At 64.6% G+C, this 57,170-nt stretch carries 52 protein-coding genes (1 of these 52 running past the window's edge); 21 read left to right on the top strand and 31 right to left on the bottom strand.

Features of this window, described 5'->3' with window-relative positions:
* Positions 1 to 1,218: the 3' portion of a phospholipase D family protein gene (locus JHD67_RS08880; RefSeq protein WP_199098815.1), read on the top strand. 354 nt of this gene lie to the left of the window's left edge; 1,218 of the gene's 1,572 nt are visible here — the last part of the coding sequence; its start codon lies beyond the left edge, outside the window; the stop codon is at positions 1,216 to 1,218.
* Positions 1,219 to 1,554: 336 nt separating this feature from the next.
* Positions 1,555 to 1,872 carry an antitoxin Xre/MbcA/ParS toxin-binding domain-containing protein gene (locus JHD67_RS08875; protein WP_233171746.1) on the top strand — a complete coding sequence of 106 codons (318 nt, stop codon included), beginning with the start codon at positions 1,555 to 1,557 and terminating at the stop codon, positions 1,870 to 1,872.
* Here the strand turns inward: JHD67_RS08875 and JHD67_RS08870 are convergent.
* Genes JHD67_RS08870 through JHD67_RS08860 form a run of 3 tightly spaced genes read right to left on the bottom strand, consistent with a single transcriptional unit; the run spans position 1,866 to position 3,974 of the window.
* A complete protein-coding gene (locus tag JHD67_RS08870; RefSeq protein WP_199098814.1) occupies positions 1,866 to 3,431 on the bottom strand; it encodes a PepSY-associated TM helix domain-containing protein in 1,566 nt (521 codons plus the stop codon). The genes JHD67_RS08875 and JHD67_RS08870 overlap by 7 nt on opposite strands.
* Positions 3,432 to 3,447: 16 nt before the next feature.
* Positions 3,448 to 3,705: a hypothetical protein gene (locus JHD67_RS08865; RefSeq protein WP_199098813.1), complete on the bottom strand. Its 258-nt coding sequence runs from the start codon at positions 3,703 to 3,705 to the stop codon at positions 3,448 to 3,450.
* Positions 3,702 to 3,974: a hypothetical protein gene (locus tag JHD67_RS08860; protein WP_199098812.1), complete on the bottom strand. Its 273-nt coding sequence runs from the start codon at positions 3,972 to 3,974 to the stop codon at positions 3,702 to 3,704. Before JHD67_RS08860 ends, JHD67_RS08865 begins: the two co-directional genes overlap by 4 nt.
* Positions 3,975 to 4,149: 175 nt before the next feature.
* Between JHD67_RS08860 and JHD67_RS08855 the strand changes: the two genes are divergently transcribed.
* The 6 genes from JHD67_RS08855 (at position 4,150) to JHD67_RS08830 (ending at position 12,814) form a co-directional block, all read left to right on the top strand.
* Positions 4,150 to 4,728: a S24 family peptidase gene (locus JHD67_RS08855; RefSeq protein WP_233171745.1), complete on the top strand. Its 579-nt coding sequence runs from the start codon at positions 4,150 to 4,152 to the stop codon at positions 4,726 to 4,728.
* A 12-nt stretch (positions 4,729 to 4,740) separates the two neighbouring features.
* Entirely contained in the window at positions 4,741 to 5,364 is a 624-nt protein-coding gene (imuA, locus tag JHD67_RS08850) for a translesion DNA synthesis-associated protein ImuA (RefSeq protein ID WP_199098811.1), read from the top strand.
* A gap of 12 nt (positions 5,365 to 5,376) precedes the next feature.
* Positions 5,377 to 6,786 (top strand): DNA polymerase Y family protein, encoded by a 1,410-nt coding sequence (locus JHD67_RS08845; RefSeq protein WP_199098810.1) that lies wholly within the window; start codon positions 5,377 to 5,379, stop codon positions 6,784 to 6,786.
* The gene (locus JHD67_RS08840) at positions 6,783 to 9,860 is read left to right on the top strand and encodes an error-prone DNA polymerase (RefSeq protein WP_199098809.1); all 3,078 of its coding nucleotides are present in this window, start codon (positions 6,783 to 6,785) and stop codon (positions 9,858 to 9,860) included. The genes JHD67_RS08845 and JHD67_RS08840 overlap by 4 nt, the downstream gene beginning before the upstream one ends.
* Positions 9,861 to 9,979: 119 nt before the next feature.
* Entirely contained in the window at positions 9,980 to 10,351 is a 372-nt protein-coding gene (locus tag JHD67_RS08835; protein ID WP_199098808.1) for a DUF2946 domain-containing protein, read from the top strand.
* A 174-nt stretch (positions 10,352 to 10,525) separates the two neighbouring features.
* Positions 10,526 to 12,814, top strand: coding sequence for a TonB-dependent receptor (locus JHD67_RS08830; RefSeq protein WP_199098807.1), 2,289 nt, complete (start codon positions 10,526 to 10,528; stop codon positions 12,812 to 12,814).
* A gap of 44 nt (positions 12,815 to 12,858) precedes the next feature.
* Here the strand turns inward: JHD67_RS08830 and JHD67_RS08825 are convergent, their stop codons facing one another.
* Both JHD67_RS08825 and JHD67_RS08820 read right to left on the bottom strand, forming a co-directional pair.
* On the bottom strand, positions 12,859 to 13,695 hold the full coding sequence (locus JHD67_RS08825) for a universal stress protein (RefSeq protein ID WP_199098806.1): 837 nt from the start codon (positions 13,693 to 13,695) through the stop codon (positions 12,859 to 12,861).
* Between the two features lie 46 nt (positions 13,696 to 13,741).
* Complete coding sequence (locus JHD67_RS08820) at positions 13,742 to 14,179, bottom strand: universal stress protein (RefSeq protein WP_199098805.1); 438 nt, start codon at positions 14,177 to 14,179, stop codon at positions 13,742 to 13,744.
* A 238-nt stretch (positions 14,180 to 14,417) separates the two neighbouring features.
* Here JHD67_RS08820 and JHD67_RS08815 point away from each other — a divergent pair, with 238 nt between their 5' ends.
* On the top strand, positions 14,418 to 14,852 hold the full coding sequence (locus JHD67_RS08815; RefSeq protein WP_199098804.1) for a universal stress protein: 435 nt from the start codon (positions 14,418 to 14,420) through the stop codon (positions 14,850 to 14,852).
* 130 nt (positions 14,853 to 14,982) lie between these two features.
* Positions 14,983 to 15,213: a hypothetical protein gene (locus JHD67_RS08810; protein ID WP_199098803.1), complete on the top strand. Its 231-nt coding sequence runs from the start codon at positions 14,983 to 14,985 to the stop codon at positions 15,211 to 15,213.
* A gap of 43 nt (positions 15,214 to 15,256) precedes the next feature.
* On the opposite strand, the gene JHD67_RS08805 is transcribed toward JHD67_RS08810, so the two are convergent.
* A complete protein-coding gene (locus JHD67_RS08805; RefSeq protein ID WP_199098802.1) occupies positions 15,257 to 15,670 on the bottom strand; it encodes an OsmC family protein in 414 nt (137 codons plus the stop codon).
* Between the two features lie 312 nt (positions 15,671 to 15,982).
* Here JHD67_RS08805 and JHD67_RS08800 point away from each other — a divergent pair, with 312 nt between their 5' ends.
* From JHD67_RS08800 to pgm, 4 genes are all read left to right on the top strand, one after another.
* Positions 15,983 to 17,476: an efflux transporter outer membrane subunit gene (locus tag JHD67_RS08800; protein WP_199098801.1), complete on the top strand. Its 1,494-nt coding sequence runs from the start codon at positions 15,983 to 15,985 to the stop codon at positions 17,474 to 17,476.
* The gene (locus tag JHD67_RS08795; RefSeq protein ID WP_199098800.1) at positions 17,476 to 17,910 is read left to right on the top strand and encodes a GNAT family N-acetyltransferase; all 435 of its coding nucleotides are present in this window, start codon (positions 17,476 to 17,478) and stop codon (positions 17,908 to 17,910) included. Before JHD67_RS08800 ends, JHD67_RS08795 begins: the two co-directional genes overlap by 1 nt.
* Before the next feature lie 116 nt (positions 17,911 to 18,026).
* Positions 18,027 to 18,293 (top strand): DksA/TraR family C4-type zinc finger protein, encoded by a 267-nt coding sequence (locus tag JHD67_RS08790; protein ID WP_199098799.1) that lies wholly within the window; start codon positions 18,027 to 18,029, stop codon positions 18,291 to 18,293.
* 175 nt (positions 18,294 to 18,468) lie between these two features.
* Complete coding sequence (pgm, locus tag JHD67_RS08785; RefSeq protein WP_199098798.1) at positions 18,469 to 20,121, top strand: phosphoglucomutase (alpha-D-glucose-1,6-bisphosphate-dependent); 1,653 nt, start codon at positions 18,469 to 18,471, stop codon at positions 20,119 to 20,121.
* Between the two features lie 292 nt (positions 20,122 to 20,413).
* Here the strand turns inward: pgm and JHD67_RS08780 are convergent, their stop codons facing one another.
* Entirely contained in the window at positions 20,414 to 21,439 is a 1,026-nt protein-coding gene (locus JHD67_RS08780; protein ID WP_199098797.1) for an aldo/keto reductase, read from the bottom strand.
* A 158-nt stretch (positions 21,440 to 21,597) separates the two neighbouring features.
* Between JHD67_RS08780 and JHD67_RS08775 the strand changes: the two genes are divergently transcribed.
* Positions 21,598 to 22,143, top strand: a complete 546-nt coding sequence (locus tag JHD67_RS08775; RefSeq protein WP_199098796.1) for a nucleoside 2-deoxyribosyltransferase domain-containing protein — start codon at positions 21,598 to 21,600, stop codon at positions 22,141 to 22,143.
* Positions 22,144 to 22,174: 31 nt separating this feature from the next.
* Here JHD67_RS08775 and JHD67_RS08770 read toward each other — a convergent pair whose 3' ends face one another.
* The 12 genes from JHD67_RS08770 to JHD67_RS08715 form a co-directional block, all read right to left on the bottom strand.
* Positions 22,175 to 23,884: a glycosyltransferase family 39 protein gene (locus JHD67_RS08770; protein WP_199098795.1), complete on the bottom strand. Its 1,710-nt coding sequence runs from the start codon at positions 23,882 to 23,884 to the stop codon at positions 22,175 to 22,177.
* Between the two features lie 17 nt (positions 23,885 to 23,901).
* Positions 23,902 to 25,662 carry a glycosyltransferase family 39 protein gene (locus JHD67_RS08765; protein WP_343214341.1) on the bottom strand — a complete coding sequence of 587 codons (1,761 nt, stop codon included), beginning with the start codon at positions 25,660 to 25,662 and terminating at the stop codon, positions 23,902 to 23,904.
* Between the two features lie 15 nt (positions 25,663 to 25,677).
* Entirely contained in the window at positions 25,678 to 26,733 is a 1,056-nt protein-coding gene (locus JHD67_RS22885; protein WP_199098794.1) for a glycosyltransferase family 9 protein, read from the bottom strand.
* Positions 26,734 to 27,145: 412 nt separating this feature from the next.
* Positions 27,146 to 27,625: a host attachment protein gene (locus JHD67_RS08755; RefSeq protein ID WP_199098793.1), complete on the bottom strand. Its 480-nt coding sequence runs from the start codon at positions 27,623 to 27,625 to the stop codon at positions 27,146 to 27,148.
* Between the two features lie 41 nt (positions 27,626 to 27,666).
* Positions 27,667 to 28,239 carry a GNAT family N-acetyltransferase gene (locus JHD67_RS08750; protein WP_199098792.1) on the bottom strand — a complete coding sequence of 191 codons (573 nt, stop codon included), beginning with the start codon at positions 28,237 to 28,239 and terminating at the stop codon, positions 27,667 to 27,669.
* Positions 28,240 to 28,338: 99 nt separating this feature from the next.
* Entirely contained in the window at positions 28,339 to 28,767 is a 429-nt protein-coding gene (locus tag JHD67_RS08745) for a universal stress protein (protein ID WP_199098791.1), read from the bottom strand.
* Positions 28,768 to 28,886: 119 nt separating this feature from the next.
* Complete coding sequence (locus JHD67_RS08740; RefSeq protein WP_199098790.1) at positions 28,887 to 29,813, bottom strand: ribose-phosphate diphosphokinase; 927 nt, start codon at positions 29,811 to 29,813, stop codon at positions 28,887 to 28,889.
* A gap of 11 nt (positions 29,814 to 29,824) precedes the next feature.
* Positions 29,825 to 30,313 carry a CBS domain-containing protein gene (locus JHD67_RS22880; protein WP_199098789.1) on the bottom strand — a complete coding sequence of 163 codons (489 nt, stop codon included), beginning with the start codon at positions 30,311 to 30,313 and terminating at the stop codon, positions 29,825 to 29,827.
* 151 nt (positions 30,314 to 30,464) lie between these two features.
* Positions 30,465 to 30,902 carry a universal stress protein gene (locus tag JHD67_RS08730; protein WP_199098788.1) on the bottom strand — a complete coding sequence of 146 codons (438 nt, stop codon included), beginning with the start codon at positions 30,900 to 30,902 and terminating at the stop codon, positions 30,465 to 30,467.
* A 28-nt stretch (positions 30,903 to 30,930) separates the two neighbouring features.
* A complete protein-coding gene (locus JHD67_RS08725) occupies positions 30,931 to 31,143 on the bottom strand; it encodes a hypothetical protein (protein ID WP_199098787.1) in 213 nt (70 codons plus the stop codon).
* Positions 31,144 to 31,214: 71 nt separating this feature from the next.
* Positions 31,215 to 32,396, bottom strand: a complete 1,182-nt coding sequence (locus JHD67_RS08720) for an acetate/propionate family kinase (RefSeq protein WP_199098786.1) — start codon at positions 32,394 to 32,396, stop codon at positions 31,215 to 31,217.
* Positions 32,397 to 32,754: 358 nt separating this feature from the next.
* On the bottom strand, positions 32,755 to 33,822 hold the full coding sequence (locus JHD67_RS08715) for a hypothetical protein (RefSeq protein ID WP_199098785.1): 1,068 nt from the start codon (positions 33,820 to 33,822) through the stop codon (positions 32,755 to 32,757).
* A 193-nt stretch (positions 33,823 to 34,015) separates the two neighbouring features.
* Here JHD67_RS08715 and JHD67_RS08710 point away from each other — a divergent pair, with 193 nt between their 5' ends.
* The gene (locus tag JHD67_RS08710) at positions 34,016 to 34,714 is read left to right on the top strand and encodes a helix-turn-helix domain-containing protein (RefSeq protein WP_199098784.1); all 699 of its coding nucleotides are present in this window, start codon (positions 34,016 to 34,018) and stop codon (positions 34,712 to 34,714) included.
* A 9-nt stretch (positions 34,715 to 34,723) separates the two neighbouring features.
* On the opposite strand, the gene JHD67_RS08705 is transcribed toward JHD67_RS08710, so the two are convergent.
* From JHD67_RS08705 to phbB, 3 genes are all read right to left on the bottom strand, one after another.
* On the bottom strand, positions 34,724 to 36,763 hold the full coding sequence (locus JHD67_RS08705; RefSeq protein ID WP_199098783.1) for a PAS domain S-box protein: 2,040 nt from the start codon (positions 36,761 to 36,763) through the stop codon (positions 34,724 to 34,726).
* Complete coding sequence (locus tag JHD67_RS08700; protein ID WP_199098782.1) at positions 36,760 to 37,512, bottom strand: response regulator transcription factor; 753 nt, start codon at positions 37,510 to 37,512, stop codon at positions 36,760 to 36,762. The genes JHD67_RS08705 and JHD67_RS08700 overlap by 4 nt, the downstream gene beginning before the upstream one ends.
* Positions 37,513 to 37,860: 348 nt before the next feature.
* Positions 37,861 to 38,583: an acetoacetyl-CoA reductase gene (gene phbB / locus JHD67_RS08695; RefSeq protein WP_199098781.1), complete on the bottom strand. Its 723-nt coding sequence runs from the start codon at positions 38,581 to 38,583 to the stop codon at positions 37,861 to 37,863.
* A 39-nt stretch (positions 38,584 to 38,622) separates the two neighbouring features.
* Here phbB and JHD67_RS08690 point away from each other — a divergent pair, with 39 nt between their 5' ends.
* Together JHD67_RS08690 and JHD67_RS08685 are read left to right on the top strand one after the other, a co-directional pair.
* Complete coding sequence (locus tag JHD67_RS08690) at positions 38,623 to 39,492, top strand: CBS domain-containing protein (RefSeq protein WP_199098780.1); 870 nt, start codon at positions 38,623 to 38,625, stop codon at positions 39,490 to 39,492.
* Positions 39,493 to 39,521: 29 nt separating this feature from the next.
* Positions 39,522 to 41,921, top strand: coding sequence for a phosphoketolase family protein (locus tag JHD67_RS08685; protein WP_199098830.1), 2,400 nt, complete (start codon positions 39,522 to 39,524; stop codon positions 41,919 to 41,921).
* Positions 41,922 to 41,937: 16 nt separating this feature from the next.
* On the opposite strand, the gene JHD67_RS08680 is transcribed toward JHD67_RS08685, so the two are convergent.
* The 8 genes from JHD67_RS08680 to JHD67_RS08645 form a co-directional block, all read right to left on the bottom strand.
* Positions 41,938 to 43,359 carry an APC family permease gene (locus JHD67_RS08680; protein ID WP_199098779.1) on the bottom strand — a complete coding sequence of 474 codons (1,422 nt, stop codon included), beginning with the start codon at positions 43,357 to 43,359 and terminating at the stop codon, positions 41,938 to 41,940.
* Between the two features lie 87 nt (positions 43,360 to 43,446).
* Complete coding sequence (locus JHD67_RS08675; RefSeq protein ID WP_199098778.1) at positions 43,447 to 44,862, bottom strand: sugar porter family MFS transporter; 1,416 nt, start codon at positions 44,860 to 44,862, stop codon at positions 43,447 to 43,449.
* A 50-nt stretch (positions 44,863 to 44,912) separates the two neighbouring features.
* On the bottom strand, positions 44,913 to 45,812 hold the full coding sequence (locus tag JHD67_RS08670) for an SMP-30/gluconolactonase/LRE family protein (RefSeq protein ID WP_199098777.1): 900 nt from the start codon (positions 45,810 to 45,812) through the stop codon (positions 44,913 to 44,915).
* Complete coding sequence (locus JHD67_RS08665) at positions 45,809 to 46,573, bottom strand: SDR family oxidoreductase (protein WP_199098776.1); 765 nt, start codon at positions 46,571 to 46,573, stop codon at positions 45,809 to 45,811. Before JHD67_RS08665 ends, JHD67_RS08670 begins: the two co-directional genes overlap by 4 nt.
* 40 nt (positions 46,574 to 46,613) lie before the next feature.
* Positions 46,614 to 47,762, bottom strand: coding sequence for a galactonate dehydratase (dgoD, locus tag JHD67_RS08660; RefSeq protein ID WP_199098775.1), 1,149 nt, complete (start codon positions 47,760 to 47,762; stop codon positions 46,614 to 46,616).
* Positions 47,759 to 48,403, bottom strand: coding sequence for a 2-dehydro-3-deoxy-6-phosphogalactonate aldolase (locus tag JHD67_RS08655; RefSeq protein ID WP_343214340.1), 645 nt, complete (start codon positions 48,401 to 48,403; stop codon positions 47,759 to 47,761). The genes dgoD and JHD67_RS08655 overlap by 4 nt, the downstream gene beginning before the upstream one ends.
* Positions 48,397 to 49,341: a 2-dehydro-3-deoxygalactonokinase gene (locus JHD67_RS08650; protein WP_199098773.1), complete on the bottom strand. Its 945-nt coding sequence runs from the start codon at positions 49,339 to 49,341 to the stop codon at positions 48,397 to 48,399. Before JHD67_RS08650 ends, JHD67_RS08655 begins: the two co-directional genes overlap by 7 nt.
* 28 nt (positions 49,342 to 49,369) lie before the next feature.
* Positions 49,370 to 51,502 carry a beta-galactosidase gene (locus tag JHD67_RS08645; RefSeq protein WP_199098772.1) on the bottom strand — a complete coding sequence of 711 codons (2,133 nt, stop codon included), beginning with the start codon at positions 51,500 to 51,502 and terminating at the stop codon, positions 49,370 to 49,372.
* An 81-nt stretch (positions 51,503 to 51,583) separates the two neighbouring features.
* Here JHD67_RS08645 and JHD67_RS08640 point away from each other — a divergent pair, with 81 nt between their 5' ends.
* Together JHD67_RS08640 and JHD67_RS08635 are read left to right on the top strand one after the other, a co-directional pair.
* On the top strand, positions 51,584 to 52,606 hold the full coding sequence (locus tag JHD67_RS08640; protein ID WP_199098771.1) for a phosphotransferase: 1,023 nt from the start codon (positions 51,584 to 51,586) through the stop codon (positions 52,604 to 52,606).
* On the top strand, positions 52,599 to 53,945 hold the full coding sequence (locus JHD67_RS08635; RefSeq protein WP_199098770.1) for an aminotransferase class III-fold pyridoxal phosphate-dependent enzyme: 1,347 nt from the start codon (positions 52,599 to 52,601) through the stop codon (positions 53,943 to 53,945). The genes JHD67_RS08640 and JHD67_RS08635 overlap by 8 nt, the downstream gene beginning before the upstream one ends.
* A 21-nt stretch (positions 53,946 to 53,966) precedes the next feature.
* On the opposite strand, the gene JHD67_RS08630 is transcribed toward JHD67_RS08635, so the two are convergent.
* On the bottom strand, positions 53,967 to 54,686 hold the full coding sequence (locus tag JHD67_RS08630; RefSeq protein WP_199098769.1) for a FadR/GntR family transcriptional regulator: 720 nt from the start codon (positions 54,684 to 54,686) through the stop codon (positions 53,967 to 53,969).
* Positions 54,687 to 55,257: 571 nt separating this feature from the next.
* Between JHD67_RS08630 and JHD67_RS08625 the strand changes: the two genes are divergently transcribed.
* Positions 55,258 to 57,018, top strand: coding sequence for a TonB-dependent receptor plug domain-containing protein (locus JHD67_RS08625; protein WP_199098768.1), 1,761 nt, complete (start codon positions 55,258 to 55,260; stop codon positions 57,016 to 57,018).
* Positions 57,019 to 57,170 lie beyond the last annotated feature (152 nt).

Here is a 57,170-nt window from a genome sequence, read left to right as displayed (position 1 = left end):
TTGCTGGATGATCTGCATGTGGCGGGCAACGACGATGTGCTGCGCATCCTGGATGGCCATCGCAACATCGAGATCCGGCTGTTCAATCCATTCCTGGAGCGCGATGGCTCGCTGTGGGGTATGGGTAAGCAATTTGCCGGCGACTTCTCGCGACTGAATCGGCGCATGCACAACAAGGCCTTTATCGCCGATGGCGCCATGGCGATCGTGGGTGGCCGCAATATTGGTGACGAATACTTCGACGCCAACAACGAACTCAATTTCCGCGATCTCGACGCGCTCGCTGTGGGACCCGTGGTCACCGAAGTGGGGCAGGCGTTCGATCGCTACTGGAATAGCGAGCAGTCCTATCCCATCGGTGCGTTCCATCGGCGTGGCACCACGCCCGCGCAGCTGGAGGATTTGCGCACAGCCATGGCGGCGCACGCGCGCAGCTTCAGCCAGGGCAGCTATGCGCAGAACCTGGTGAGTCGCGTGGGTGACCTGGCCCACGAGGTGCCCTCCAGCGGCTGGGCCTGGGGGCAGGCCAGTTATCTGGCGGACGATCCGGGCAAGGGTAACCCCGAGGTCAATAGCAAGGATTTGCACATGGCCCCGGCGATCCGTGCCTGGATGGATGGCGCCGAGCACCGCCTCACGCTGGTCTCGCCGTACTTCGTGCCGGGCACCAAGGGCGTGGCCTACCTGCAGGGGATGCGTGAGCGCGGCGTGGCGGTGGAAGTGCTCACCAATTCGCTGGCTTCGACCGACGCGGGCGATGTGTACGTGGCCTATGCCTCGTATCGTCCCGCCTTGCTCAAGGCTGGCGTGCAGCTTTATGAGCTCAAGCCCGATGCGCGCCATAGTCGCGGCGGCAGTCATTTCTTCGGCTCGTCCTCGGGCAGCAACAGCCTGCATGCCAAGGCCATCGTGGTGGATGACACGCACGCGTTCGTGGGCTCGATGAACCTGGACCCGCGCTCGGTCGACATCAATACCGAGGATGGCTTGATCGTCGAGTCGCCTGCGCTGGCCAAGGCACTCCTGGCGATCTTTGCCGATGCCGCCAAGCCGGTGCACAGCTATCAGGTACGGCTCGACCCCAGGGGCGCGGTGTACTGGCAGGCCACCGGGGCGGATGGCCAAATCATTCGCTATGACCACGCGCCGGAAACCACTTGGTGGCGCCGCTTCAAGGTAAATATGGGCGGCCTGCTTCCCATCGAAAACCTGCTTTGACGGCAGCCTGCCGTCGTCGTCGGGACGGCGCACGGCTGGCGCGCACGGCATGAGGTTTGGGCGCGCCTCACGCTCCGTGGCAAGGCGCGTGCATGGCAAACACCGCCTTTAGATGCTCTCCAAAAGTCCTAGCTGATGACGTGGTGGATTTCACGCGGTATCAGCATTTGCTTGCGCATGATCGGCTCGCCAAAAGCGGCTTTGCGAAGGTGTTTTTCGCCAAGTTCTTTTGCGTGGACGCAGGGAGGGCGACCGTTGGTCGGCGCCTCCCTGGCCGGGGCGGGAGGGCGTCGTGGACTGCGTAAGCGATTCGTGTCGAGCAGAGGGAGTGCACGTATGCGCAAGATGACGATTAAGTTTCAGGACGTCGCCTCGGAGCTTGCCCAGATCAATGCCCTTCGGGACGATCTGATGGAGCGCGCATTCGGCGCGCTGGAGCAGCGTAATGCCACGCTGGCTGCGATGCTGGTGCAAAGCCTGGGCGACCGTCAGCGGGCGGTGCGCTGGATGTGCCGACACCAAAACGCCTTTGCCGGCCGCACGGCCTACCAGTTGCTGGCCGACGGGGAAGAAGACGCCGTGTGGGACGAGATTGCATTGATGGGGGACGCGCCCATGGCCGCGCGACTCAACTCGGTGCGCATGGCCTACTGAAGGTTGCTCGGCCGGGCCGCCCACACGCTGTTGGCGTCGCCATGTCGGGCTCGCCATGCACTGGCCCGTGCCAGGCGCGCGAAGCCTGCGCCCAAGGCCAGCCCGGCAAGGTCCACGCCCAGGATGGCCCGGCTGGCGGGTGTCCATGCCTGGGTGAGTTCGGGCATCTGCGTAAGTAGGTCGATGGCGGCGACGGAGGCGGTCAACACGGCGGTCGCCCAAAGCAGCTCGGAGGTGGCGCGTGCCACCGGGCGAAGACACGCGTAGGCGCACGCGGCAAGAAAAAGTCCGTAGCACGCCACGCGTTGTGGCTGGCCTGCATCCACGCCCAGTCGTGCCGCGACCCAGGTGGCCGCGAACGCGCCTGAAATCCCCAGGCAGGTGCCGATGCACACGCCAATGGTGGCGCGTGCCATCACCTGCGTGCGGCGTGGTTGGTCCAGGTGGCGGCGCTTGCGGCGCGACTCAATCCACAGCAGGTTGCCCGTATAGAACAAGAACGCGCCAGCCAGGCCAAGCGCGAAGTAAAGCCACTGCACGGTGCGGCCGCCGAAGCTGCCGAAGTGCAAGCCAAACAGCGCCGCGTAGCTGATGCCGTTGAGGCTGTAGCGGTCGCCTACATGCCGAGCCAGCACCGTGCCGTCATGGGCGGACATGGCCACCGTGCCGTAGGTGCCCAGGGTGTGCTGGGATTCTCCGCGCACTTCGGCCACGGCGTTGCGGTCGCCGTAATGCACGAAGTGGAGGTAGTCGGGCTCGAAGCTGGTTACCCCGCTGGCTAGCGCCTCTGACCGCGCGCGTGCGATCAGGGCCTCCACCGGCAGCATGGTCGCCGGACTGCCTGCCGCCGCCACGGCAGGCGTGGTCTGGGTGGCTTTGGCAAAGGCATCGAACAGCTTGCCGTCGAAGGCCACCGTGTTGAGTGCCATCAGGGTGATGGTGAACAGGCAGAAGATCGCGCCGGTGACGGCGAAGATGACATGGAAGGGCAGGCTGATGACGCCAATGGCGTTGTGCGCGTCTTGCCACAAACGCTTCAGGTTACGTCCGGCGCGCATGGCGAAGAGGTCGCCGATCAGCTGCGGCAGGTGAATCAGTATTCCCGAAACCAGTGCCAGGCCATACAGCACGCTGACGATACCCATCAGGTATAGCCCGATCACCGGCAAGCCCAGCGAGTCGTGCAGTGCGTAGACGAAGTCGGCCAGTTCGTTCTGGGAGGCCTCGCTACGCGGTGCGTCGAGCTGGCTGGCCGTGGCAAAACGGGCTTCGCCTTGCTCCTGCCAGTATGCGTAGGCGGCATGAGCGCCATCGGTCGGCAGCACGATGCCAAAGTCATCGCGCGCGGCGGCGTGGCGATCGAGCAAGCGGGTGATCAAGGTGTTCACGGACACATTCGCATCGACGGCACTGCGCCACGGCGGGTTCTGCCAGGTGGCGATGTCGTCATGGAACACCGTCAGCGCGCCCGCGTAGAACGCCACAAAGAGAAAGAAGCCGGCCAGCAGGCCGGTCCAAGTGTGTACCGCTTGATAGATGCGGATGGTGGCGGACTTCATGGCGACATCCCTGTACTCAGGCGCCCATGCCGCGACCGCCCCAAAGCGCCAGGAAGGTGACTGCGTTGGCCACGCCAAGCGTCAGCCAGGCGTGAGTGCCGCTGCGGAACAGGTAGGTGGCGACCATGACGGCCGTCCAAAGCGGAAAAAACAGAATCAATGCGGGAACCACATAGGCCGCGCCGTGCTCGGGCAGCCAGTGCAATGCGAGCGCCAGCAAGGCGGCGGCCAGCGGAAAGCCGAGCAGGGTGCCGGCGAGGCAGCGGGCGATCATGGCGTGCTGACTTGCTTACGGGCAGCGCGCCACCATGCCGCGTAGGGCAATACGATCCAGGCGAGCATCAGCGTGCTGAGCGCGGCGGCCACGCCGGGCCCGGTGCCGGTCGCGCGTAGCCATGCGGCGCAGCCGGTCACCGCGGCGAGCCAGCCGGCCAGGCGCGCTGTCGCCGGCAGCGGTTTGGCACGCCAACCCTGGTGTGCGCTGGCAAGATAGATAAGGGCTGCGCCTGCTGCGGTGAGCAGGAGCGCGCAAAGGGCGATCACTGGGCTGTGTTCCTTGGCCTCGCCGGGGGGGGCGAGGTTATTAATGAGAACAATTCTCATTTTGAGCGTGCGCGATGTCAACCGTTTCCGGCGTCTGGCGCCACTCGCAGGCGGCACGTATCTCATCTCTTGAGATGGTGATGGTGGTATCTTGATTGTCGTCCCGATAATCAAGATGACGGTTATGTCCCCTCCCGAGCACGGTGGAAGTCGCCCTGGCGCTGGTCGCCCGGCTGGCGAGCCCAGTCAGCGCATTCGTGTGCCGGAGAGTCAGGTGCCGGCGGTGCTGGCCTATCTGGATGCTTATCGCGGCGGCGCCTCGCTGGAGGCGCCGCGTCCGCTGTCGTTAACGCCTTCCACGGTGGGATTGACGGCCTTTCTCAGCCGCGTGCCGGCCGGGGTGCCGTCGATGGCCGCTGACGATGTGGACGAGGTCGTCGACCTCAACGAGCACCTGGTGCTGCCCGGGCACGAGCCGAGCACCTTCATCATCCGTGTGTCCGGCTGGTCGATGATCGGTGCCGGCATCTTCGACCGTGACGAGGTGCTGGTGGATCGCGCCCTCGCACCGCGCCAGGGCGACATCGTGGTCGCCGTGGTCAATGGCGAGCTGACCATTAAACGACTGGGCAAGGTAGATGGCCACGTGGCCTTGCTGCCGGAGAACGCGCATTTCAAGCCGATCGTTTTTCGTGACGGCGAGACCCTGTCGATCTGGGGCGTGGTTACCCGTTGCCTGCGCACGCTGCGCTGAGGGCGATGAAGCATGGGTCAGGTCCTTGCGCTCGATGCATTGATCCATGCTCGCCAGGTCTGGCATGGCCGCGCCACGCCCGCGCCCGGCGGCAGTCAACCCACCGGCTGGTCCCAGCTCGACGCGGTGCTGCCCAGCGGCGGCTGGCCCGAGCATGCGCTGACCGAAATCCTGCTGCCAGCCGATGGCATCGGTGAACTGCAATTGCTGCTGCCCACCGTGGCGCGATTGAGTCGTGCCGCGCGCCAGGTGATGGTGATTGCTCCGCCTTATCTGCCTTGTGTGGCGGGCTGGGAGGCGCGCGATGTGGTGATGTCGCAGGTGGATATCGTGCAGGCCGGCGAGCGCGATGTGCTGTGGGCTGCCGAGCAATGCCTGCGTTCGGGCAGCTGCGCTGCGGTACTGGCGTGGCCGCACGGCGCTGACGATCGCGCGCTGCGCCGCCTGCAGGTGGCCGCCGATACCGGCAAGGCGCTGGCCTTTGTGTTTCGCGATCGCCGCCACGCCGTGCAGGCGTCACCGGCGGCCTTGCGGCTGGAGCTGGAGGCAGGGGCATCCCTGCAGGTGCGGGTGCGCAAATGCCGTGGCGGCAACCCACCGATAAGCGCGGTGCCGCTGGCCGCCGGCTGGTCGTGAGGGGCGAGCAGCATGCTTTGGGCCTGCGTATTGCTGCCGCAACTGGCGCTGGACGGTGTCCTCCGGCGACGTGAGGACGCGCATGAGCCATTGGTGCTGGTCAGCGGTCCGGCGCAAGCGCGCGTGGTGCATGCAGCCAATCCGCCAGCGCGTGCGGCGGGCCTTTATCGCGGACAGAAACTGGTGGCCGCGCAAGCGCTGCTCAGCCAATTCGCCATGGTCGAGTATGACCGTGAAGACGAGGCCCGTTGGCAGCGCCTGCTGGCCGCCTGGGCGTATCGCTACAGCGGCGAGGTGGGACTGTTCACGCACGGGGTGGTGCTGGAGGTCAGTCGCAGCCTGAATCTGTTCGGGCCGTGGCCGCATTTCGAATCGCTGTTGCGTGCCGACCTGCGCGAGCTGGGCTTTCGCCACCGAGTTGCGCTGGCGCCCACGCCGCATGCGGCCTATGTGCTGGCCGGTGTGCATGATGGTCTGGCCGTGGAGGCGCCGGATGCCTTGCGGCATGCGCTGGCGCCAATTGCCATTGGGCAGGCGCGATTGCCCGCCGAGGTGGCGCAGGCCTTGCCGGCAATGGGTATCCGTTCGCTGGGGCAGTTGCTGCAACTGCCCCGCGCAGGCTTGCAGCGCCGCTTTGGTGGTGAGTTGCTGGCCTTGCTCGACCGCCTCACCGGCGACGAACCCACGCCCATGGAGAGCTATCGTCCGCCGGACACGTTCGAACAGCGCATGGAGTGGACACACGAAATCGAGCATGTCGAGGCGCTGGTATTTCCGCTGCGTCGATTGACTGCCGACTTGGCGACATATCTGGCCGGACGCGACGGCGGTGTGCAGCGCTTCGAGTTGGAGCTGGAGCATTGCCACGGTCCGCCGACGCGCGTTGCAGTGGGCATGTTGTCCGCCGGGCGCGACGCCACGCTGCTGTTCGACTGCGCGCGTGGACGCCTGGAGCGCCAGGTGTTGGCGCAACCCGTGCTGGCCATGCGCTTGATCGCGCGGGAGCTGCCGCCTTTCGTACCCGCGGGGCGTGACCTGTTCGATAGCCGGCCAGCCAACGCCATGCCGCTGGATCAACTGCGCGAACGCCTGCGTGCGCGACTGGGCGAGGATGCGATCCAGCAGTTGCGCCGCACGCTTGATCCTCGGCCGGAGTTTGCCCAGACCAGTGCGCCCGGCGTGCGCCCGGCGCAGTTGCCGGTGTTGCCGCGCCCCACCTGGCTGCTGGATACGCCGTGCCCCTGGCGCGGCCCATCGCCGGAGATACTGGCGGGCCCGGAGCGTATCGAAACAGGCTGGTGGGATGGCGGCGACTTGCGTCGCGATTACTACGTGGCGCGTACCGCGCAAGGACAATGCGCGTGGATGTATTGCGCACCGGGCGAGCAGGGCGCCTGGATGTTGCACGGGTGGTTCGCATGAACGACTACGCCGAGCTGCATTGCCTGTCGAATTTCTCCTTCCAGCGCGGCGCGTCCAGTGCGCAGGAGTTGTTCGAGCGCGCGAAAGCGTGTGGCTATCGCGCCCTGGCGATCACCGACGAATGCTCACTGGCAGGCATCGTGCGCGCTTTCGAGGCCTCGCGCGATACCGGTGTGGCGCTCATCGTGGGTGCGGAATTCCAGGTGGAGCAAGGGCCAAAGCTGGTGCTGCTGTGCGAGGATGTGGCGGGCTACCGAGCATTGTGTGCGCTCATTACCCGTGGCCGGCGCAGCGCGAGCAAAGGCATCTATCGCGTGACGCGCGCGGATTTTGCCGATGGACTGCCTGGCACCCTGGCTTTGTGGTTGCCGGAGGAGACGCCGCAGGTCGAGCATGGCGAATGGATGCGCAGCCTGTTCCGTGGGCGCCTGTGGATCGCGGTGGAATTGCATCACGGCCCGGACGATACGCGCCGTCTGGCTCAGCGCCAGGCGCTGGCCGACACCTTGCATTTGCCCATGGTGGCGGCGGGCGATGTGCATATGCATGTCCGTCGCCGGCGCGCCTTGCAAGACGTGATGACGGCGCTGCGACACCACTGCACCATCGCGGAAGCCGGTGGCCTGCTGTTTCCCAATGGGGAGCGTCACCTGCGCACGCGCGAGGCGCTCTCGGCCATCTATCCACCCGATTTGATGGCCGAGAGCCTGCGCATCGCCGAGCGTTGTCGCTTCGCCATGACCGATCTGCAGTATCGCTATCCGGCCGAGCTGGTACCCGAAGGGCACACCGCGACCAGTTGGCTGCGCCACCTTACCCGGCAAGGCGAGCGCCGGCGCTGGCCGCAGGGGACGCCGCCGAAAGTAGCGCGGCAGATCGACCACGAATTGAGTTTGATTGCACAACTCAAGTACGAGTCGTACTTCCTCACCGTGCAGGAGATCGTCAACTTTGCGCGCAGCAAAGACATCCTTTGCCAAGGGCGCGGCTCGGCGGCCAATTCGGCGGTCTGTTATGCGTTGGGCGTAACAGCGGTCGATCCGGACAAGACCGTTCTGCTGGTCGAGCGCTTCATTTCCGTCGAGCGCGACGAGCCGCCGGATATCGACATCGATTTCGAGCACGAGCGGCGCGAGGAGGTGATCCAGCATATCTACGAGAAATACGGGCGCGAACGGGCCGCCCTCGCGGCCACCGTTATCTGCTATCGCGGCCGCAGCGCGGTACGCGATGTCGCCCGCGCCCTGGGGTTGCCGGCGGACCAGATCGATCTCCTGTCGCGCACCTTCGCCTGGCAGGACGGTGACGATCCGGTGGAAGATCGCCTGCGCGAACGCGGGTTCGATCCGGAAAGCCCGCTGCTACGGCGCGTGCTTGCATTGACGGCCGAGCTGCGGAACTTTCCTCGCCATCTCTCCCAGCACGTCGGTGGCTTCGTGATTTCCGATCAGCCGCTGTCGCATCTGGTGCCGGTGGAGAACGCGGCCATGCCGGATCGCACCATTATCCAGTGGGACAAGGATGATCTGGATACCATGCGGTTGCTCAAGGTCGATTGTCTCGCCCTGGGCATGCTCACCTGCATCCGTAAATGCCTGGACATGCTGCGTACCCATCATGGGCGCGACCTCACCCTGGCCACCTTGCCGCCGGAAGATCCCGATACCTATCAGCTCATCCAGCGCGCCGACACCATTGGCGTGTTTCAGATCGAATCGCGCGCGCAGATGGCGATGCTTCCGCGTCATCTCCCGGAAAATTTCTACGATCTGGTGATCCAGGTGGCGATCGTGCGGCCGGGGCCCATCCAGGGTGACATGGTGCACCCTTATCTGCGGCGCAAGCGCGGCGAGGAGGCGGTGACCTATCCCTCGGAGAAGCTGCGCAGCGTGTTCGAGCGCACGCTGGGTGTGCCGCTGTTCCAGGAGCAGGTGATGAAGCTCGCCATCGAGGCGGCCGATTACACGCCGGGTGACGCGGATCAATTGCGCCGCTCGATGGCGGCATGGCGACGCAATGGCGACATGGAAATCCATCGCAGGCGATTGATGGATGGCATGTTGAAGAATGGCTTCACGCAGGAGTTCGCCGCGCGCCTGTTCGAGCAGATCAAGGGTTTCGGTTCGTACGGGTTTCCCGAGAGTCATGCGGCGAGCTTCGCACTGCTGGTCTATGCCAGTTGCTGGCTGAAATGCCATTACCGGGCGACCTTCCTGTGTGCCTTGCTCAATGCGCAGCCGATGGGTTTCTACGGGCCCAGCCAGATCGTGCAGGACGCGCAGCGTTACGGCATCAAGGTGCGCCCGGTCGATGTGCGCCACAGTCATTGGGACAACACGCTGGAATCGGACGCCGCCTCGCGTGGCGGATTCGCCTTGCGGCTTGGCTTTCGCCAGGTGCGCGGTTGTCGCGAGGATGTCGCGCTACGCATCGTGGCGGCCCGCGAGCGGCAGGCCTTTATCGATGTCGCGGATCTGTGCGCCCGTGCCGCACTGAATCGGCAACAACAGGAGGCGCTGGCCGAGGCGGATGCATTGCGTGGACTGGCCGGTCACCGTCATCGCGCGCGCTGGGCCATTGCGGGCATCGAGGCGCAGTTGCCCTTGTTCGGTCACGATAGCCCGGCCGAGGAGGACGTGGCATTGCCGCCACCCTCGCAAGCGGAAAACACGCTGGCCGATTACGCGCGCACCGGCCTCACACTGGGGCCGCATCCGTTGCAGCAGATTCGTGCACGCCTGCGCGCGGCGCGCTGTGTGGATTCGCGTGCGCTGCACAGCCGGCCCAACGCCAGCCATGTGCGTGCAGCCGGACTGGTTACCCAGCGACAGCGTCCGCAAACCGCCAGTGGCGTTACCTTTATTACCCTGGAGGATGAGTTCGGCCCCATCAATGTCGTGGTGTGGAGCCACGTGGCCGAGCGCCAGCGCCGGGTGTTCCTGGAGTCGCGCCTGCTCGCCGTGGATGGCAAGTGGGAACAGGTGGATGGCGTGAGCCATCTGATCGCGCATCGCCTGATGGATTTGAGCGAGCTGCTCGGCTCCCTGGATAGTCGCTCTCGTGACTTCCACTGACCTTATCCCCGTGGCGTCATGCCGCAGGGATAAGCTCTGTGCCGCGATGCGGAGAGCGTGCGATCATCCTTGGAGCCGGGTCCAGGCTTGATGTATCGGGGATGGATGTGAAACACCGTGTGGCATCGCGACGTTGGGTTGCGTGGCTGGCCTTGGCCGCCATGTGGCTGCTCGTGGTCGCGCCCACGCTTTCACGCGCGATGCCCCCGTCATGGATAGCGCCCGATCTGGGTGCGTGGTGCACCGGGCACGGCCTCAGTACGCATCACCCAGGTGGGCCTTCCGCACCCGGCGATCCGGGCGAACATCTCGATCGATGCGGTTACTGCGTACTGCTGGGGCATAGTCCGTTATTGACCAGCGGCGTCATTCTCATCACCGCTGCCGCTGCACTGCCGCCTTCCGCGCCGTTGGCACAGCCCTCGACGCACGGGCATGCGCGGCTGCTGCTTGGCGCTCGTCCGCGCGGTCCGCCACGGTCCCTGTGCTGAGTTAATCAGGGCAAACCCCCGCTGGATGATGGCGCCGCTGGCGCATGCCAGCCTTTTGTTGACGACAGCCGCGCGTGAGCCGCGTCGCGCATGCGCGATGGGCTGGCCGTGCGTGGTTGCGCGGACGTGTGCCGGTGCACTGCGCTGCGGCCGGCCATTCATGGATTCGTGGATATGCGATTTTCCCTCTTGCGTCATGCGACGCTCAGCCTGCCGCTGGGCATGCTTGCTTCTTCCCTTGCCCTGGCCCAGGGTGCGGACGTCACTTCCGCGCCCGGTCAAGATCAGGGCGTTACCAGCCTGGGGCCGATCAAGGTGACCGCCCCCACGCAGACGGCCGCCGTGCCGCCGTTCCCCGCCACCATGGTCAGCGTGCCGGTGGAAAAGGTCGAAGCCGCCGTCAATGCGGTGGACGTGGAAGACGCGGTCAAATACTTGCCAAGCGTATTCATCCGCAAACGCAATTACGGCGACACCCAACCCGTGCTTGCCACGCGCACCTGGGGCGTCAACGCCAGTGCGCGCACCTTGGTGTACATCGACGACATACCGATCTCCGCCCTTATCGCGAACAACAACACCATCGGTGCGCCGCGCTGGGGCATGGCCTCGCCGGAAGCCATCGATCATGTCGATATGCTCTACGGGCCTTTCTCGGCCGCGTATGCAGGCAATGCCATGGGTGGGGTGATGCGCATCGTTACGCGTGTGCCGGACAAAACCGAAGTCACCGTGAAGCAGACCGAGGCGGTGCAGTCGTTCGATCTGTACCGAACGCATGGCAATTACAGCACCAGTCAGACCAGCCTTACGGCGGGCGGGCGCAGTGGCGAGCTGGGCTGGTTCTTTGGCGCCAATCTCGCCAATAGCTTTAGTCAGCCGCTGTCGATGATCACCGGCAGCACGGTGCCCGCAGGTACGCGCGGCACGGTGCCCGCGCTCAATAAGCTTGGGCAGGTTGCCAACGTGTATGGCGCAGGTGGCTTGCTGCATACACGCATGCTCAACCTCAATGGCAAGCTGACCTACGCGCTGACACCGCAATGGCGGTTGAGCTACCTGGCGGGCTATTGGAGCAATGATGGTCAGTCGCGCACCGATACCTACCTGGTCGATGGCAGTGGCAGCCCCACCTTCGGCAAGGTGGCTGGTTTCGCCAGCAACACCTATGACGTCAGTGCACACCATCTCATGCAGGCACTCTCATTGAAGTCCGACACCCGGGGTGATTACGACGCCGCGTTCGTGGTGACGCATTACGCCTTTCTCAAGGACAATCAGTGGTCGCCGGCCGGCGTGGCTGCCGGCACGGACGTCACCACCCATGGACGCATCGCCCGTTATGGCGGCACGAGTTGGTCGACGGCCGATGCCTCGGGCGTTTGGCGTCCGCAGGGCTATGGCGGTGCACATGAGGTGTCGTTCGGTGGGCATGCGGATCGGTATGAACTCAACAATCCCACCAGCAATCTGGCCCATTGGCTGGATACCGACAGCATCACCACGCTCTATTCGGCGGGTCGCGGCAAGACTCAGACCCAGGCTCTGTGGCTGCAGGATGCATGGCAATGGGCGCCGGCCTGGCGGCTCACTCTGGGCGGACGCTATGAATGGTGGAAAGCCAGTGATGGCTATAACTTCAGCGGCAAGACCGCGGTGCAGCAGCCAACGGAAACGGCTGGTGGCTTCTCGCCCAAGGCAAGCCTGCAGTGGCGCCTTGCGCCTGAGTGGCGACTCACCGGCTCGTTGGCCAAGGCGATTCGCTTTCCCACGGTGGGCGAGTTGTATCAGTTGGTATCGGTCGGCTCGACCTATGTCGTACCCAACCCCAATCTGCGCCCTGAGACGGTAAGAAGCGGCGAGCTGGCGATTGAGCACGTCCTCGAACAGGGCTTACTGCGGCTCTCGTTTTTTCAGGAAGACACGCGCGACGCGCTGATTTCACAAACATCGAGTCTGCCGGGTGTGGCGGCTCCGGTGAGCTATGTGATGAACGTGGGCAAGCTGCGCAATCGTGGTGCGGAGTTTGTGGCACAGAAGGACAACCTGTTGATCCAGGGGTTGGAGTTGTCGGGCAGCATCACCTTCGTTGATTCCACCGTAGTGTCCAACGACAGCTTCATCAGCACCGTGGGAACAACCTCCAGCGGCAAGCATGCGCCCTATGTGCCGCGATGGCGCGCCACGGTGGTGGCGACCTATCGGCCGAATGCCTCCTGGGCTTTCACGGCGGCCGGGCGCTACAGCGGCCGCCAATACTCCACGCTGGACAACACCGACAACACCTCGCACGTGTTTGGTGCCTTCGATAGCTTCCGCGTGTTTGATCTGCGCGCGCACTACCAGATCAACGAGCATTTGGCCGCTTCACTGGGCGTGGACAACGTCACCAATGAGAAGTACTACCTGTATCACCCGTTTCCGCAGCGCACCTATGTGGCGGATCTCAAGCTGAGCCTGTAAGGGCGGTGCAGTCCAGCAGGATGGGTTCGTGCAGCCTGGTGGCGTCAATGCTGCATCAGTATCGGCAATGGGGCGTGTTCCAACACGTAACGCGTGGCGCCGCCAAGCACGCGTTCGCGCACGCGTGAATGTCCGTAGGCACCCATGACCAGCAGGTCGGCGTGGTGCTGAGACACCTCGCGCAGCAAGGCGGCGCCGGCATCGCGGTTAGTCACCTGCAACCGATGCGTGCGTACCTGGACACCGTGATCGCCCAGGTAAATGACCGGGTCGAAATGGGGCGCGCGCTCCTGCTCGTCTTCATAGGCTGGAGCTTCGCCATCGATCAGCCATACCTCGGTGGCGCGACGCAGAAAGGGCAGTGCGGAATGGATGGCGCGCACCGATTCGAGCGATCCGTTCCAGGCAACCACGATGCGCTTGAAATCGGACTGGCCGCTCCAGGCCGATGGCAGCAGCAGGCTCGGCGCGCGGCACATCAGCAGTGCTTCACCCAGTACGTCGAACAGTATGCTTTCCTCCACCATGCCGCGCTCGATCACCACCAGGTCGTGCCAGGCGCTGAGCTGACGGAGGGTCGGGGCAATGCCGGCGCGCGTCACCACCCACCGGGCGTGACTCACGCCTGCCTGGCGGCCGAACGAGGCAAACGCGTCGCGGTCGTCGTCACTTTCGGCCGGCACATCAAGCAACAGGGCGAGTACCGAAGGTTCGGCCTCGCCACCGTGCAGCATGCGTAGGGACGTATCGATGAAGCAGCCGGTGAGGCTCGCCTGGAACGTGGCCGCCAGCCCTGCCGCCACTTGCGCGGCGGCACTCCACGGCGTCGTGGAGGTCACGAGCGCCAGCACGTCGGTAGGGGTGCCGGGATTGAGATTCATGATCGGAGGATCTCCATGGTGCAGCGCTCCGGCATGCCAGGCATCTTCAGTGGCATACCAGCACCGGTACATCGCTGCGCAGCAGGACCTTCTGCGTTTCGCTGCCCAGCAGCAGGCGGGTCATGCCGCGCCAGCCATGGGAGCCCATCACCACCAGGTCGCATTGCTTGTCCTTGATGGCCTGCACGATGAGTTCGAACGGTTGATCGCCAAAGCTGGCTTCGCCCTCGTATGGCACGCCGACCGCATCGGCCAGAGCCTTGACCTGGGCGAGGTAGCGCTCGCCATTTTCCTGTGCTTCCGCGTTGTAGACGATCTCGGAGGCCGCCAGGATCGAGCCCATATAGGCGATGTTGTGAAAGGGCGAGATCACATGGAGGGCCGATACCTTGCCCTGGCTCAGCTTGGCCAGTTCGATGCCTGCCTTGGCGGCGCGCATGGAAAGCTCGGAGCCGTCGATGGGAATGAGGATGTGCTTGTACATGCGCTTCCTTGTGGGGTGTTGTCGGCGCGACTGGGGATGCCGCGCTCCCGAGGGTGGCGCAACTCGTGTGCAATGACTGTCACGAGGCGCGGCGCCCGGCCACAAAGTAGCGCGCGCCCACGGGGCTTTGCTGCCCTGGATCAATAAACCGCGACATCGCGTCTACGATCATGCGAGCACGCTATGCGCAGCATTGTCCATTCCACGGGACGCGGGTTCCGCCAAGGGAGGCCAGGCCATGTTCGAACGCATTCTTCTGCCGGTCGATGGTTCCGAGCACGGCCTCAAGGCTGTGGATGTGGGCATTGAGCTGGCCAGTCGATTGCATGCGCGGGTGTATGCCGTGCATGTGATGCCACCGCTGCCGGCGGTGTCATACGTGGCGGAGCTGATTCAGGCCAAGGGCGCCTATAGCGACATGGCCAAGGAGCGCGCGGCGAGCTATCTGGGCGAGGTGTTGCAGCGCGCCGCTGCCGAGGGCGTTGCCTGCGAAACCGAATACGTGTTTGACCTGCGCCCCTATGCCGCCATCGTGGGGGCGGCCGCCAAGCATCATTGCGACCTCATCGTCATGTCCTCGCAAGGCCATCAAGGCATCGAGCGTCTGCTGATTGGCAGCGTCACGCACAAGGTGATGTTGAGTTGCGACGTGCCGGTGCTGGTCTGCCATTGATGGGGGTGCCTGGTCCGGTCCGGCCAAGGCTATGGCGGGCTCGCGAAATCCTTAGCCAAAGAGTCACGACGGCTTAACGGCCGGGCAGGCAGCTTGGTTATCCCCTCACTGGCGAAGAGGCGGTGGCATCATGGAATGGGATCGCGAAAACGACCTGCTTGCCCGGGCCTGCGATGAATTGCTGGAGCAAAATTCATTGCTGCAGCAGGAAGTCGAATTGCTTCGAGCCCAGTTGCGCCGGCATCCCGCCGGCGAAATGCAGATACGCGAGGCACGCCGCCAAATGGACGAACTGGCGGATATGTCGCGTGGCTTGCCGCCCATGCCAGGCCTAGAGCGTCTGGACGCACTAGCGCACTGACGGGGCTCTGGCGTGGCGCGAAAGCGTCGTCACGCGCCCTGGGTCAGGTCGCCGCTGCTGTGCCGCGCACACTGGTGATCTCAACGCCTTCGCGCATCGCCTTGGTCACCGGTGTATTGGCCACGATCTCCAGCAGGCGCTGCCATTGCTCCTCGCTCAACGGCGCGCTCGCGTGCAGGGTGCGGCGGACATGCAGGGCGCCTTCGTCGTCGCGGGTCAGTTCCAGTTCGGCACGAAATTCGCCCAGATCCCAGCCCTTGCGTTGCGCATACATGCGCAGCGTGATCGCCGTGCAGGCGGCGAGGGAGGCCAGGTAATAGTCAAACGGGGCAGGGCCGGCACCCTGGCCGCCGAGCTTGACCGGTTCATCCGCGTCCAGCGGAAAGTGGCCGGCCTGGATGTGATGAAGATAGTTGCTATCGGTAGATACGATCGTGGCAAGCGATACGCGCGACATCGGATGTACTCCGGGACGATGGGGCAGGCTGGGGAGCCTAGGGGCTTGGGATGACCGGCGCCAGGCACAGCAGGGCCGGCCAGGACTCGACTAAGGTAGAGGAACGTTTGGCGGAGGCGAGGGCCGGGTGGCGATGCGAAAAACACTTGCCGTGGCTATAATACATTTATGTAATCTCTCGCTACCCAGCCAGGCCGCCCGGGCCAGGCGACGCCGCCCACCGCCGAACGCAGCGCCCGCGCGCTCACCACTCGGCATCGACGCCACGCCGCCTACCGTCGTCGCCTGACGCCTTCCCGGATGATTTTCGCCATGCGCTCCAACGCACTGTTCGTCGCCATCGCATTCAGCGTCACCCTGGCCGGTTGCGCCACCAGCCGTGGACTGCCTACCACCGGCGCGCTCACCGATGCGACCCAGCTGAAGTCCGAGCGCAGCCTGGCCGACGTGCAGCTCAGCCCCGCCGCTTGGCCGGCTCAGGATTGGTGGGCAAGCTACGCCGATCCGCAGCTCACCGCCTTGATCGAAGAGGCCCTGAAGAACAATCCCAGCCTCGACCAGGCGCAGGCGCGTGCGCGCCAGGCGCAAGCGGTGGCGCAAAGCCTTAATGCCGGGCGTCAGCCGGTGGCCCAGCTCGATGCGTCCATTACCGGCGCTCGCCTCTCCAGCAAGGACCCGATCTACCCCGAATATGCCTTGGGTAGCTTCGCCTGGAGCAAATCGATCACGGCGGGCTTCTCCTGGGATATCGACCTGTGGGGTGGCAAGCGCGACGCGTGGGAGGCGGCCCTGGGTCGCAGTCGGGCCGCGCAGATCGACGCCCATGCGGCCCGCATCGAGTTGTCTGTCAACGTGGCGCGCGCCTATGTACGGCTGGCTTATGCCTTCGCGCAGCAGGACGTGGCCGAGGCCGAGCTCAAGCGCGCCACCCAGTCGCTGGATGTAACCCATCGCCTGGTCGAGGGTGGTCTTGGCACGCCGCAGCAGGAGCATCTGGCCGATTCGCAGGTGGCCGGCGCCCAACAGCAGAAGGTGGCCGCCGATCGCGCCATTGACGCCGCGCGCAGCAGTTTGTCGGTATTGCTGGGGCAGGGCCCGGATCGCGGCCTGTCGATCGAGCGCCCGCACCTGGCCGATCGCGGTCCGGCGGTAGTGCCCGACAAGCTGTCGGTGGACCTGATCGGTCGCCGTGCTGACCTGGTGGCCGCGCGCTGGGAAATCGAAGCCGCGAACAAGGACATCAAGGCCGCCAAGACCGAATTCCTGCCCAACCTCAGCCTTACCGCCATGGCAGGCGTCATCGCGGTGGGTGGCAGCACCAATGTGCTGCAATTGCCCGCGCGTACCTATGCATTCGGCCCGGCCTTGAGCTTGCCCCTTTTCGATGGTGGCCGCCGCCGCGCCCATCTGGCCATCGCCGATGCCGACTACGACGCCCTGGTGGCGCGCTACAACAGCTTGCTGATCGGCGCATTGAACGAAGTGGCCGACCAGGTTTCCGCGCTTGCGTCCGTGCGCGAGCAGATCGTGCTGGAAAAGCGTTCCGTGGACGATGCGCAAAAGAGCTGGGACGATGCCATGACGGCGTACAAAGGTGGTCTGAAAGGCCCGCTCACGCCGCTTACCAGTCGGCAGCAATTGCTCGCGGCGCAGCAGCGACTGGCCTTGCTCGAGAGCCAGCAGGCCGACATCTCCGTGCGACTCATCGAGGCGCTGGGCGGCGGTTACGACGGCGCCAACGATGTCGCCCAAATCAATGCGCAGACGCCGCCGCAGGCGTCGAGCGCCGAGCACGAGGCTCGCTGATGAGTGGCATTACGCGCTCGCTCCATCTGCGGGACATCGCCAAGCCCACACAGGCCGATCGTGAGGCGATCGCGGCCCCGTTGCGCAGCTACAACGAGAGCAAGGTGCCATCACTGGATATCCAGTCGCTGGTGATTGCCCTGCAGGATGAGGCGGGGGAGACCGTAGGCGGCCTGTGGGGCGAAACCGCCCTGGATTGGCTGCACATCGACCTGCTGGCCGTACCGGAGGCGATGCGCGGCCAGGATGTGGGCAGTGCCCTGGTATTTCGCGCCGAAGACATCGCCCGCGCTCGGGGTTGCGTGGGCGCGTGGCTGGATACTTTTGCCTTCCAGGCGCGCGGTTTCTACGAAAGGCTGGGTTATAGCGTATTCGGCGAAATCGCCGACCACCCGCTGGGCAGCGCGCGCTACTTTCTGCGCAAGCGCTTTTGATCGCGCCGGCGCCCCCGGGCGTGAAAATCACCGTAGCGCCCCCATCTTGGGTAGACACGCGGCAGTAGCGTGTTTCGCGCCCCGAACAGGCGCGCCACTGGAACCGGGAGGTGACCATGGCTACGGGCTGGGCCGGCGACGGCGCGGTGCAAGACCAGATCGACGCGACCGTGGACGACGCGGTCAAGCGGGCGCGCAGCCGGCTGCCGAAAGGTGCCGGGCTCACGCACTGCGAGGCGTGTGAGGCAGCCATTCCGCAGGCGCGCCGCGATGCCGTGCCTGGCGTGCGCCTGTGTGTTGCCTGTCAGGAAGCGCATGACCGCGAAGAGGCTGCCTTCAGTGGCTACAACCGGCGCGGCAGCAAGGACAGCCAGTTGCGCTGATCTGGGCGGTGCGGCGCATGAATGCCGTTCTTATGGCGTGGACTGGCAAGGGCGGCCACTATTGACACTGTTGCTCGCCGCGAGGGTCAATAGTCGCCTTTCGCCGCATGGGAGCACGCACGCGCATGATGATCGCCTACCGTCCTCGCCCTGGAATCGCTCGTGAGGTGATCCAGTGAGCGCACGCCTGAGCCCGCTGGCTGGCAAGCCTGCGCCCGAATCGATGCTGGTGGACGTGAGTCGACTGCGTGCGGCGTATGTGGATGGGCGTCCCGACGTGGGCGTGCCTGCGCAGCGTGTGGCCTTCGGCACCTCCGGGCATCGCGGCAGTTCGTTCGAGCACAGCTTCAACGAATGGCACGTGCTGGCCATCACCCAGGCTATTTGCGAATACCGTACAGCCCAGGGCATCGACGGTCCGCTGTATATCGGTATCGACACGCACGCGCTCTCGCTGCCCGCGTTCGAAAGCGCGCTGGAGGTGTTGGCCGCCAATGGTGTGCAGACGATGATCGCCAAGGGTGGCGAATACACGCCGACGCCGGCGATTTCGCATGCCATCCTCACGCATAACCGCGGTCGCGCAACCGGATTGGCCGATGGCATTGTGGTGACGCCGTCGCACAATCCGCCCGATGGCGGCGGCTTCAAGTACAACCCGCCCAATGGCGGTCCGGCCGATACGGACGTGACCGGCTGGATCCAGAAACGCGCCAATGCGCTTATCGAGGGCGGTTTGCGCGAGGTGCGGCGCATGCCGCATGCGCAAGCGCTGCGTGCTTCCACCACGCATGAGCACGACTTCATCGCCGCTTATGTCGGCGACCTGGGCAACGTGATCGATTTCGACGCCATTCGCGGCAGCGGTGTGCACCTTGGCGTGGATCCACTGGGCGGCTCGGGCGTGCATTACTGGGGCCCTATCGCCGAGCGCTACGGTATCGACTTGACCGTGGTGAGCGAAGAGGTGGACTTCACTTTCCGCTTCATGAGCGTGGACTGGGACGGCAAGATCCGCATGGATCCTTCCTCGTCGTATGCCATGCAGCGCTTGATCGAACTCAAGAGCCAGTACGACGTGGCCTTTGCGTGCGACACCGATCACGATCGCCACGGCATCGTCACGCGCAGTAGCGGCCTGCTGCTGCCCAATCATTATCTTGCCGTCATGGTGGACTACCTGTTCGCCCATCGGCCGCAGTGGCGCAGTGACGCAGCCGTTGGCAAGACCTTGGTGAGCAGTGCGCTGATCGATCGCGTCGCCAAACGCCTGGGTCGTCGCCTGTACGAAGTGCCGGTAGGCTTCAAGTGGTTCGTCGACGGGTTGTTCGACGGTTCGCTGGGCTTTGGCGGCGAAGAGAGTGCCGGTGCCTCGTTCCTGCGTCGCGATGGTGGCGTGTGGAGCACCGATAAGGACGGTATCGCCGCGGCGCTGATGTCGGCGGAAATCACCGCGCGGATGGATCGCGACCCGGGCGAGTTGTACCGGCAGATGACCAGCGAACTGGGGCATCCGGTCTCCGAGCGCGTGGATGCGCCCGCTAACGTGGAGCAGAAGGCGCGCCTGTCCAAGCTGTCGCCGGAGCAGGTGAAGAGCACCCAGTTGGCGGGCGAGAAGATCGAGCAGGTACTCGATCGCGCGCCAGGTAATGGCGCTCCCATCGGCGGTATCAAAGTGGCTTCGGCCAATGGCTGGTTCGCTGCGCGACCCTCGGGTACCGAGGATATCTACAAAATCTACGCTGAGAGCTTCAAGGACGAGGCGCACCTGCACCAATTGCTGGAAGAGGCGCAGATCATGGTGGATGGCGCGCTCAACGCGGGGTGACGCAGGCCCCGCCACATACCGTCATCCCGGCGAAAGCCGGGCTCCAGCGTCGTTGAGCCGCGTTGATTCGACTCACCGAAAGAGCCGCCGGCGGACAACGACCGCAATGATCCAGTGAAGCGGTATTTCGCGGAGAATTGCGCGGACGACGTAATCGAGGGCGCCTGCCTTGGCACCTCGATTTCGGCATCGCCGGGGTGCTGTTGGCGGCAGAAATAGGCTGATCCACCCCGTCGTCGTGTGCAATCGCGCGCACGGTGACGGAGTGGATTTATTGGCGGAACGTTGTCGCTTAAACCGGCGGCGGGTTGCGTTCGGCGAAGCCGCGTTGATGCCAATACGGGTAGGCGGGCGCAAGGTCGCTGGCGGCATCGAGCTTGGCAACCTGTTCTTTCGTGAGACTCCAGCCCACCGCGCCAAGGTTCTGGCGCAGCTGTTCCTCGTTGCGCGCGCCGATGACCACGCTGGAAACCGTGGGGCGCTGCAGCAGCCAGTTCAGTGCGATCTGCGGCACCGTCTTGCCGGTTTCGGCGGCTACTTCGTCGAGTGCATCGACCACGCGATAGAGGTATTCGTCCGCTACCGGCGGGCCCTTGTCGGCGGTGGCGTGCAGGCGGCTCTGCGCCGGCAGCGGCGCGCCGCGCCGTAGCTTGCCGGTGAGGCGACCCCAGCCCAGCGGGCTCCACACTACCGCGCCCACGCCTTGATCGAGGCCCAAAGGCATCAGTTCCCACTCGTAGTCACGGCCGATCAACGAGTAATAGGTCTGGTTGGCGACATAGCGCGGATAACCGTGGCGATCCGCGGCGGCCAGCGACTTCATCAGGTGCCAGCCGGAGAAGTTGGAGACGCCGACGTAGCGGATCTTGCCGGCACGAACCAGGTCGTCCAGGGTGGAGAGCGTTTCTTCCACCGGTGTCATGGCATCGAAGCCATGCAACTGGAACAGGTCGATGTAATCGGTGCCCAGGCGCTTGAGCGAGCCATCGACGGCATTGAGCAGGTGATAGCGCGAGGAACCCACCGCATTCGGGTCTTCGCCAGCGCGGAAAGTGGATTTGGTGGAGATCAGCACGCGATCCCGCCGCCCCTTGATCGCCTGGCCCAGCACCGATTCGGCGGCGCCATCGGAATAAATGTCGGCGCTATCGAACATGGTGAGGCCCGCATCGAGGCAGATGTCGATGAGGCGCTTGGCCTCGGCGACATCGGTGTTGCCCCAGGCGCTGAAAAGTTCGCCCTTGCCGCCAAACGTGCCCGTGCCGAAGCTCAGCACCGGGACCTTAAAGCCCGATGCACCTAATTGCCGGTATTCCATGGAGAACCTCAGTGTGGGTGGGAGTGGTTATGAATGGGGCTATGTTGCGCCCTGGCAAGGCATCGATGGCGTACATGTTTTGGAAAAGCAGCTTTAACCGGGCGTTGAAGTTGCCGGTTGCGGCATACTGATCGGCCCTGGTTCTTCCGGCACATTCCATGCGGACACTGACTCTTCGATGGCTCATGGCCGCCATCGGCATGCTGGGCTGGCAGGCCCATGCCACATCGAGCACCGTCGTTGTGTCGCCACAGGCGATTCCCCACGATGCACGCCCCAGGATCTTCCTGGCAGGCAGCATCGATATGGGCAAGGCCAGCGATTGGCAGCAGCAGGTGATCGCTGCGCTGGGGAGTAGCGATGTGGTGATACTCAATCCCCGTCGCGCGGACTGGAATCGTGCATGGAAGGCCGAGCTCAGCGACCCCCATTTCGCCGAACAAGTGAACTGGGAGTTGTCCGCACTGGATCAGGCCGACGTAATCGTCATGTATCTGGCGCCCGGTTCGCAGAGCCCGGTAAGCCTGCTGGAGCTTGGCTTGCATGCCCGCGCGGGCAAATTGATCGTGCTATGTCCGGATGGCTTCTGGCGCAAAGGTAACGTGGACGCCACCGCCGAGCGCTACAGCATCGAGCGGGCCACGTCGATGGATGACCTGATCCAGCGCGTGCTGCATCGACTGGGCGAGCGTCCCCGTTCTTGATGGCGCTCGCCATATTGCGCGGCGTGGCATTTCAGTCGCGCAGTTGCTGATGCTCGCGTGCGGCCACATAGTCCGACACTGGCCAAATCGCCACCCAGATGCCACGGAAGGGTTGGATATACACCGCGTGGGCACGGTCGGCGGCGCTGAGCTCTCGTGGATAGGTGATGACCAGTCCATCCGGGTGCTCGGTCGACCAGTGGCGAACCGCATCGAGTCCACGCAATTGCGTCACTGGCTCACGCAGGCGGCCCAGGAAGGTGTACTGGCCGTCGTTGGATTCGAGGTTGGCGATGGGGCTGCCGCCCGCTTCCGCCTGCGCCAGTCGTCGGGCAATCGGGCTGAAGTCATAGGCCGGCCATAACGTTACGGTGAACAGCGCATGTGCCGCCACGGTGGCCATCAAGCCGATCAGCGCAATGCGCTGCAGTTCGCGCCAGCGACGCACCATCAGTGCGATGGCAAACCCTGCGAACAGCACGCCGAATGGCACACCCCAGGTGCCGAGCGTGGCCAGTTCACGATCGGCCACCTTGCCGTGGCGCGCCATGTATTCCAGCACCACCAGTGCCACCGCGGTGACCGCGCACAACAGGGCCAGCGGCCATGGACCCAGCCAGCGCCGGGCATGCCACGGGTGCTCGAAACGGGCGAGCGCGGCAGCGATCAACAACGCAAAACCACCGAACTCGGGCAGCAGGTAATAGGGCTGCTTGCCACTGATCAGCGAGAAGGCAACGAAGACCGGCACTATCCATGCGAGCACGAAACGCAGGCCCGTATCGAGCGGGCCTCGCAACAGGCCCAATGCCACCCATGCACGCGGCCACAAGGCAAACGGAAAGATCAATACCGGCAGCAGCGGCAGATACCACCAGAACGGCGCGGCATGCGCGAATGCATCCACCACCCGGCCGGCCGTCTGGTGGACGACCAATTTCTGGCGATAGCTTTCGCCGCCGGTCCATGTGGCAAGCGCTACCCAGCCGAGCAGCAACAGGCTCCCGGCGAGCAAGGCCAGCAGGCCCGTGCCGTACCAGCGGCTGCGTTCACGGCGGGCCCAGCGGTTCCACCAGGGGCCAAGCAGCCACGGGAAGGCGACGTGCAGCCACATCACCGGCCCCTTGCTGAGCAACCCTAGCCCCACCGCGAGGGCAAAGCCGATCCAGCGCGGCGATGCGCGCTGCGGCGTCGGTGTGAGACACAACAGGGCGGCGAGTACGCAGTCGGCCAGCAACACCTCGTACATCACTTGCAGGCCAAACAGAAAGCCGAAGCTGAAAGCGGCGGCAATCCATGGTGCCGTGCGCGCCACCTGCGGGTGTTCCGGGAACAGGCGTTCGGCCAGTCGCGCCACCAGCAGCAATTGGATCGCGCCAAGCGCGACTTCGAGCAGGCGCGGCCAGACATCGCCCACGCCGCCGATCAGCCATCCCAGATGAATCAGCCACAGCAGCAGCGGTGGCTTGTCGCTATAGGGCAGCCCATTGAGGTAAGGCACGGCGAAGCTGTGACGTACCCACATTTCCCATGCCACCGACAAGGTGCGCGTGGAATACATGGGCATGGGGCCATGCTGGAAAATCGCCAGCAGGGCCGCTGCCAGCCAGCACCATAGCCAGGGGCGCGCGGCGAACGCCCGGCCAAGGGCGCTTGCCCAGCCGGGCCGGTGCGTTTCGCCGGGGCGCGACGTCTCCGCCGGGGCGTCGATGGAAGGAGGGGCGCTATGGGGGCTCGGCATGAGCGTGTTTCCTTTCCTCAGGGGCGACGGTCGATGCCGCCCCAGTCTTCCACCGCGCCGATGGGCACGATGCCGCCCCGGCAAGCCTGTGCCACCGCGTTCAGGCGGTACAGGCGCCAGTCGCGTCCACTGGTCATGCCCATATCGAGGCTTGCCGCCTGATCGATGCAAGGGGCCATGACGTCTGACAGGATGAGCACCCAGCGATCTTCCGGCGCGCGCTCTTGCCAGCGAATGGCGTCGGCGAGCTGCTGATGCCAGGGCTCCACGAAACCGAAGTCCGTGACCTTTCGTTCGAAGGCCAGCGGCAGCTCCTCCTTCCAGGCCACCAGCGCCAATTCGGCGTGCGGCCCGATGGCTTGCTCCACGCGCTGTACCAGCGGCTGCTGTGAACTGGCGCGTGCCAACAAGGGCGCCGCCCACAGCCCCCACAGCAACCACATGCCGCTCATGCTGGCGAGCAGGGCAGGGCCGGTGCGGCGCCAGCGGCAGACGGCCACGCACAGCAACATCCAGGAGCCAAGGATGATGAACATCCACCACAGCGAAGCCGCCTGGTCGCCGAGCTGGCGCGCGGCGACGAAGCGTGTCGTCCATGCGGTGGGATGGAACAGGCCCTGCAAGCCGATACCCAGCGTGGGCAGGGCGAGCGCCAGCAGGAAAGCCATGCCCAACCATTGCGCCCAGCGGCGCTGCAGGATGTCACGCAGAAATGGCCCGGCGCACAAAGCCAGCAGCGGCAGCGCCGGCATAATGTAGACATCGCGTTTGGCGCGGGTCAACGAAAAGAACACCAGGAGCAACACCACCCACGTCAATGGCAGCAGGAAGCGCGCGTCTTGCGCGCGCAAGCGGCGCCACCAGGCGGGTAGCAGGCCGGGCAGGGCGAGGCTCAATGGCAACCAGGACGTGAAGATCACCTCAAGGTAAAACCAGGGCGGCTGGATGCTGTTCCAGGGGTGCACGTAGCGGTGCACGGTCTGGTTGAGAAAAATATCGCTGAGGTACTCGTGCGCTTCGGGCGTGTCGTGCGCGTGTACGTAGAGCATCAACGGCACCAGCCACAGCGCCAGCGCCAGCGCAAAGGCGAAGCCGCCGCCCAGCCAGGTCAGCACGCCGCCCGTGTTTGGCGTCAGTCCGTTCCAGCGCAGCCGGACGGCCAGCAGCCAGGGCAAGACCAGCAGGAAGGCCAGAATGCCCACGCCCTTGGTGATGACCCCGAGCCCCGCCGCAAAGCAGCCCAGCCATAGAGCGCGACGATCCGGGCCAAGCAGAAAGTGGCGCAGCAGACCGACATTGGCGAGGGTGAGGAAAAACGTAACGGTCGGGTCGATCTGCCCGCGCTTGGCCTGAAACACGAACTGCACGGTGCATAACAAGCCCAGTGCCGCCCACAGTCCCGCTCGATGTCCCCAAAGGCGCCGCCCCAGGTCGTAGATCAACCACAGCGTGCCCAGCGAACTCAGCAGCGAGGGCAGCAGGAACGCGATCTGCCAGTTGCCGGTAAGCACGTACGACAGCGACTGCATCGCCATGAACGTCGGCGGCTTATCGGAATACCAGTCCGTACCCCGGTGGGGAATGAGCCAATTACCCGAGGCCACCATTTGATGGGCCACCAGGGCGAAGCGCGGTTCGTCCGAGGGCGTGGGCGTGCGCATGCCGATGCCTGCCGCCAACAGCAGCAGGGCACCCAGCATCAGTAGCCATCGTTCGATGGATTGGCGGCGCGGAGAGAGGTCGTTGGGGGAGGGCGTCGCCATCCAGGCTTCAGTCACGATGCGCTTCCACCATCAATGCGATAGCCGCAGTTGGCCCAGGCTGTGCGGTAAGTGGAGGGCAATGTCGTCATCCGCAGTCAAGATAGGTGCGGATGTTACCGGGAGTGCACTGTGTCCGAGCAGGTCGGGAAAGTCGCGGATGATGCGGGCGGCCACCTCGCCGGGCGAGAGATCGCAGGTGGAGAGCGCGCGGCTGCCCAGGCCGTAAGGCGCGTAAACCGACGAGTCGGTGACGCAGAACAGGCCCACCGTGGGCACCTTGGAGGCGACCGCAAGATGCATGACGCCGCAATCCGCGCTGATGATCAGGTCCATGCCGGCCATGACCGCGCCCATGCGGCGGATATCCGACGAGTAATAGCCAGGCCACGCTTCGCCCAGCATGGAATGGCCGTGCATGGGGATGAGTTCAATGATGCTGGCGGCAGGGCTCATCGCCTTGAAGGCATCGATAAAGGCGTTCCACCAGTCATTGGCGTAGCGTTTGGCACCCGTCGCGTTGGCGAAGATGCCCACCACCGGTGGCGTCACCGACTGCTGGGAAGCGGATAGCAAGTTGGCGATCGCCTGCCGGCCTTTGCTGCACTCGGTGTCGGTCAGTCGCATGTCCAGCGATGGATAGGCCTCGCTGTCCGGCTCGCCCTGCTGTACGCCCCAGCGCAGCAGGTTGATGGGCCGTTGCGCCATGTGGTCGCGCGCTACCGCGCAGGGTGCCGCATGGGTAAGCCCCGAATGCGCTGGTTCATCGCTGAAGCCGAGCTTGAAACGTCCCTTGAGAAAACGGGTGAGCGCGCGACTGAAGCCCGAGCCCAGGCAAGGATCGATGATCAAGTCATAGTGGGTCTTGCGCACTTTATGCAGCAAGCCAAGGAACGGCACCGGATGCTTGAATCCGCGCTTGGGCAGGCAATACACATGCTTGACGCTGAAGAAGCTGGCAAACACCTCTTCGGCGATATCGCCTTCGGAAATGATGTCGATTTCCGCGCCGCGAAACAGCCGCTCAAGTTCGCTGATCAGCGGCGTCAGTAAAATGGTGTTGCCCAGCCGATGATTCGGCCGGCACACAAGGATGCGATAAATTCCCTTTCGCGGTACGGGCTCCTGCCCAGATGTGACGATGGTTTCGTTCAAGCGACACCGCGCTGCCAATGACTTGGCATGGAGTTGACCCTGCGCCCCCGTGCTAACGTGTTTTTAATAACGTTAGTCCCAGGCCCCCCGCAGGCTTGGTGAGTATCCTAGCCTAGACTTTCACTAAGCTTATACGCGGTATTTTGCGGGACTCTTTCGGCTAAGCCTGTGCATGCAAACTACTTGTCACGGCATATGCGAACGAGTTGCATATGCGTGTCTGGAGCCATCCCGCGCGGGTGCCGGGGATACCCAATGACCGCAACCTGCGCCTGGTGCGACCGATGCCTTTACGTTGGCGTTTGGCACCGCGCCGGGCCGCCTTAGATCAGTGCCGGGCCTCGCGTCAGGACGCAAGGCGCGCAGGCGTGGCATGAAACTCATGGGGGTATTCGGTGTGCAACTGGTCGTGCAGCTCGGCTGGCGACAGCGCCACGTAGTCGCGCCCGATCTCGCCCGTAAAGCCAATCGTTTCAGGGTTGCCCACGGCCTCGCGCAGCATGCCAAGAAACTGCGGCGGAGCAACCAGGAACAGTCGTTGAAATTGCCGCTGATCGTGTGCCGCGCTGAGCACATCCACCAGCGCAGAGGCGAATTGCCGGGCGTTCTTGGTACGGCGGGAGGTGTGGGGCTCTATGGCGTGTCGTCCTGGCCCCAGGCTGTCATGGGTGCGCGGCAGTGGTTGATCGCGACCACCCGCCTGCGCCGAGCCGCGCAGCTCGGGGTTGGTATAGCAGGCCACTTCCACGAGGGCGCTATCGCGCTCAGCAGCGCAAAACAGGCGCGCGCGTGCGGCGTCGCTGACCAGAATCCAGCAGATTGCCATGGGGTACCTCCAATTCGTCGATGGAATCGACGATGGCGACGCTAGAGCTGCAAGGTGTGTATGACCTGGGTGTTGTCGGCCGTGTCTACGGCACGATGGAAGCCCAGGTAGCTGGCCAGGTCCCGCATGCCTTCGTTGCTCGCGGAATCCATCGACACCATGCGCTTGAAACCCTGTCGACGTGCGTAGTCGATCAAGTGCCGCATCAGCAGTACGCCCAGGCCACGGTTCTGCCACTCGTCGGCCACGGTCACCGCGCACTCGCACATTTTGTCTTCCAGCGTGGCGCTATAGCGGCTCACGCCAATCTCCTGCAGCACACCGTTGTCATGCACCAGCGCAATGAATGCCATGCGTTGCTGGTAGTCCACGTCCATCAGTTGATCGATCTGCGCCTGACTGGTCAATCGGAAGTCACCCAGGAAACGGTAGCGGCGTGACCGATGCGAGAGCCCGTTCACAAAGGCAAGTTCGCGTTCGCGGTCAGCCTCCCGGAGAGGGCGGATCAGTACGGGCGTGCCGTCGCGCAGGGCCTCGATCCAGTGGTCACCGGCGAGAACCTCGGGAAACGCAGCAAAGTCCTTCGCATGAAGGGAGTTGGTTTCATTGGTCATGGCGACTTCTCTGTTCCGTTGACAAGGCAGCGGGCCAAGTCATTTCACGTCCAGCACGCGGCGGCGGTGTTGACCACGGTCAATAACGCCGTGTGTCGGTTAGGGCGGGCACACCAGAACGGGGGTGTTGGTGTGTGACAGTACCGATTGGGCTTGGCTGCCCAGCAGTACGCGCGCCAGGCCGCCGCGCGCGTGCGTACCCATTACAATGAGGTCGCAGTCGTAGGTGTGTGCCGCCTGCACGATGGCATCCCAAGGTTCGCCGGCCTGCGAGCGTCGACACGTGCAAGGCACGCCAGCCGCGTCCGCGGCTTGCTGGACGCCGTCGAGGCAGATATCCATGGCTGCGCCGACGTCGCTGGATCGGCGTCCGTGCGTGTCCCACACATAGGATTCGGCGCGCTCCGGAAGAATCACCGACAACGCCGTCAATGAGGCGCGGCAAGCGTGCGCCAATGCAATGGCCGCTTCGGCGGCGCGACGCGACGGCTCGGAGTCATCGATCGGAACCAGGATATGCTTGAACATGTGGCGGGCTCTCGCGGGACTGGCATCGAGCGCGGAAGATGCATTCGCTCTTTGCGTGTGTATGGATAGTGCCGCCGATGTCGATGCGCCCCATTGATGGGTGTCAACGCCGGCGCGCGTCAGGCGGCCGAAGAATGCGCGGCGGGATGGGGCCGGTGGTCTATCGCATCGATGGCCTCGGCCAGGCTGCCGCTGATATCGATGCGCGCGTATGGGCAGTCGATGCTGTTGGTAGTGACGATGCGCACCGCGCCCGCCGCCAGGATGCGCTCCCGCGCGGTCGCGCCTAACAAGCCGTGTACCGCTACGCAGAGGGGCGGGTGCAGGCCCAGGCGTGCCAACTGGTGGGTGCACTCGGTCATGGTGTGCCCACTGGAGATGATGTCGTCCACCAGGACCGGCGTACGGTGCTTGCAGAGGGCCCCGACCTCGTTCGGCAGTCTGACGGTGACGTGAGCATCGTCGTTGCGCTGCTTGCTGGCGATCGCCACGGGCACTCTGATCAGGTGGGCGATCTGTGTGGCCCATTGCCGGCTTTCTTCGTCCGGCCCGATGATGACGGGGTCGCGCACATGGTTACTGATCCATGCCGCTATGGCGGGTGCGGCCGAGGCGACGAAGCCATGCCGCAGCCCGGCTTCAGCGAGCGAGGCGTGCCGATGCAAATGAGGTTCAATGGTAATCACCGTGTCGAAGTGCGCATCCAGCAGGCCCGCAAGAATGCGCGAGGACACCGCCTCGCCCGGATGAAAACGCACGTCCTGGCGCATATAGGCCAGGTAGGGCGCCACCAGTATCACGCGTACGGCACCGAGTTCGTGCAAGGTGTCCGCGGCCATCAATAGCGGCAGCAGCTTGGGGTCGGGGTGGTTGAGCGTGCAGACCAGCAGCGCCTCGGCGTCCGGCTCCGGTTCCGCCACGGTGACCAGCGATTCGCCGTCGGGAAAGCGATGCACCATCAATGGCCGTCGCTCCCAGTTTCCGCGCAGGGCAAGCAAGTCTGCGAAATCCTCGTTGCCGGGCAGGGCGTAGATGAGGCGTTTCACGTTGCGCGGACTCACGGGGAGCCGCTATCGCCGGCTTCGCGCACGCTTTGCATGGCGACCAGGCGATCCTTCAATGACGGCTCCACCACCAGCACCTCCGTCAGTTGCTGAAGCAACTGGGTCAGCGCTACCAGCGCGTCGTCGGCGGTAACGATGCCCACCAGCCGGCCTGCAGGGTCCGCGACAGGCAGGCGGCGCAGGCCGCTGCCATGCATGATGTCCACGATCTCGGTGAGGGTGGCGTCGTGCGAACACAGCACCGGCGGGCAGGACATCACCGAGCCGACACGGGTGCTTCCGGCATCGGCGGCCTCCGCCACTGCAAGGCGACTGATATCGCGATCGGTGATGATGCCAATGGGTAGCAGGTTGGGCTCATTCGCGCGTACAACCACCAGGCAGCCGGCCATGTGTTGTTCCAGCAACAGCGCCGCGGCGCGAAGCGATTGTTCCGGGCTGACGACCACAACCCGCGAGGTGGCAATGTCGATGGCGCGCACGGCGATGTTCCTGCAGGAGCGTACGGCTTCAGCCTAGGGGGCGCGCACAGGGCGCTGTTGAGCCAAGTCAACAAATGATCGCGGCGCATGATTCAAGACGGGACCAGCGCAGCGACAGCTACGCGATCAGGCATGCCGCGTCGCCGATGGATCAGGGACACACCAATACCGGCAGGTGACCGTGCAGCAATACCCGATGCGTAACGCTGCCAAGCAGGTGGTGACTTACGCCATGACGGCCACGCGCACCCATCACGATAAGATCGCAACCGCGTGCCTTGGCCATATCGATGATGGCCTCGTAGGGCTGGCTCGCGTAGCGGTATTCGCTGGCGAACGAAACGCCAACCACGTCGGCGGCCTGCGCAATGCTCGCGAGATAGCGTTCTGCGTGCTCGCTCATGGCGAGATCATAATCCCGTTGCGGCGTACCGAGCACCTCGATGAGGTAGGAAAGCGAGGCGTAGGGCGGGGCTGCATGGAAGGCCAGCACCCTGGCACCCAGCGCGCGAGCCAGTTCGATGCCGACGGAGGCGGCGCGCTCGGCATGCGCTGAACCATCGATAGCCAGCAGGATGTACTGATACATCGCCACGCCTCTTTACGTCATCGGCGCGTCAGGGTCGTCGCCAGTCCACGAACATGCTGATAAGCAACAACACCACGCTGATGCCGCACAGCCATTCGATGCTGGCAATGGCACCCTTGCCCCAGTCATGCACCAACGCCAGCGCGCTGGCGGCAGCCAGTACTATCAAGACCGACGACATCATGGAGAAAGCAAAGCGCTTGGGAGGCTTCTGCTTGGGGAAGGGCATAACCGGTGACATGGCGATACTCCCGCGCATTGATGGAGTCATTTTGAGCTTAGTCCGCGTGGCGTCTTGCGCATTGATCCCAGTCAACTCGGCGAGGTCTGCGCGGCGCACCGGAGCACGTCGTGGCAGTATCGTGCCATCTGCAGATCTTCCTGCGAGGTCATCACCGCGACCGCGCACGCGGAGTCGCTTGTGCTAATGCGCATCTCGCCCGTTGCGTTACGAGCGGCATGGATCCGGATGCCCAGCCACTCCAGGTGCGCGCTGATCTCCGCGCGTGAGATGGCATCGTGTTCGCCGATGCCGCCCGTGAACACCAGCATGTCCAAGCCCTGCAGCGCGCTGGTCATGGCCGCGATATGGCGAGCAACGGAGTAAGCGAACATATGCATGGCCAGGCGGGCGTCTGCATGCGTGGGCGCGGCCGCGCGCAGTACGCGCATGTCGCCGCTGAGACCGGAGACGCCGAGCAGGCCCGATTGATGGTCGGTGAGTGTTTCCAGCCGGTCTGCATCCTGGCCGTGCTCGCGCGCCAGGTAGATGAGCACGCCAGGATCGATATCGCCACAACGCGTGGCCATCATCACGCCGCCACCCGGGCTGAAACCCATGCTGTTGTCGATGGAGCGGCCCGCCTGCACGGCGGTGACACTTGCGCCATGTCCCAAGTGTGCAATCACCAGCCGCGCAGGCGGCTTGCCCAACTGATAGAGGATGGAGGCGCAGGAAAGCCCATGAAAGCCATAGCGTCGAACGCCTACATCGCGCCAGCGACGCGCAATGGGCAAGGTCTGAGCCACCTCGGGCATGTCGGCGTGAAACGCTGTGTCCAGGCAGGCAATCTGAGGCAACGTGGAGAAATAGCGTTGAGCGAAGCGCACGCCGGCCAGCGCGGCAGGCGTATGCAGGGGCGCCATCGACGTTGCGGCCTGGATTTGGCCAAGCACGTGGTCGTCGATCAGCGCATGCCCGCGCAGCGAGGCCCCGCCATGCACGATGCGGTGCGCCACGGCGTTCGGCCACGGCAGCGCATGGGTATCGAACAAGGCCTGCAATCGCGTGCAGGCGTATGCGTGATCCGGAATCGGCACGACCTCGTCGAGCATGCGCTCAACGCCGGTCCAGCGTGCCTGGAATCGACTTTCGTTGCTGCCCAGCGCGTCGGCCGAGCCCAGGCATATCGCATGGGCCGAGCCGCCAGCTGTTACGTCGAAAAGCCCGAACTTCAGTGATGATGAGCCGGCATTGAGGGTCAGTACACGCATCGCTCAGGCACCCTCGGTAGCAGCAAGGGACGATGTGGATACTGGCGGTAGGTTGGCACGACCGGCCAAAGCGGAGCGGACGTCCGTGGCGCTGCGCGCCGACTGCAATCCCTGGCATCGGCCCGGCGCTCGCTGAAGGCGTGCATGTCGCTGCGGCGCATCGGGGAGGGCAGTCATGGATGGTATCCGCGTAACGGTATGGTCATCCAACCTATCCGCCTGGCCGGGAGCGTTGTTGATTGGCGTCAACCGCGTGCTTTGGAGATGGGCTGGTCATCCAGAGAGCCAGCCTGTCAGCCCAGCGAGCAGGCGTATTGATGTACTCATGCTTTGCTTGCGACGCCTCGCCTTGACGGAATCAGGGGCATGGCGCGGGGATGTTGTCGGGCGAAGCGGAGGTTGCCACGCCGTTACTTGTGTCGAACGGATAAAGAATTGGCTCATCGATCCACATCTGCATGGCGGCACGCAGGTCCATCTGGGCATCGACGGTGGCCGCGGCGCCCAAGGTCAGTGCTGCCAATTGCCGGGGTACCACACCCTGGCGGCGCAGCACTTCCATGGCATAGCCAAGCGAGTCGGCGGCGTGCGCGCGAGCGCCATCGGCCATGGTCTTCAGGCGTCCGGTGGATGAGAGGGGGTCGACCGCATCGGCCACGTTATTGGCCAGCAACGCCAGTTGCCGTTGCGAAGTGATGGCGGTGAGGCGGGTGTGGCGCAGCCCGACGCGGGCGGCCTCCGTCGCCATCTCGGGCGAGATTTCTCGCAGCTTGTATGCCTGGGCCGGTAGTTGGGTGAGATCCCACTGCGCCCCGCGCTCGTGAGCCAGGCGCAGACTGCCGCGAAGGCAGCCCATCGCGAGGTGTCGCGCGGCCCGGTGAGCCGCTTTGCGGCCGTTGGCGCTTTCGTAGCGAAGGCCCAACAACAACAACGCATCGGCCAGGCCGATCATGCCGATCCGTAAGCTCGCGCCCGCGGGTGCCGGGCGCTGTGTCGCCAGGAGCGCGGCATTGTCCAGTGCCAGTACGGCCAATTCGGCGGTGGCCTCCAGGCCCGGCAGGTCGAAGGAAGCGTCCTCGGTGCCGGGGTCGGTCACCAGCGCGGCGAGATTGATCGAGGCAACCAGGTCGCGATCCGGCCAAGCAGGTGCATCCGTCCCGGCGGTGCGCAACAGTCGCTCGTCGAAAAGCAGCCGCCACGTGCCCTGGGCGTCAACAAGGCGCTGCTCGAACTGTCCCACGGGCTCGGGCCACGCGCTGCGGGCCAGCGCCCTGGCTACGCGTGCCCACGTGTCCTGGATGGACCGGTCACGCAGGTCATTGTGGTGACGCCAACGGAACCAGGCATCCCATGCCTCCACAGCGGCAAGATCAATGAAGGCTGGCGAGCTATTCATAAGTGGCGTGATCACATCCGTGATACGCACGGAGTATTCCGTGCCCGTGAAGGCACGCGTTGAGTTGCATCAATAACCCGCCATGCGCACATGCCTGTTACGCACCGTTACAAACTGTTTCGGCCAGGAAGTCAGGGTGTGACACGTCGGCCATACCTTCAACCCGTAAGCGAAATGTCGCGATCAACGGGGTATCGCCATGAGCACGCACCGGGAAACCACGATGGCTTTTCCTTCCGCCGTTACACGTCTCAAGCGCGACGAGGACGAGGCGATGCCGATGCTGGATATCGACGAGCTCCAGCGTCACGTGCCGATTTTTCGGCACAAGCTCGCCGCCGGGCAGTCGCTGTACCACGCGGGCCAGCCGTTCAAGTCGCTCTATCTTGTCCATGCCGGCTTTCTCAAGCTGATCGAACTGGCCGACGACGGTCGCGATCAGGTTACGGGCTTTCGTGGCAAAGGGGATTTCCTCGGCGTCGAGTCGATCGGCCTGAGCAGTTACGCCTCGGGCGCGGTGTCGCTGGAAAGCGGAGAGACCTGGGAATTGCCGTATCCCGCCATCCTTCAGGCTTGCCATGCGATGCCCGGGTTGCAGGGCCGACTTACCGCCGCGCTGGCGCGTGAAATTCGCGCCGACCATGCCTGGATGCTTGCCATCGGCACCTTGAACGCGGAGCAGCGGGTGGCGAGTTTCCTGATCGACGAGGCGCGTCGCTATGCGCGCATGGGCTTCAGTCCGCGCCACTTCATACTGCGCATGCGTCGCGCCGATATGGCCAGCTTTCTTGCGCTTACCAACGAAACGGTGTGCCGGGTGATGACCAAGCTGCATGAGATGCGCTTGATCGATGTGGCGCGTCGCGAGGTGCAGGTGCTGGACGATGGCGCCCTGCGCGCGCTGGCTGGACTGGCCGCCTGAGCGCGGCCGTCAACCGGGTGCGTGGCTCGCTTCCAGCGCATGATGAATGGCGCGGGCCAGCCCTTCCTTGCGGTAGGGCTTGGGCAGCAACGCGAACCGCTTGAGCGCGGTGCCGTCCATATCGGACGAAATGCGTTCGTAGCCGGAAGTGAGCAGCACGGGCAGGTGCGGATGCTGCCGGCGCGCCGATTCGGCCAGGTCGACTCCCGTCATGCCGCGTCCCAATACGATGTCGGAGAACAACAGGTCGATATCCGGCCTTTCGCCGAGCATGCGCAAGGCCTCCTCGGCACCGCCAGCCTCCAGCGTGGCGTAGCCCAGCGAACGCAAGAAGCGTACCGCCAGATGGCGCACTTCCGGCTCATCCTCGACGACCAGGATGGTTTCATGGCCCACGCGCAGCATGGGTGCGGCCTCACTCTCAGGCTCGCTGGGCGAAGACGCCGTCGCCGGAAAAAACAGCTCCACCACCGTGCCGTAGCCAAGCTGGCTATCAATGGTCATGTAGCCGCCCGACTGCCTCATGAAGCCATACACCATGCTCAGGCCAAGGCCGCTGCCTTTGCCCGCATCCTTGGTCGTGAAGAAGGGCTCCAGTGCATGTGCGAGCACCTCGGGCGACATGCCAAGGCCGGTATCCTGGATTCGGAAAACCACCTGCGCGCGGCGCTCCGCGTCGACGCTCTCGCTTGCCTCCTCCCCGCGCACGGTAATATCGAGCCGGCCTCCGCGCGGCATCGCATCGCGTGCATTCACGGCCAGGTTGACCAAGGCGGCGTCGAACTCGGAAGGGTCCACATCGATTGCCGGCAACGCATCCGGGCAGGTGGCGGAGACCACGATACGCTCACCCAGCGTGGTTCCAAGCATCTCGCGCAACTCCGCCAGCAACTGGGTCGGTCGCGTGGGGCGCGGCGACAGCGGGCGGCGGCTGGCGAAGGAGAGCAGCTTGCTGGTGAGCCCGGCGCAGCGATCCGTAGCGCGGCTGGCGCTCTCCAATGCTTCGCGCGTCAGTGCATCGTCCGGCGCCGTGGCATCGAGCAGCTGCAGGTTGCCGGAGATAACGGTGAGCATGTTGTTGAAGTCGTGCGCAATGCCGCCGGTGAGCTGGCCGATGGCATCCAGTCGCTGTGCGTGAGCCAGTTGCTCCTCGCTGCGGCTGCGCTGCACGGCGGCGGCCAGCATATTGGCCACCGATTGCAGGAAGTGCATTTTGTCGTGGTCGAAGCTGCCTTCCTCGCGCGCCAGCACCAGCAGCAGGCCCATCGATTCGCGGCGATCGGGCAGGGGCACCAGGGCGGCATCCTTGAACAGGCCATCCACCAGTGCGGCGCGGGTGCACGCAAATTCGGGCGGCATGCCCTCGATGCCGGTGCCACCAAACTCCAGGCGCTGGGCATCGGCACCCCAGCGGCTCTCCACGAGATCCTTGCATACGATCTTTTGGACGGCGCGCGCGATGCCGGTGGAGGCGCGGCACTTCCAGCCGCCGCCGTGCACATCTCGGAAAAGGATCGCCGCCGCGCCAACGTTCAGCGCCGTGGCGATTAGCGATGGCATGTTGTCCACCGCCATCTCGTAGCTGGGCGACTCCAGCAATAGCCGGCTCACCTGGCCTGCCGCCGCGTCGTAGCGGGCGCGCACCAATGCCTGACGCGCGCGCTGCGTTTCCGAAATGTCACGTATCGAGGCGGCAAACAGTACGTCGCCACCGGTGCGGATGGGGCTTAGTCCAATCTCCACGGGAAAGGGGCTGCCGTCGCGACGCACGCCAGTCAACTCGTAGCCGGCGCCCATGGGGCGCACGCGTGGACTGCCCATGTACTGGGCGCGGTGCGATTGATGGGCCAGGCGCACGCGCTCGGGCAGCAGTACCTCGATGGGCTGCCCCAGCAATTCGTGCCGGCCATAGCCGAACATGATCTCGGCCTGCGGATTGGTCAGCACGATCTGGCCCTCGTGATCGACCACGATCATCGCGTCGGGCGCGGTATTGAATAGCGCCTCGAACAGGTCAGGCTGGATATCCGGTGCGGGCTCGGCGTTCATTCGCGGTGTACCCGCTCGGTCAGCATGTATCCGGAGCCCCGGATGGCCTTGAGCATGCTGGGGCGCGAGGCGTCCCGCTCAATCTTGCGCCGCAACCGCCCGATCTGCACATCGATGGCCCGATCGAACGGGCCGGCATCCCGGCCGTGGATGCGCGCCATGATGTCATTACGGGAGAGCACGCGATTGGGGTGCTCAAGGAACAACTTCAGCAGCTCGTACTCACCGGTGGTAAGCGGCACCTCTTCACCCTGCGCATCGCGCAGCACATGCGAGGCGATATCCATGCGATAGCCGGCAAATACCAGTACCGCATGATGGTTTCCCGGGGCCGGCTCGGCGGGCGTGCCACGCCCGGCGCGACGCAGCACGCTGCGGATGCGTGCCAGCAGCTCGCGCAACTCGAACGGCTTGGTCACATAGTCATCGGCGCCCAGCTCCAGCCCGACCACGCGATCCACCGACTCGCCACGCCCCGAAACGATGATTACCGGCCCGTGCCAGTGGCTGTGCAGATAACGGGTGAGTTCCAGCCCATCCTCGCCGGGCAGGCCCAGGTCGAGCAGGATCAGGTCGATCGGGCTCGCCTTGAGCGCCTCGCGCAGCTGGGCGCCGTTGCCGGCAGCGCTGACGACGTAGCCCTGGGTGCCCAGATAGCGCTTGACCAGGGCGGCGACTTCTTCATCGTCGTCCACCACCAGGATGTGTGGCGATGCAGGCGACGTCTTGGCAAGCTCGGTTACGGACACAGGGTCACCCGCATAGGCTTACAGGGAGTACGTCGCAAACCGGTCAGCGGCCGGGAGAGTGAGCGAAAAGATACATCGCTTGGGGCGACTTGAACATCGGGCGCCCCAGTGGCGCAGCGGGTGCCGCAGGGGCGGCCCGGCCGGCGCGGGATGGTTTTGGCGAACGGTGACGATGGGCCATCGCCAGCGCCGGTGCCCACCTTGTATCGGCGGTCCGTATTGGCAGCCGTTGCCCATGTCGCCGATACGTTCCGGCACGGGAGTGCGCTGCTCAGCCGGCAACGTGCCCAGGCGGTCCTGCGTAACAGGTCCAGCGCCTCATGCGTTGCGCTAATGTCCTGCGAAACGTCACGGCATCCACTGGCCGCCATTCACATCGAAGGTGGCGCCGGTGATGAAGCCGGCCTGGTCGCACGCCAACAGCGACACCAGTTGTGCCACATCTTGCGGCTGCCCAAGCCGCCCCACCGGGATGCCGGCTACGATGCCCTTGAGCACCTCGGCGGGCACCGCTTGCACCATGCCTGTTTCGCAGTAGCCGGGAGCGACGGTATTCACTGTGATGCCCTTGGGCGCGCTCTCCAGTGCCAGCGCGCGCGTGAAGCCGAGCACACCCGCTTTGGAGGCTGCGTAGTTGCACTGGCCAACCTGTCCTTTGCGGCCGTTGATCGAGCTGATGTTCACGATGCGCCCATAGCCTCGCTCGCGCATGCCCTGGATTACGCAGCGACACATGTTGAACAGCGAGTCGAGATTGGTGTGCATCACCTCCTGCCACTGCTGTTCGGTCATGCGATGAAGCATGGCGTCCCGCGTAATGCCTGCGTTGTTGACCAGGATGTCGATCGCACCCAGGTCGCGTTCCACCTGGGCGACACCCTTTTCGCAGGCGGCCAAGGTCGATACATCCCAGGCGTAAACCGGTATGTCCGTTTCCTGCTGAAAGGAATCGGCGGCCTCACGATGGCCCCGATAGACCGCCGCAACCCGGTGCCCGTGATCCCGCAAGGATAGGGCGATGGCGCGTCCCAGGCCCCTTGTTCCGCCCGTAACGATGGCTACCCGACTCATGCCGATCTCCCGTCGATGCGGCCATAAGGCGCCGTCGGCGTGCGCGGGCTATTGATGCCGATCAAGGATTGCGCGCAAACACCGGTGCCAGCGGTCATCCGGGGTTGGACATTGATCGACGTCAAATCCTCGCTCGCCTCGCCCGGGATACTGGCGTGGACCGAGGAGGGCGCCTTTATGAAAGTTTGCGATGCCATGAGCCGCCACGTGCAGGCCGTTCGACCTGGTGATTCCATCGCTGCGGCCATGGCGGCCATGCTGAAGGGTGGTTTCAGCGGCGCGCCGGTGGTGGATGACAACGGTGCACTGGTGGGCATGATTACGGAGGGAGACCTGCTGCACCGGGCCGAAACCGGTACCGACCGGCACCGCGCGCCGTGGCTGGAGTTCATCCTCGGCCCCGGACGCGTGGCGCGCGAGTTCATTGCCGCTAACGGACGTACCGTGCGCGAGTTGATGACTCCGGACGTGGTGGCGGTCGATGCCCAGTCGCCCTTGATCAACGCGGTGACATTGATGGAGAAACACCGTATCAAGCGCCTGCCGGTGCTACAGCAAGGCCGGCTTGCGGGCATGCTCAGCCGCGCCGACCTGATGCGAGCGATATTGCGTGCCATGCCGCAAGCCGCTGATGCGGCGGGCGAGAGTGATGCCTGCATCGAACAGCGCATCCAGCGGGCACTCGTTTCGCAATCCTGGGCGCCGCGGGGTACCACGCAAATCGTGGTTCGACAGGGCATAGCCGAACTGCAGGGCGTGGTCACCGAGGACGCGGTTCGGGCGGCACTCCACGTGCTGGTGGAAAACGTGCCGGGCGTACGCGCCGTGAAAGATAGACTCACCACCATCGAGCCGATGAGTGGCTGCATTGCCCGCGCTGCTCCCGACGACACCGGCGATTCGACATGATGTCGCCGCACGTCCAGCCGCGGACCGCCATGCCCGATGAGGATGCCCGCCTGCTCCGGCAGCCGTTGACCCACGATGCGCTGCTTCGCCTGGATGCGTACTGGCGCGCCGCCAACTATCTATCCGTGGGGCAGATCTATCTGCGGGACAACCCTTTGTTGCGACGCCCGCTGACCCTGGCGCACATCAAGCCCATGCTGCTTGGCCACTGGGGTACCACGCCTGGCCAGAACTTTATCTACGCGCACCTCAATCGGGTCATCCGTGCCTACGACCTCGACATGATCTATCTGTCCGGCCCTGGGCACGGCGGCGCGGCGGTGGTGAGCCACGCTTATCTGGAGGGGACGTACAGCGAGATTTATCCCAACATCGGGCAGGACGAGGAAGGCCTGCGACGGCTATTCATGCAGTTCTCGTTTCCCGGCGGCATCCCCAGTCATGCCTCGCCCGAATGCCCTGGCTCCATCCATGAAGGTGGCGAGCTCGGCTATTCGCTCAGCCACGCCTTCGGCGCGGCATTGGATAACCCCGCGCTGATCGCTGCCTGCGTGATCGGCGATGGCGAAGCGGAGACCGGCGCGCTGGCGACGGCCTGGCACTCCAACAAGTTTCTCGATCCGGTGGGCGACGGCGCGGTGCTGCCGATCCTGCACCTCAATGGTTACAAGATTGCCAACCCTGCCGTGCTCGCGCGCATCAGCGCCGAAGAACTGGAGCAATTGCTGCGTGGCTATGGCTGGTCACCCCTCCTCGTAGAGGGTGATGAGCCGATGGCGATGCACCAGGCCATGGCCGCCGCGCTGGACGAGGCTGTCGAGCGGATTCTCGCCATCCAACTGCAGGCCCGCCATGGTGGCGAAGCCACGCGTCCGCGCTGGCCGATGATTGTGCTGCGCAGCCCCAAGGGCTGGACGGGTCCCCAGTATGTGGACGGCAAGGCAAACGAGGGAACGTTCCGCGCCCATCAAGTGCCGCTGCCGGTATCGGCCAGTGCGCCGCCGGAACACTTGCAGCAGTTGGAGGCATGGTTGCGTAGCTATCGCCCCGAAGACCTGTTCGACGAACAGGGCCGATTGATACCGGACCTGCGCGCGATGGCGCCTACCGGTGATCGGCGCATGAGCGCCAATCCGCACGCCAACGGCGGCGTTCTCATGCGCGATCTGCGCATGCCGGACTTTCGCGCTTACGCATGCCCCGTGCCGTCGCCCGGCAGTCCAGGGATAGGTGACACCCATGTACTTGGGCGATTCTTGCGTGACGTGACGCGGGAGAATGCGGCGCAACGCAATTTCCGCATCGTTGGTCCGGACGAGACCATCTCCAACGGCCTGGAGGCCGTATTGGAAGTGACGCCACGGCAATGGGAGGCCACATGCCTGCCCGGTGACGAATCGCTGGCCACGCAGGGGCGCGTACTGGAGATGCTCAGCGAGCACCAGTGCCAGGGCTGGCTGGAAGGGTATCTGCTGACTGGCCGCCATGGCGTGTTCAACTGCTATGAGGCGTTCATCCATATCGTCGACTCGATGTTCAACCAGCACGCCAAGTGGTTGAAGGTCTGCGCGTCATTACCGTGGCGCCGCCCCATTGCTTCGTTGAACTATCTGCTGTCGTCGCATGTATGGCGCCAGGATCACAACGGCTTCTCGCATCAAGATCCGGGGTTCATCGACCATGTGATGAACAAGAAGGCCGACGTGGTAAGGGTGTACCTGCCACCGGATGCCAACTGCCTGCTCTCAGTGATGGATCACTGCCTGCGCAGCAGGAACTACGTGAATGTGGTGGTGGCGGGCAAGCACCCGGCGCCGCAATGGCTGGATATGGATGCCGCGGTAAAGCATTGCAGCGAAGGCATCGGTATCTGGTCCTGGGCCAGCAACGACCAGGAGGCTATCGCCCCCGACATCGTCATGGCTTGTGCGGGCGATGTGCCGACCCTGGAAACGCTGGCCGCGGTGAAGATCCTGCGCCAGCACCTGCCAGGCTTGCATATACGTGTGATCAATGTGGTGGACCTGGCGCGACTGGAACCGCCAAGTCGACACGCGCATGGCCTCAGTGACCAAGCATTCGACAGGTTGTTCACGCGTGACCGGCCGGTGGTATTCGCCTTCCACGGCTATCCGGCGCTGGTGCACAAGCTCACGTATCGTCGCGCGAACCATCGCAATTTCCATGTGCATGGCTACAAGGAGGAGGGCACCATCACTACGCCGTTCGACATGACCGTGCTCAATGAGCTGGATCGCTACCACCTTGCCATGGACGCGGTCGACCTGCTGCCGCAAACCGGCGCGCCAGGTACGTACCTGCGGCAACGGCTCGCCGAGAAGCTGATCGAGCACCGGCACTACATCAATACGCACGGGCAGGACATGCCCGAAATCGCCAGCTGGCAATGGCGCGCGCCGACGCGGTGAGGGTCAACGGCTTGAACTACGACACGGAAGGGGCCGCCGGGCGACGGGCGGACCAGCGGGCGCGTGCATAGAATGCCAGCCCGACACCGATCAGAAAGCCTGAGCCGCCCACCACCTTGCATAAGAACAAGATGGTGTTGCCGTGCTCGGGCGGGATCATCGAGGTAATGATCGCGGTGATGACCACCGCAAAGCCGGAAAGCCCGGCCAGCCAGACCAGCAGCATGCGCCCTCCCCAGGGGAGAGCGGCCGCCCGTGAGCGCAGCAAGGGATACGCCAGCAGGATATAAGTCAGGGGCAACAGCGACATCACGGCCGTCATGTCGATCAGGATGATGTAAGCCTCATGGATGCTTGCGCCCGACAGCGCCGCCACCAACATCAGCGAAGTCAGCACGCCTTGCACCAAGAGCGCGATATGTGGCGTACCGAAGCGCGGATGCAGTCGACCGAGCATCGCGGGAAGAAAACGATCCACGCCGACCACAAAGGGAAGGCGCGCGGTGCCCGTGACCCACGCGGCGATGGCACCGATGGTGCCGATGGTGACCAAGGCCGCCGTCAGCGCGCCGAACCAAGGCAGGCCCATGCGTGCACCAATGGCCGATAGTGCCTGCGGGATGCCGCTGATGATGTCGATGGTGGAGGTGGGCAGGGCGACCAGCAGCGCGGCCGTACCCATGATGTAGATCGCGGCGATGACGGCGCAGGAAATAAGTGTCGCGCGCGGAATCCGGCGCTCCGGGTCGCAGATCTCCCCGCCCATGATCGGGCCAAGCTCCAGGCCCTGGAACGCCAGGGCGATCGTCACCAGCGTGGCATAGGTGGAGAGCCTGCCGAAGTCAGGCACCCAGCTGCGCGTTATCAAGGCCGATGCTCCGTCAAAGCGATAGGCCGCCCAGGCACCGGCCAGCAGGATGATCGCCGCCGCACTCCACGTCGCGATGCCGCCGATGTTCTGCAGCCACTTGGCGCGCTCCAGCCCAAGAATGCCCAGCAGGGTCGCCAACCACAGCACCACCAGGCAATAGCCGAGGTTGTAGCCGGCATCGCTGGCCAGATGCACGTTCTGCTCGCCCCCGACATGCAGAAAGATGCCGGCACTGAACAGGAGTGCCGTGGGGAAATAGGCGAGATTGGAGACCCAATACGTCCAGCCGGCGATAAAGCCATGCACGTCGCCAAAAGCCGCCTTGGTCCAGAGGTAGAGGCCGCCTTGCCCCGGGATGCGCGCGCTGAGGTCCAGTACAGCCAGCGCCAGCGGAATGAAGAACCCGATCAGTCCAAGCACCCATAGCGCGATGCTGGATGGCCCGACTTGCGCCGCGATGGAGAGCCAGCGCAATGCAACGATGGCCGCGATATTGAACAGCACTAGATCCCAGGTGCCCAGTACTCGACGCAACCTGGGCATTTCGTTTGGCGACGTGGTGCTCATGCGGCGCGAATCTCCTGGCGTGGGGCGAATCCAACAACAGCAGACGGGCGGCTCGGCACAAGGCCCGGCGACGCCCGGTGACGGCGTTCAGGAGATGCGGCGGGTGTCCGCGGCCGATGTGCCAATGCGACGCAGTGGCAGCCCGGCCATCAGGTTGCGCTCTATCTGCTCCAGCGTCACGCCCTTGGTCTCGGGCACCAGCCAGATGGTGAGCACGATAAAGACCAGGTTGAGCCCGGCATACAGCCAGAACGTGGCCGCATTGCCGATGCCATGCAGCAGCGAGAGGAACGTGGCGCCGACCACCATGTTGGCGATCCAGTTGGTGAACGTGGAGCAGCCGATGCCGAAATCGCGTCCCTTGAGTGGCTGCACCTCCGAGCACAGCGTCCAGATCAGCGGGCCGGCCGACATGGCGAAGCCCACGATAAACACCAGCAACATCACGACGGTGAACAGTTGCTCGGCGTGCGTGGTCATGCCCACGTGCATCATGGTGCCGACCACGCCCAGGCCCAGCGACATCACCGCGAAGCCGGCATAGAGAATGGGCTTGCGGCCAAGCTTGTCCACCAGGCCAATGGCAATGAACGTAGCCAGCACATTGGTAAGCCCCACCATGGCGGTAAACCACAATTGCGCCTGCTGGTCGTAGCCGATGTTTTCGAAGATGCGCGGTGCGTAATACATCACCACATTCATGCCGGTGAACTGCTGCATCAATTGAAGCAGCACGCCCAGGCCGACCGAGCGGCGGAAGTTGCGGTTCTCCAGGAACAGGTGCCAGCCCCGCTGAGGCGTGCCGAGCTGCTCGGCGATATCGGCCATCTCCCGCTCCACCAGGGCATCCTCGCCGCGAAGGCGGCGCAGCACCTCGCGCGCATCCTGCGTGCGGCCGCGCATCATCAGCCAGCGTGGACTATCGGGTAGCAGGAACAGGCCCAGCAGGAACAGCGCGCCGGGAATGGCGATGACACCGAGCATCCAGCGCCAGTTGCCGCTGTAGCTGAAGGCGGTGTCGGACAGAAAGGCGACCAGGATGCCAATGGTAATCATCAGCTGGTAGAGCGAAATCATCGCGCCGCGAATCTTCTCCGGTGCCACTTCGGCCAGATATAGCGGCGCGGTGAAGGTGGCGATGCCGATCGCCAGGCCGAGCACGAAGCGCGCCAGCACCAGCACCTGCGCCGAGGCCGCGCCCCCGCACAGCAGCGAGCCGGCAACAAACAGGACCGCGCCCAGAATCAACGAGCGCTTGCGTCCGAGCAAGGACGACATCCACGACGCGCCCAGTGCGCCCACGGCGGCGCCCAGCATCATGGAGCTCACGATCCACTCGATCACCTGATCGGAGATCTGGAACTCCTTCTGTATGAACGGGGTGGCTCCAGCAATCACGCCGATGTCCAGGCCAAACATCAAGCCGGCCAGGGCCGCGAGGATGCACGTGAAGACCGCGGCAGTGCGGGCGAGATGGAGCGGAGATGTCGCAACAGCATTCATCGGGCGAATCCTACGGACGGTGGATAGCGACGGTATGGGACGAAAGCACCTTAGACGGGTGCCCCGCCGAAACGGGGTTCGGGTAAGCCGGGTGTGGATACGGTGGAATGGAACAGCGCGCCGGCCAACGGGTCGGCCGCCAACTCGTCCGCGCTCAACCCATCGCGAGCGCTGGTGACATAGAGCGTGTCCAGCCGGGGGCCACCCAAGGCTGGGCGCGTGGGCTGGTAGGCAGGCACATGCAGTGTTTGCAGCACGGTGCCGTTCGGTGCGTAGCGCACCACGCGCGCCAAGCCCCATTGCGCATTCCAGAGCGCGCCGGTGGCATCGACGCAGGAGCCATCGGGCTCGCCAGCGGCATCATTCAACTCGACAAAGGTGCGAAAACCGTGAAGCGTGTCGCCGTAGTCGCAGCAATCGATGCGGCGCGCCAGCGAATCGCAGTAGTACATGACGTCGCCCCGTGGGCTGAAGGCGATGCTGTTGCTGATCGCCACCGAGGGCAGCGGCAGGGGCTCCAGGCTGAGGTCCGTATTGAGGCGCCAGAAGCCGCCCTCGGTCCGCTTGGGGCCGGAAATTGGCTCGTGCAGGGTGCCGAACACAAAGCGTCCCTGGCGATCGCATGCGCCATCGTTGCAGCGCGTGGGCTGGCCCGGCTCGACCTCGTGCAGGCTACGCAGTGTGCCGTCGCTGAGACGAAAGAAGGCCAATCGGGAGGCCAGGGCGAGCAGCAGCCAGCCCTCTTGCGCGCACAGCGCAAACGACGCCAATCGCTCCGGCAGGGTCCATTGCTCGCGGCGATCGCTCGACGGGTGCCAGCGGAATAGTTGGCAACGCTGGATGTCCGTCCAGTACAGCGCCTGGGCGCGATCGCACCACACCACGCCTTCGCCCAGCACATTGGCAGCGTTCAGCGCGACCTGCATGCTATGTGGCGCCGCCTTGCTCATACCCAGCCGCCGTCCACGATGAAATCCTGGCCGGTGCACATGCGGCTGTCGTCGGCCGCCAGAAACAACGCGGCCCGTGCCAGATCGTCCGCCTGCAGCAGCCCCGGCATGCATTGCACGCGTTCAATTTCGCGGCGACCGTCATCATCCAGCCACAGTCGCGCCTGTTTCTCGGTAATCACCCAGCCCGGCACAAGGCAATTGATGCGGATGCGCTGCTTGCCCAGTTCGCGCGCCATGCCGTTGACGAAGCCTTGGATCGCCGCCTTGGCCATGGCATACAGCGGGTATCCACCGTTTTTCTTCATCCAGCCGGTAGAGCCCAGGCAGATGATGGAGCCGCCGCCCAATTGCTGCATATCCGCGATAACCGCCTGCGTGGCGAAAATCTGGTGACGCAAGTTAACCGCCACGTTGCGCTCAAAGGCACCGGCGTCTACGTCGGCCAGTGCATGACGGGCATCGTTGGCGGCGTTGTTGACCAAGACGCCGATCAGGCCGATGTGTTGCCTGGCCAGGGTCACCGCGGTCTGCAGGGCATCCACATCGGTGACATCGCAGTGCAGGTAGCGGGGAGGGTGGGGCGCATCGGCCAGTGCTTTACACAAGGCCGCCGCAGCGACGTCGTCCACGTCGAGAAAGGCGACGCGTGCGCCTTGCCGGGCAAACTGTTCGACAAAGGCCGCACCGATACCGCTGGCGCCGCCGGTAATCAGCACGCTACGACCAGCCAGGCTGGGATAAATGGCAAAAGCAGACATCGGTGGACTCCCCTCAAGCGACAACGCGTAACGCCCCTGTTTACCACTCGGCCACGCTGCCGTCGTCGTGTCGCCATAGCGGATTGCGCCAACGATGCCCCACGCGTGCGCGTTCGGTCACGTAATCCTGGTTGATCTCCACGCCCAGGCCGGGGCCGCCGGGAATGGCGACGTAGCCGTCTTCGTAGGCAAACACGCTGCGCTCGGTGACGTAGTCGAGCAGGTCGTTGGAGGTGTTGTAGTGGATGCCCAGCCCTTGCTCCTGGATAAAGGCGTTGTGGCACACCGCATCCAATTGCAGGTTGGCTGCCAGCGCAATGGGGCCCAGCGGGCAATGCAGCGCCAGCGCCACGTCGTAAGCCTCCGCCATGGCCGCGATCTTGCGGGTTTCCGTGATGCCGCCGGCGTGCGAAGGATCGGGCTGGATGATGTCCACGCCACCGATGCCTAGCACGCGCTTGAAGTCGTAACGCGTATACAGGCGCTCGCCGAGCGCAATGGGCGCGGGCGCAATGCTGGCCAGCTCCGGAATGGCGTCCAGATGCTCCGATAGCACCGGCTCCTCGATGAACATGAGCTTGTACGGCGCCAGTTCGCGCATCAACACCTTGGCCATCGGCTTGTGCACGCGACCGTGGAAATCCACGCCCAGGCCGATATCCGGGCCTACCGCCTCGCGCACTGCCTGCACGTTCTCCAGTACGCGCGCAACCTTCGCGTGGCTGTCGACGAAGTGCATTTCCTCAGTACCGTTCATCTTCACCGCCGTGAAGCCACGCTCCACCGCGGCCTTGGCCGCGAGTGCGGTGTCGGCCGGGCGGTCGCCGCCAATCCACGAATACACGCGAATGCGATCGCGCACCGGCCCACCCAGCAGCTCGTGCACCGGTACGCCCAGGTGCTTACCCTTGATGTCCCATAGCGCCTGATCAATGCCGGCGATGGCGCTCATCAGGATCGGGCCGCCACGGTAGAAGCCGCCGCGATACATCACGTTCCAAAGGTCCTCGACGCGGCGAGGGTCCTTGCCGATCAGGTAATCGGAGAGCTCCTCCACCGCGGCCGCCACCGTATGCGCGCGACCTTCCACAATGGGTTCACCCCAGCCGCAAATGCCGGCATCGGTATCGATGCGCAGGAACAGCCAGCGCGGCGGCACCAGAAAAGTGGTGAGGCGGGTGATCTTCATGCACGGTGTTCCTTTGAAGGTTTGGATAGTGCCGCCCAGGCGCTGGCGAAGGCGCGGGCACGCAGCGCCACTTCATCGATCGCCAGCCCGGGGGCGTACAGGGCGGAGCCGATGCCGAAGCCACGCGCGCCGGCGGCGTGCCAGGTCGCCATGTCCCCGGGCGCGATGCCGCCCACCGGCAGCACCGGCACCTGCGCCGGCAGTACGGCGCGCCAGGCCTTGAGGCCTTCGGGCGAAACCTGTTGGGCAGGGAAGAGCTTGAGCCCATCGGCGCCCGCGGCGATGGCGCTGAAGGCCTCGGTGGGCGTGGCGACGCCGGGCGTGCACAGCATGCCCGCTTGCTTGGCGGCGCGGATGACTGCCGTATCGGCGTGCGGCATCACCACCAGGCGCCCGCCCGCCGCGGCCATCTCGTCCACCTGGGATGGACTCATGACGGTGCCGGCGCCGACCAGATAGCCATCGCCGAGCGTGTCGGCAAGGATGCGGATGCTCTCGTACGGTTGCGGCGAATTGAGCGGCACTTCGATAAGGCGAAAGCCCGCCTGGGCGAGCACACCGCCTACAACGGCCGCCTCGTGGGGGCGAATACCGCGCAGAATGGCAATGAGCGGCAGCGGGTCGAGCCAGGTATTCAGCACGTGGGCGCACTCCCGGGCGCTTTGTGCCCGTCGCAGGAGATGAGGCCGGCGCGGCAGGCGATCTGCCATAGGCCGTGTGCCGCGGCATCTGCCGCAGCACGCGTGAGCGTGCGCTCAAAACAGCGCGCGGCGCGTTGATAGCGTTCGCAGAGTTCCGGCTCGCCGATGAGTTGCAGCGACTCGCCCGGCAACTCGCGCAGCACGGTCAGCTGGGAGCGCAGCTCTTCGCCGATCAATAAGCCCGACAGGTAGTCCGGCACTTCATCCGGCGAAAGCGACCCATCGAGCATCAAGGCGCGCGCGGTAAACAGGCGACTGAGTGCGCCCTGCGATCCACTATCGCGCGCCGCACATACGCCACGCTCGAACGCCTGGGTGCTGGAGACGCCATCCGACACGCCTGTACCCAGTATCGATTGATGGCGGAGCAACGCATAGAGCTCGCCGGTCATGGCCGTGTGGAATGCGGTGATGCAGCCATCCTGCACGCTGACCCATTTGCTGTGAGTGCCGGGAAGAATCCAGATGGAATGCGCGGCGCGATCGGGCTGCTGGCTCAATGCGCCGAGCACTTGCGTTTCCTCGCCGCGCATCACATCCGGCGCCTGCGCATCGTGCACACCCGGAACGATATGCACCGGTGCGCCATCGGCGGCCTGAAGCGTACCTAGTCCGGCACTGAGGCGATCGAGGTCGGCCGGGAGTGCGGCATAGGGCACTTCCAGCCAGCCATGGCGACTGCCCACCATGCCGCAGGCAAGGCGCGAAAGCGCAGGCCATCCCGCGGTGATCTGACTCAGTGCGGCGTCAAAGCCGCCGGCTGGCAGCTGCCGCACACCCCAGGGTTCGCTTCGCTGATCGACCACCCCGCCGTGCTCGTCGAAGCGATACGCGCGAAGCCGCGTGGTACCCCAATCCAGTCCGATCAGGCCGCTCATGCGCAGGCCTCGCCGTGGCTTGCCCGCATCATGGTGTGCGCTCCTTCCACACCAATGCCTGTGCCGGTGCAAGCGGGAGTTGGCCATGGACCAACTGCGCGCCGGCCGGCAGCGCCGCCTGGAACGGGGCCGTGTTGTAGTTGACCATGAAGTAGTAACCGCCGCGCCACTCCAGGAACACGCCGGTGGGCAGGTCTTCGATGGCGACACCCGCGCGCTGGTACACGCTGCGCACTACCTCGCGCTCAAGGGCGCCGTCATCGGTGGAGACGCCGATCATGGTCACCGTGCCCTTGCCGAGCTTGCGCGTGGTCGCCGCAGCCTTGCCGGCGTAGTAATGATCCGCATACGTGGCGAGCACTTCGGTGCCTGGGCGCGGGGAGAGGATGTCCGCCCAGCGATGCCATTCGTGCTGCTTGCCGCTCGCGGCCACGGCGGCCTTGGCACTGGCGGGGAGCATGTCGAAGCCATCCACGTCATCGCCAATCAAGTCGAGGATAGGGGCAGCCCATGGCCCCTCATGGAAATGGCCCAGGGCATTCTTCTGCCCGGAGCGGCTGGTCAAAATGAGATGACCACCTTGCTCTACGTAATGGCGCCACTTCTGCACCAGGACATCGCTCACCATCTGGTAGGCCGGTGCAATCAGGAACGGATAGCGGCTGAAGTCATCGCTCTCCGCAATGAAGTCCATCGGCGCGCCCGTGCTCTTGACCGCCAGCGTATAGCCGTTGCGATAGGACCAGCTATTCCACAGGCTGGTCTGTGGCTGGATTTCCAGGTCCCAGAAGACGTCGTGATTCCACAGATAGCCCGTGCTGCGCGCGGCCAGTGCCGCCGGCAACCTGGCATGTGCATCGAGATGCGGCTCCAGCGCCTGGATTTCGTGCATGGTGTCCACGAACTCACGGCCAGTGCGCGACGGGGTTATGCCATCCGTGCCGACGATACCTTCGTGATACATCTCGCTGCCGCGCAGCGGGTGGCGGTAGCGGTAGGTGCTCAGCAGCGAGGCGCCCGAGGCAAAGGCGTGCCAGATCCACATGCCGACCGCGCCGGGCTCGGGCTGCGGATTGATCTCGCCCCAGTTCACCTGGCCCGGCTGCAGTTCCATTACGCCGAACGTACCAGTGATGGGTCGGTAGTACGCTGCCGCCTCCATCAGATTGGCGGGTTTGCCGATGGCGTAACTGTCGCCGCCCAGTACGTTGGCGCCGGCCACCGGGTAGAGCGTGAAGGTGGTGAAATCCATGCCGTGGCTGCGGCGCGGATCGGTGGCCGTGGTCACGTTGGTGTAGTTGGTGGTTACCCACTGTTGCGGCGCGGCGTACTTCTTGATGACGGCCGCCTGGCCATCCAGAAAGCGCGCAGTGGTGTCGGCCTGGAAGCGCGCCAGATCCACCAGGGCATGCGGACTGAGCTTGTCTTCCGCGGCCAGCGTGGCGTTGGGCAGCAGCACCTGGTTGAAGTGGGTATAACGGGTGCTCCAGAACGAGCCGCCCCATGCGGCGTTCATCGCCTCGATGGTGCCGTACTTGTCTTTCAGCCATTGCTGGAAGGCGAGGCGGGCACTGTCGCTGTAGTCGGAAAAACTGCCCGGTTCATTGTCTATCTGCCAGCCCCACACGCGGCGATCGTGCCCGTAGTGCTCGGCCATTGCGGTCACCAAGCGCGTCACGAAATCCCGATAGCGTGGATTGGACAGCGACACCTCGGCCCGGATGCCGTGTTCATGGCGCTGGCCGTGATCGTCAACGCGATACACCTCCGGGTAGTGCTCGCCCATCCAGGCCGGCGGCGCGGCCGAGGGCGTGCCGAGAATGACGCGCAGCCCGGCCTTGTCGGCAAGATCAATGGCCTGGTCCAGCCAGGTGAAGTCGAAGCGGCCTTCCTCCGGCTCCAGGTACGTCCAGCTGAACTCGGCCATGTGCGTGAAGCCAAACCCGAGCTTGGCGATGCCGTTGAAGTCGCGTTGCCATTGTTCGCGCGGCCATTGCTCCGGGTAGTAGAACACCCCAAAGCTCATCGCTTCGCGCTGATGCAAAAGGGCGGCTCCTTGCGGCCGCCCGGCATCGCGATGCGCGGTCTGAGCCGGGTCGGCCCAGGCGCTGGCGATCAGCATGGCAGTGGTCAGGGCGGTGACAAGCAAGGGCCGAAACATGAGCGAGCCTCTAGTCCGATTCAATTGTCAAATTATACTACTATTAGGTTGCCCGCAATGCTTGGAGCCGTGAGCGAACCGATGGATAAACTCTCCCCCGAAGCTGCATCGACACTCGCCAAACGCCACTGGCACATCGAGGGCAGCGTCAGCGCATTGCCGTCCTATGCCGACCAGAACTTTCGTATTCGCGCAGCGCAGGGCGACTACGTACTCAAGGTAGCGCACCCCGACTGGTCGCGTCCGGACATTGAGCTGGAGAACCTGGCCATGATGGCGCTCGCCGAGCGCGAGCCATTGCTGGGCTGCCCGCGCGTGCAGCTCACCGACGGCGGCGAGCACCTGTTGTCGCTGACATGGAGCGGCCGCCCTCAATGGGTGCGCATGCTCAGCTATGTTCCCGGCGACACTTATGCGGAGGCCATCGAAACTCTGTCGCAAGCGCATCGCCCTGCGCTGCACGAAAGCCTTGGCCGCGCGGTGGGGCGCCTCACGCGTGGCCTGCGGACCTTCCAGCATCCCGCGGCGGAGCGGAAGCACGACTGGAACCTGATGCGGCTTCCAGCGCTGCTGGATGAGGTCCCCCATATTCATGACGATCGGCTGCGCGACCTGGTGCGCTCACACGCAAGGATGTTCTGCCTGAGCCTTGGGTCGTGGCGCGCCGAGCTTCCCGTCACCGTGCTGCACAACGACGCCAACGACCTCAACGTGATCGTGGTCGACCAGCCGGGCATCGGCAAGCAAGTGGGTGCCGTGATCGACTTTGGCGACATGTGCACCAGCTTCCGCCTGGCCGACCTCGCCATCGCCTGCACTTATGCCATGCAGCACGAGGCTGATCCGGTAGCCTGTGCGCAGCGCATCGTGGCCGGTTACCTTGCCGAGCAGCCGCTGAGGCGCGCGGAGCTCGAGCGCCTGCATGCCTTCATTCTTGCGCGGCTGTGCCACAGCATTCTCATGGCGACGCGCACGCACCGGGCGCAACCGGACAACCCCTTCGTAATGGTCTCCCAGCAGGGCGTGCAGCGCTTGCTACGCCACCTGGCCGCCATCGAACATAACGCCATCGTGCGCCCCTTCCTGGAAGCAACCCATGACTGATGCCCGCTCCCCCGGCGCGCCGCGTGACCCCGCCGTACTCGCCGTCCCCGTGCGCGACAGCAGCGAAATCCTTCGCCTGCGCAAGGAGCACCTCAACCCGACGTTGAGCGTGTCCTATCGCGAGCCACTGAAGATCGTCCGCGGCGAAGGCGTGTGGCTGTATGACCCGCATGGGCAGGCATATCTGGACATGGTGAACAACGTCTGCCACGTGGGGCATTGCCATCCGCGCGTGGTGCGGGCGGGGCAGGAGCAGATGGCGCGCCTCAACACCAATACGCGCTACCTGCACGACAACATCGTGGAATACGCACTGCGGCTCACCGCCACTTTGCCCGCGCCGCTGTCGGTGCTGTTCCTCACCAACTCCGGCACCGAGGCCAATGACCTCGCGCTGCGCCTGGCACGGGCGCACACCCAGGCCCGGGGCGTTGCCGTGATTGACCATGCCTACCACGGCCACTCACCTTCGATGATCGAGCTGAGCCCCTACAAGTTCAACGGCAAGGGCGGCAGTGGCGTCAGTCGCCATGTCGGCGTACTGCCCATGCCTGATACCTATCGCGGCCCGATTGGCGCAAGCGCGGAAGCGGGGCGGCAATACGGACGCGCCGTATCGCCCGTGATCGAGGCACTACGCGCCAGGGGCGAGCCGCTCGGCGCGTTCTATGGGGAATCGCTGCTTGGCTGCGGCGGCCAGATCGTGCTGCCCGATGGCTACCTTGCCGAGGTCTATGCCGCGGTGCGCGCCGCGGGCGGGCTGTGCGTGGCCGATGAGGTACAGGTGGGCTTCGGGCGGGCCGGCGAACAGTTCTGGGCATTCGAATGCCAGGGGGTGGTGCCGGACATCGTGACGCTGGGCAAGCCCATCGGCAATGGCCATCCCATGGGCGCGGTTGTCACAACGCCCGACATTGCCGCGAGCTTTGTTACGGGCATGGAGTATTTCAATACGTTTGCCGGCAACCCGGTCTCCTGCGCCATCGCGCTGACCGTGCTCGACGTGATCGCCGAGGAGCGCCTGCAGGACAACGCGCAGCGCGTGGGTAGCTTCCTGATGGATGGGCTGCGCGAACTGCAGCGGCGCCACGAATGGATCGGCGACGTGCGTGGCCGCGGCTTGTTTATCGGGGCCGAGTGCGTGCGCGATCGCGACAGCAAGGCACCCGATGCTCCGCGCGCCAAGGCCGTGGTCGAGGCGATGAAGGCTCGCCATGTACTGCTATCCACGGACGGGCCGGATGACAACGTGCTGAAGATCAAGCCGCCCATCGTCTTCAGCCGGGCTCATGCTGAAGAATTCCTGGGCAAGCTGGACGAGGTGGTGCGCCAGCTGTAGCGGCCGTCGCCGCAGGCGAGATCAGCGCGCCTTGCGCGTGCTCTTCTTGCGGCGCTTTGCCAGGTTGGCGCGTGAGTCGGCAATCATTGCCTGCATGGTCTTGCGCGCCACTTCCGGCTGATTGCGCCGGATCGCGTCCAGCACCTTGTGGTGCTGGGGCAGGGAGTATTTGAAGTCGCCCGCCGTCTGCGCCGACAGCACGAAGAACATGCCAAGCACGCTCTCGATCACCGAGAACAACGAGATCATCAATTCGTTGCCGGTGGCATGCAGAACAGCGTTGTGGAAGCTGAGATCGGCCACGGCCCATTCACCGGAATCCTTGGCGGCTTCCATCTTGCGGTAGGCGGCGTCGATCTTGGCGAGCTGTGCGGCGCTGCGGCGCTGTGCGGCCGTAGCGGCCGCCGCCGGCTCAATCAGTTCGCGCATCTCCACCAGTTTTTCGATGAAGTCATCCGTGGGCATGGTGGCGCAGCGCCAGGAGAGCACATCGGCATCCAACTGGCTCCAGGCATCCATCGGACGCACGCGCGTGCCGGTCTTGGGGCGAGATTCGATCAGTCCCTTGGCGGACAGCACCTTGAGTGCCTCGCGCAGGGCATTGCGGCTTACCTGCATGCTTTCGGCAAGCGTGTCCTCGCGGGGCAGCACATCGCCAGGCTTCAGCTCACCACCCACAATCCTCGTGCCCAGCTCACGCACCACCTGGCCGTGCAAACTGCGTGCATCCGTCGCTTTCATGCTGAACTTTTCTCCACAGAGCGTGACGCCCGCCGCGGGTTACGCCGATGCGCACCACAGGCCCGCCACTTGGCGCAAACGCCACCGCATGCTGCGGTGCAACGCTAGCGGGAATTTATCATACAAATGCAACAAGCGACGTTCGCGTCCGGCGTCGCAGAACCGCATGCAGCCCAGCGCGGCGTCGACCTGGGAGCGCCTTCTCCTGGCCATGCGTGGGCTGTCGGGCAGCAATGCCAGGCGCCTGCATTCATCCACCACGCATGCTGCGGCGCGTCACCCGGCGCGCTCGCGTCGACCGCCATGCAACGCAGATGACGACACGTGGGGCGTTGGCCGTAACCGCGCCGACTGGCGTCATACCGTTACTTTTGACGTATCGTACTATGGTAGGACAAATAGAAAAATATGCGCTAGGATGCCAACCCACCACGTGGCGGCTCGCGCAGCACGCGCCATGGACCGGGGCGAAACGCGCCGGCACCCAGGCGGAGAGGGCGGCGCACGACCGTGAGAAAAGCGACGACATCAAGAACGCAACGTTCATATGTTCCGGGGAGGAACTTTCGAAATGAAAGGTTGGAAGCAGATCGATAAGCGCGCGCTGGCCACGGCGATCAGCGCGGTGCTCATGACCGGTGCGCTGCACGCCCAGGACGCATCCACGCCGACCCAGCAAACGCAGAGCCCGCCGGCCAAGACGCAGGCGTCGGGCGATCCGCGCCAGTCGTCCTCGGCATCGGCCAACAAGACCGTGCAAAGCCTCGACCAGGTGGTGGTCACCGGTAACGCGACCGCCGGCGGCATCAAGAAGATCGATGCCAGCTACTCCATCACCACCGCCACGCTGCAGCAGATCAAGGAACTCAATCCGGTCAGCGTGGCCGATCTGCTCAAGATCTCGCCGGGTATCTACCCGGAATCCTCGGGTGGCCAGACCGGCGCCAACATCGAAGTGGCCGGCTTTCCTTCCGATAGCGGCGCGCCCTTCGTCACCCTGCAGCTCAACGGCTCGCCCCTGTTCCCCAAGTGGGATTACTTCACCGACGCCATGGTGCGCCTGGATGACACCATCGACCGCCTCGAAGCAGTGCAAGGGGGCACCTCGGTGCTCTATGGCAACGGCCAGCCGGGCTTGATCGCCAACTTTATCCTGCGCGAAGGAAGCAGCACGCCCACCGGCGACATTGGCGTGACCTATGGCTCGGAAGGCATGGTGCGCGTCGACGGTTTCTATGGCTTCCCGATCGGCAAGGACAGCGGCTGGTACGGCAGCATCGGCGGCTTCTGGCGCAAATCCGATGGCGTGCGCGATCCGCAGTTCGCCGCCGACAAGGGTGGCCAGCTCACCGCCACGCTGAGCCACGACCTCGAACATGGTTCGTTGATGTTTTACGCGCGTGAGCTGAAGGACAAGAACCAGTTCGTTACGGATACGCCCATTCTCAATCCCGCCCCGGGCCGCTTCTCCGAATATCCGGGGTTTAGCCCGCTCACGGGCACGTTCGGCAGCAACGCCAACCGCTACCAGTTCCTTGAGCTTGCCCCGTGCTACACCGCCGGCTGTTCGCCTTCCGGGCAGAACATCGACATGGCGAATGGGCAGGGCGGTGACGTGCACATGCTCGGCGCCAACCTGGATCTGGCGTTCGACAATGGCTGGTCGCTATCCGACAAGTTGCTGCTGGTCGCGGGCGACATGGACACCACGGCATTCTTCAGCACCGGCGACAATCCGACCACGCTGTCCAGTTTCATCAGCGGCGCGGCCGCCTCGTTTGGCCTGCCGAACAACCTGACCGCCACGGCCACGTACCGCAATGGCCAGCCGGCCAACATGAACGAGAACGTTACCGTTCAGAACCCCGAATACATCCACAAAAAGATCCAGTCAGCCAGCAATGAGTTCCGCCTGAGCAAGGAAATCTTCGAAGGCAACACGCTCACCTTCGGCAACTACACCGCGGTGTACTCCGAACACCACCTTGAAGAAGACGGCCTGAACATGTTGCTGCAGGCCAAGAACAACCCGAACCCCATCGTGGTGAATCTGTCGGACGGCACGCACAACTACGCACTCACCGACTCCCAGGGTCTGTTCTGGAACAACCAGCCGCAATCGTGGATGGCCTTCAATGAGAAATGGCACGCCACCACCACGGCGTTCTACCTGGCGGACGAGTGGAATGTCGGCAAATGGCGCTTCGACGGCGGCGCTCGCATGCAGCATGACGATATCGGTGGCTGGTTCCAGAACACCGCCTCGGGTGACCTGGATAACAACCCGTACACCTGTCTCTTATACACATCTCCGAGCCCACGAGACCCGTGACCGAATCTCGGTTTCCGGCTTGTGGGTGTAAAAAGGGGGGGGGGGGGGGGGGGGGGGGGGGGGGGGGGGGGGGGGGGGGGGGGGGGGGGGGGGGGGGGGGGGGGGGGGGGGGGGGGGGGGGGGGGGGGGGGGGGGGGGGGGGGGGGGGGGGG

The organism is Dyella sp. ASV21 (assembly GCF_016428975.1).
In the GTDB taxonomy this organism is placed as follows: Bacteria; Pseudomonadota; Gammaproteobacteria; order Xanthomonadales; family Rhodanobacteraceae; genus Dyella.
The sequence above is the reverse complement of the archived record's forward strand: the minus strand, read 5'-3'. Positions and strand labels throughout refer to the sequence as shown.

Excerpts from the sequence above, each read along its gene's own strand:
- JHD67_RS08710 (WP_199098784.1), top strand. The coding sequence starts at position 34,016 with ATGGCTTTTCCTTCCGCCGTTACACGTCTCAAGCGCGACGAGGACGAG.
- phbB (WP_199098781.1), bottom strand. The coding sequence starts at position 38,583 with ATGAGTCGGGTAGCCATCGTTACGGGCGGAACAAGGGGCCTGGGACGC.
- JHD67_RS08650 (WP_199098773.1), bottom strand. The coding sequence starts at position 49,341 with ATGAGCGGCCTGATCGGACTGGATTGGGGTACCACGCGGCTTCGCGCG.
- JHD67_RS08635 (WP_199098770.1), top strand. The coding sequence starts at position 52,599 with ATGACTGATGCCCGCTCCCCCGGCGCGCCGCGTGACCCCGCCGTACTC.
- JHD67_RS08805 (WP_199098802.1), bottom strand. The coding sequence starts at position 15,670 with ATGTCGCGCGTATCGCTTGCCACGATCGTATCTACCGATAGCAACTAT.
- JHD67_RS08770 (WP_199098795.1), bottom strand. The coding sequence starts at position 23,884 with ATGCCGAGCCCCCATAGCGCCCCTCCTTCCATCGACGCCCCGGCGGAG.
- JHD67_RS08630 (WP_199098769.1), bottom strand. The coding sequence starts at position 54,686 with ATGAAAGCGACGGATGCACGCAGTTTGCACGGCCAGGTGGTGCGTGAG.
- JHD67_RS08685 (WP_199098830.1), top strand. The coding sequence starts at position 39,522 with ATGCCCGATGAGGATGCCCGCCTGCTCCGGCAGCCGTTGACCCACGAT.
- JHD67_RS08675 (WP_199098778.1), bottom strand. The coding sequence starts at position 44,862 with ATGAATGCTGTTGCGACATCTCCGCTCCATCTCGCCCGCACTGCCGCG.
- JHD67_RS08680 (WP_199098779.1), bottom strand. The coding sequence starts at position 43,359 with ATGAGCACCACGTCGCCAAACGAAATGCCCAGGTTGCGTCGAGTACTG.
- JHD67_RS08780 (WP_199098797.1), bottom strand. The coding sequence starts at position 21,439 with ATGGAATACCGGCAATTAGGTGCATCGGGCTTTAAGGTCCCGGTGCTG.
- JHD67_RS08625 (WP_199098768.1), top strand. The coding sequence starts at position 55,258 with ATGAAAGGTTGGAAGCAGATCGATAAGCGCGCGCTGGCCACGGCGATC.
- JHD67_RS08775 (WP_199098796.1), top strand. The coding sequence starts at position 21,598 with ATGCGGACACTGACTCTTCGATGGCTCATGGCCGCCATCGGCATGCTG.
- JHD67_RS08875 (WP_233171746.1), top strand. The coding sequence starts at position 1,555 with ATGCGCAAGATGACGATTAAGTTTCAGGACGTCGCCTCGGAGCTTGCC.
- JHD67_RS08790 (WP_199098799.1), top strand. The coding sequence starts at position 18,027 with ATGGCTACGGGCTGGGCCGGCGACGGCGCGGTGCAAGACCAGATCGAC.
- JHD67_RS08840 (WP_199098809.1), top strand. The coding sequence starts at position 6,783 with ATGAACGACTACGCCGAGCTGCATTGCCTGTCGAATTTCTCCTTCCAG.
- JHD67_RS08845 (WP_199098810.1), top strand. The coding sequence starts at position 5,377 with ATGCTTTGGGCCTGCGTATTGCTGCCGCAACTGGCGCTGGACGGTGTC.
- JHD67_RS08820 (WP_199098805.1), bottom strand. The coding sequence starts at position 14,179 with ATGTACAAGCACATCCTCATTCCCATCGACGGCTCCGAGCTTTCCATG.
- JHD67_RS08705 (WP_199098783.1), bottom strand. The coding sequence starts at position 36,763 with ATGAACGCCGAGCCCGCACCGGATATCCAGCCTGACCTGTTCGAGGCG.
- JHD67_RS08795 (WP_199098800.1), top strand. The coding sequence starts at position 17,476 with ATGAGTGGCATTACGCGCTCGCTCCATCTGCGGGACATCGCCAAGCCC.
- dgoD (WP_199098775.1), bottom strand. The coding sequence starts at position 47,762 with ATGAAGATCACCCGCCTCACCACTTTTCTGGTGCCGCCGCGCTGGCTG.
- JHD67_RS08745 (WP_199098791.1), bottom strand. The coding sequence starts at position 28,767 with ATGTTCAAGCATATCCTGGTTCCGATCGATGACTCCGAGCCGTCGCGT.
- JHD67_RS08870 (WP_199098814.1), bottom strand. The coding sequence starts at position 3,431 with ATGAAGTCCGCCACCATCCGCATCTATCAAGCGGTACACACTTGGACC.
- JHD67_RS08720 (WP_199098786.1), bottom strand. The coding sequence starts at position 32,396 with ATGCGTGTACTGACCCTCAATGCCGGCTCATCATCACTGAAGTTCGGG.
- JHD67_RS08670 (WP_199098777.1), bottom strand. The coding sequence starts at position 45,812 with ATGAGCAAGGCGGCGCCACATAGCATGCAGGTCGCGCTGAACGCTGCC.
- JHD67_RS08815 (WP_199098804.1), top strand. The coding sequence starts at position 14,418 with ATGTTCGAACGCATTCTTCTGCCGGTCGATGGTTCCGAGCACGGCCTC.
- JHD67_RS08730 (WP_199098788.1), bottom strand. The coding sequence starts at position 30,902 with ATGTATCAGTACATCCTGCTGGCTATCGATGGTTCAGCGCATGCCGAG.
- JHD67_RS08665 (WP_199098776.1), bottom strand. The coding sequence starts at position 46,573 with ATGTCTGCTTTTGCCATTTATCCCAGCCTGGCTGGTCGTAGCGTGCTG.
- JHD67_RS08725 (WP_199098787.1), bottom strand. The coding sequence starts at position 31,143 with ATGTCACCGGTTATGCCCTTCCCCAAGCAGAAGCCTCCCAAGCGCTTT.
- JHD67_RS08800 (WP_199098801.1), top strand. The coding sequence starts at position 15,983 with ATGCGCTCCAACGCACTGTTCGTCGCCATCGCATTCAGCGTCACCCTG.
- JHD67_RS08645 (WP_199098772.1), bottom strand. The coding sequence starts at position 51,502 with ATGTTTCGGCCCTTGCTTGTCACCGCCCTGACCACTGCCATGCTGATC.
- JHD67_RS08640 (WP_199098771.1), top strand. The coding sequence starts at position 51,584 with ATGGATAAACTCTCCCCCGAAGCTGCATCGACACTCGCCAAACGCCAC.
- imuA (WP_199098811.1), top strand. The coding sequence starts at position 4,741 with ATGGGTCAGGTCCTTGCGCTCGATGCATTGATCCATGCTCGCCAGGTC.
- JHD67_RS08825 (WP_199098806.1), bottom strand. The coding sequence starts at position 13,695 with ATGAATCTCAATCCCGGCACCCCTACCGACGTGCTGGCGCTCGTGACC.
- JHD67_RS08855 (WP_233171745.1), top strand. The coding sequence starts at position 4,150 with ATGACGGTTATGTCCCCTCCCGAGCACGGTGGAAGTCGCCCTGGCGCT.
- JHD67_RS08750 (WP_199098792.1), bottom strand. The coding sequence starts at position 28,239 with ATGACCAATGAAACCAACTCCCTTCATGCGAAGGACTTTGCTGCGTTT.
- JHD67_RS08865 (WP_199098813.1), bottom strand. The coding sequence starts at position 3,705 with ATGATCGCCCGCTGCCTCGCCGGCACCCTGCTCGGCTTTCCGCTGGCC.
- JHD67_RS08810 (WP_199098803.1), top strand. The coding sequence starts at position 14,983 with ATGGAATGGGATCGCGAAAACGACCTGCTTGCCCGGGCCTGCGATGAA.
- JHD67_RS08830 (WP_199098807.1), top strand. The coding sequence starts at position 10,526 with ATGCGATTTTCCCTCTTGCGTCATGCGACGCTCAGCCTGCCGCTGGGC.
- JHD67_RS08755 (WP_199098793.1), bottom strand. The coding sequence starts at position 27,625 with ATGGCAATCTGCTGGATTCTGGTCAGCGACGCCGCACGCGCGCGCCTG.